Below are 57,122 nucleotides of genomic sequence, written 5' to 3'. Positions count from 1 at the left end.
CGTGGTATAGGTTTATATTTAGCTGCATGGTTGTCCTCCTGGTAGTGGTTTTGGTTTTCTGAAAATTTGAATGTTTAGTGCTCTTAATATTTTAACTACCAGGTGGGCAGCCTTTTTCCTCTGGTGTGGGTGGGGAGTATGTGTATACCTATGCAGGAAAATAGGTTTTTCTATCTTGACAAGTGATATTTTAACCATATAATTACCTTCAGCAGTTGGCGGTCGTAGAGGGTAGGTGCATAGGCTTAAATGTCTGAAAAGACAGCCTACTGAGACCGAAGGAGAGTGATGCGTCTCATTATTACGGAATGTTCCGTATCAGCCTTTCCTCCCTCTACATTCCCGCCTTGTTAAAACCTTGAGGAGGTAGCTCCTTTGAAAACGAGAAAAGATAAAGCCCTGATTATTGAAGAACTTAAAGAAAAGTTCTCAAAGGCACCTCTCATTGTTCTTACAGACTTCCAGGGAATGACAGTAGCAGAAAGTAGTGCTCTTAGAAGGGCACTGAAGGAAGCTGGAGCTGAATACAGAGTGGTTAAAAACACTCTGATGAGAAAAGCCTATCCCGAAACACCTGTAGAGCAGATAGCCGACAAGTTTGTTGGTCCTACAGGAATAGCTTTTGCTTTTGAGGACATTGTTGCTGCTGCTAAAGCTCTCAAAAAGTTTATAGAAGAGGATGAAAAGTTAAAATTTAAAGCAGCAGTAATTGAAGGAAAAGTTGCTGACTTTGAGCAGCTAAAAGCTCTTGCATCCGTTCCATCAAGAGAGGAACTTCTTGGACAGCTTGCGTTTACACTCAAGTATCCGGTGAACGCTGTTGCATGGTCTCTGGAAAATCTATTCCAGAAACTTGTTGTTGCACTTGAAAACATTAAATCTCAGAAAGAAACAGCTTAAATGTATAGGGAGGTAAAGAATGGCTGAAATCACTAAAGAGCAAATAGTAGAAGCTATTGAAAACATGACTGTTCTTGAGCTTGTAGAGCTCATCAATATGATCAAGGAAAAGTTTGGTGTATCTGATATGCCTGTTGTTGCTGCTGGCCCTGTTGCTGCTGGCGGTGCAGGTGAAGCTGCTGCAGCTGAAAAGACAGAGTTTGATGTAATTCTCAAAAATCCTGGAGCTAAGAAGATTCAGGTTATCAAAGTTGTAAGAGAAATTACAGGGCTTGGACTTAAGGAAGCTAAGGCTCTTGTTGATGGTGCTCCAAAACCGGTAAAAGAAGGAGTATCTAAAGAAGAAGCTGAAGAGATTGCTAAGAAGCTTGAAGAAGCTGGAGCAGAAGTAGAAGTTAAGTAACACTTGCATATTAACTGCAAATATAATAAATTTCCTTACTTGGCGGGTGGTTGTCGGTTATTGACAGCCACCCTTGTCCTATTTTTAAAAACCAAAAAAGAGGGTGCAGTATGAGTGAAATGCAGACAACAAAAATAACAACAGGCATCAAAAAAGAAAAATCCCTCCCTAGAAAAACCTTTGCTGATAGACAGGAAGTTCTCCCAATCCCTGATCTTCTTGAGTTTCCTTTTGAATCTTACGAACGGTTTCTTCAATTAAACAAGCATCCGGAAAAGAGAGAAAATACAGGGCTTGAGTCAGCTTTCAGACAGGCTTTTCCTATAATTGATGAAACATCTGGAGTGGAAATTCACTATAAAGGTTATGAAATAGGCGATTGGTATTGTAAATGTGGAAAGTATAACGGCCTTGGTGGAAAAGGTGTTGTTTGTCCAAACTGCGGAATGGAAGTTGTTTTTAGACCTAAATACACTCCTGATGAATGTATAGAAAGAGGAATTTCTTACACCGCACCATTGAGAGTTCTTTTTGAACTTCACGTATGGCAGAAAGACCCAAAAACTGGAGAAAAAATAGCTCCAATAATAAAAGAAAATAAGATGTATTTTGGTGAAATTCCCCTTATGACAGAAAGGGGAACTTTTATTATCAATGGAACTCAAAAGGTTGTTGTAAGTCAGCTTCATAGATCTCCAGGTCTTTTCTTTAAAAAAGAGATATCTAAAACAACTACAGTTGCAAGAACGATAGACATTGCAAGTATTATTCCTGCTATGGGCTCCTGGATAGAGTTTGAAGTTCCGCACAATGATGTTCTTTATGTAAAAATAGATAGAAAAAGAAGATTTTTAGGAACATACCTCCTGAGAGCTTTTGGCGTCACAACCGATGAGCAGATTATAGATCTCTTTTATAAGGATGTAGTGGAAACATTCAGGATTGTTGACGGTCATATTGTAGATGAAAACGGTGAAGTAAAAACAAACGAAGATATGCTTGGATATTACCTTATAGAGGATATCGTTGATCCTGAAACTGGAGAAGTTATTCAGGAAGCCTATGAGGAACTTTCTACAAGCAGTAGAAAGCTCCCTGAAGGGGCAGAGTTTAAAGCTGTTCACAGGAAAGCCACACCTTACGGTGCTGTTATAATCAATACTTTAAGAAAAGAGAGAAAAGACAGAGTAAGAGAAAAGATAGAGGATCCTCTTATCGCTGCTTATGTTGAAATATTCAGGAAAGTTAGGCCTGGTGATACAGCTACTGTTGAAGGTGCTAAAAAGCTTTTTGAAACGATGTTTTTCAGTACAAAACACTATGACCTTTCAAGAGTGGGTAGAGCCAAGGTAAATGAAAAAGTTTATCCTCATGAAAAGTTAAAAGAGATAACAAAAGAAGATTTAACATCTATTGACTGGCTTCCTCCTTTAAGAATAGCTGAGGATATAAAAAACGAAGAAGGAGATATTGTAGTTCCCAAAGGAACTTTCCTTGATAGGGAAGTTGCAATTAAGCTTCTTGAGATTTCAGGTGTTGAAAAATTTGCTGTTGAACCTGATTATGATGAAGCAGGAAGACTTCTCCATAAAGCCGATATAGTCGGAACTGTAAAAGCCCTCCTTGAAGTTCATGCTGGAATAAGAGATTATGACGATATTGATCATCTTGGCAACAGAAGAGTTAGAGGTGTTGGAGAGCTTGCAGAGATAGCATTTAAATCAGGTCTCTTCAAGCTTGAAAAAGCTGTGAGAGAAAAACTTTCTGTTGCAGATGTAGAATCCGTTATGCCTCAGGATTTAATAAATCCGAGAACTGCTATAAATCCTCTTAATGAGTTCTTCAACTTAACACAGCTTTGTCAGTTTATGGACCAGACAAATCCACTTTCAGAAACAACTCACAAAAGACGTCTTTCTGCTCTTGGTCCCGGCGGTTTAACAAGAGAAAGAGCCGGATTTGAGGTTCGTGACGTTCACCCGTCCCACTATGGACGTATCTGTCCTATTGAAACACCAGAAGGTCAGAACATCGGTCTTATAAACTCTTTAACAACTTACGGAAAGATAAATTGGCTTGGATTCCTTGAAACACCTTATAGAAAGGTTGTTAATGGAAAAGTAACAGATGAAATTGTTTACATGACAGCTGATGAAGAGGAAAACTACATCATAGCTCAGGCAAACGCTCCTGTTGATGAGGAAGGTAATCTTACTTCTGATATGGTGATGGCACGACACAAAGCCGAATTTAAACTTGTTAAAAAAGAAGAAGTTCAATTTATGGACGTTTCTCCAAAACAGGTGTTTTCTGTATCTGCCTCTTTGATTCCGTTCCTTGAGCATGACGATGCTAACCGTGCCCTTATGGGTTCAAACATGCAGCGTCAGGCTGTTCCTCTTGTTAAAACGGAAGCACCTCTTGTTGCTACAGGAATGGAAAAACCGGTTGCACTATTTAGCCGTGGAGCGGTTGTTGCAAAACGTTCTGGTGTTGTTGAAAGTGTTACTGCTGATAAAATCATTGTTAAGGTTGACCCTGAAGAGATTACAGAGGGCGGTCTCTCTGTTGATACCGGATTTGATGTTTACGAACTTAAAAAATTCAAAAAATCAAACCAGAAAACCTGCATCAATCAGCGTCCTATAGTTAAAAAGGGACAGAGAGTAGAAAAGGGACAGATAATAGCTGATGGTCCTTCAATGGACAATGGTGAACTTGCTCTCGGGAAAAACGTGCTTATAGCGTTTATTCCATGGAGAGGGTATAACTTTGAGGATGCTATTTTAGTAAGTGAAAGATTGTTAAAAGATGATGTTTATACTTCAATTCATATCCAGGAGCTTGAATGTGAAGCTGTTGAAACAAAACTTGGACGTGAAGAAATAACAAGAGATATTCCTGGTGTTCCTGAAGCTCTCCTGAGAAATCTTGATGAATCGGGCATTGTAAGAATAGGTACTTATGTAAAACCCGGAGATATTCTTGTTGGGAAAGTTACTCCAAAGGGAGAGCAGGTTTTAACACCAGAGGAAAAACTCCTTCAGGCTATTTTTGGTGAGAAAGCAAAAGGTGTAAAAGACTCTTCTCTCTACGTTCCTCACGGTATTGAAGGTGTTGTGATCGATGTTAAGATTCTCTCAAGAAAAGGTGAAAAGAAGGATGTCAGAACACAGCTGATAGAAAGTGAAGAAAAGGCAAAGCTTGAAAGGGCAAAACAGGAAGAGATAAATCTAGTTAAAGAGGACAGAGACCGCAGAGCTGCAGAGTTGATTCTTGGTAAAGCTGTTAAAGAGGACGTTTACGATGCCAACGGAAATATCTTGATTTCTGCTGGAGAAAAGATAACCGAGGATAAAGTCAGAGATGTTGTTTTCTTCGCTTTAAGAAAACCTTCAATAATTGATGATTCTAAAGTTGAGAAAAAACTTAAAGAAATAAGGATAAAAGCTGTTGATAAGATAGCTCTCATAGAAAACATTTACGAGGAGAAGAAAAAAGCTCTTGAAATGGGACATGACCTGCCAGCAGGCGTTAACAAGGTTGTTAAAGTTTACATTGCTACAAAGAGAAAACTTACTGTTGGTGATAAAATGGCAGGTCGTCACGGAAACAAAGGTGTCGTTTCTCAAATAAGACCTGTAGAGGATATGCCTTTCCTTGAAGATGGTACGCCGATAGATATCACTCTTAACCCTCTTGGTGTTCCATCCCGTATGAACGTGGGACAGATCCTTGAAACTCATCTTGGCCTTGCGGCAAAAGAACTTGGCAAGAAGATAGACAAACTTTTAAAAGTCGGTCTTGACATGGTGAGAGAAGAGATAAAAGCTATCTATAATGATGAAAATATAAGCAAGTTGATAGACTCCCTTTCCGATGATGAGTTGAGGGAAGTGGCTAAAAAACTTGCTAAAGGTATAAGATTTGAATCTCCGATATTTATGGGAGCTAAAGAGGAAGAGATAAAGAGACTTCTAAAAAGGGCAGGACTTCCAGAAACAGGAAGATTGACAGTTTATGATGGACTAACAGGAGAGCCTTTTGATCAGGATGTAACTGTTGGTTATATGTATATGCTTAAACTTATTCACCTTGCTGATGATAAGATTCATGCCCGATCTACCGGTCCTTACTCTCTCATTACTCAGCAGCCTCTCGGCGGTAAGGCACAGTTTGGTGGACAGAGGTTTGGAGAGATGGAAGTGTGGGCTCTTGAGGCATACGGTGCTGCATACACTCTCCAGGAAATGTTAACCGTTAAATCTGACGACGTTGAAGGAAGATCAAGGGTTTATGAATCTATTGTTAAAGGAAAGTATTCCTTTGAGCCTGGATTGCCTGAATCGTTTAATGTTCTTGTAAGAGAGCTAAAAGCTCTTGCCCTTGATGTGAAATTTATAAAGCAAATTGAAGAAGTTGAAGAACAGAAAAGCGAAGCAGAAAAGCTTTTTGAAGATAAAGAGGAAAAGTAATTTAAAAGGGGGATAGATCCCCCTTTTAAAGAATCCTTTAAGGAGGAGCTGTAGTGAAGAAAAAAGAGATAATTTTCTCAGAAGAACCAAAAACTTTTGATTTTGATGCTATAGAGATAGGACTTGCTTCTCCTGAAAAGATAAGAGAGTGGTCCTATGGTGAAGTAAAACTTCCCGAGACTTTAAACTACAGGACATTAAAACCTGAAAAAGATGGACTTTTCTGTGCAAAAATATTCGGTCCTGTAAGAGATTTTGAATGTCTCTGCGGTAAATATAGAGGTTCAAAATATAAAGGTGTTATATGTGATAGATGTGGTGTTGAAGTAACTCTCTCTAAAGAGAGAAGAAAAAGGTTTGGGCATATAGACCTTGCAGCTCCCTGCACCCATATCTGGTATGTTAAATCTGTTCCAAGTAAGATAGGTGCTCTTCTCGGTCTTTCTGTTCGTGAAGTTGAGAGAGTAGTTTATTTTGAAAGCTATATAGTACTTGACCCTGGAGATGAAGAGGAAACAGGACTTGAGCAGTTTCAGATTTTAACAGAAGAGGAATACAGAGAGAAGATAGAAGAACTTGGGGAAGATGCATTTGAAGTCGGGATAGGTGCTGAAGCGATAAAAGAAGCACTTAAAAGGGTCAATCTTGAGGAACTTGCAGAGGAACTTCGTGAAGAGATAAGGATGTACTCTGGCGAGATAGACAGCATTAACAGTGATCTTCAAAAAAGACTTCCGAATGTTTTTAAAGCTGCTGTCGAAACGATTTCTTACTATACCGGTCTCTCGGAAGATACAATTATAGGTATTGTAAAAAACACTCTTGTTGTAGTTATTGAACCTGGAGACAGCAACCTTGAAAAAGGACAGATAATCCCTTACGAAGACTATAAAAAAATTGCTGAGACCTGCACATTAAAGATTGAAAAAGGCGGAAAAGCCCTTGATTGGTATATAGACTACCTTGTTGAAATAGGCAAAATTCAAAGTAAAGAGCTTGTTAAAGAAGAAATTAGAAGAGCTACAAGAAAAGATACTACCGAAGCTAAACTGAAGAAGCTGGTAAAAAGATTAAGACTTACCGAAGCATTTATTGAAAGTGATAATAAACCTGAATGGATGGTTCTTGAAGTTTTACCTGTTCTTCCTCCTGAACTCCGCCCTCTTGTTCCTCTTGAAGGGGGAAGATTTGCAACTTCAGACCTTAATGATCTCTACAGAAGGGTTATAAACAGAAATAACCGTTTGAAGAGGCTCATAGAACTTGATGCTCCTGATATTATCATAAGAAATGAGAAACGTATGCTTCAGGAAGCGGTTGATACTCTTATTGATAACGGCCGTAGAGGAAGACCTGTAAGAAGCTCAAAAGGACATCCTCTTAAATCCCTTTCAGATGTTTTAAGAGGAAAGCAGGGGAGATTCAGGCAGAACCTTCTTGGTAAAAGGGTTGACTATTCAGGTCGTGCTGTTATTGTTATTGGTCCAGACCTTAAAATGCATCAGTGTGGTCTTCCAAAGATAATGGCTCTTGAGCTTTTTAAACCGTTTATTTACAGAAGACTTGAAGAAAAAGGGTATGCAAATACTGTAAAACAAGCCAAAAAGATGGTTGAGAGACAGGATCCTGTTGTATGGGAATGTCTTGAAGAAGTTATTAAAGAACATCCAGTACTCCTCAACCGTGCTCCAACACTTCACAGGGTTTCTGTCCAGGCTTTTGAGCCTGTGCTTGTTGAAGGTAAAGCTATTAAGCTTCATCCTCTTGTTTGTACAGCTTTTAACGCTGACTTTGACGGTGACCAGATGGCTGTTCATGTTCCCCTTTCTCTTGAAGCTCAGCTTGAAGCTTATACTCTCATGCTTTCTACCCAGAATATTCTTTCTCCAGCCCACGGTAAACCTCTTGCCGTTCCTTCACAGGATATGGTTTTAGGACTTTACTACATTACACTTGAGAAGAAAGGTGCTAAAGGTGAAGGAAAGGCGTTTGCAAATTTTGATGAAGTTTTAAGAGCTCTTGACCTTGGATTGATAGAACTTCATGCAAAGATTAAAGTTAGAATACCGGCGGAAAAAAGCGCCTCTGGCAAACCTGAAATCATTGAAACAACAGCAGGAAGAGTTAAGTTTAACCTTCTCCTCCCTGAAGATTATCCGTTCCTTAATAAGGTTATGAGTAAGAAAGCCATTGCTGCTATGATAGCCGATATTCATAAACGCTACGGTAATGAAACTACGATAGATATGCTTGATAGGCTAAAAGAGAATGGATTTCTCCTTGCCACTATGGGCGGACTTTCCATAGGTATAGATGACCTTCACATTCCACCTACAAAAAAAGAACTTATAGAAAAGGCAAAGAAAGAAGTTGAGATGATAGAAGAAGGGTACAGAAAAGGGCTTCTTTCAAAAGATGAGAGATACAACAAAATTGTTGATATATGGACCAGAGTTACAGAACAGATAACGAAAGATATGATGGAATACATGAAAACTCACGATATAAATAGCAGGGGAAGAGTTCCGAATGATGGAACATTTAATCCTGTTTATATGATGCTCTCCTCAGGAGCCCGTGGTAGTCAAACACAGATTCGTCAGCTTGCAGGTTTAAGAGGTCTTATGGCAAAACCTTCAGGTGAAATTATTGAAACTCCTATTATCTCTAACTTCCGTGAAGGATTGACAGTTCTTGAGTACTTCATCTCTACTCACGGTGCGAGGAAAGGTCTTGCAGATACTGCCCTTAAAACAGCTGACGCCGGATACCTTACAAGAAGACTTGCTGATGTTGCTCAAGATGTAATTATTACAATGGAAGATTGTGGATGCGATGATGGTATAGATATGTCTGCTCTTATGGAAGCAGGTGAAATTATCGTTCCACTTGCAAGAAGAATTGCAGGAAGATATGCAGCTGAAGATATAGTTGATCCTATAACCGGAGAAATTCTTGTTCACAAAAATGAACTTATTTCTGAAGAAATGGCACAAAGGATTGAGGACCTCGGTATAGATAGTGTTAAGATAAGATCTGTTATGACCTGTAAAGCCGATTTTGGCGTATGTGCCAAGTGTTATGGACTGGATCTTGCAAGAAGAAGAGAAGTTCAGCTTGGAGAAGCAGTTGGAATTATTGCTGCTCAGTCTATTGGTGAACCGGGAACTCAGCTTACAATGCGTACTTTCCATATTGGTGGTATTGCTATGCGTGGCGCTGAGGCTTCCGAATACAGAGCAAAACATGATGGTGTTGTAAAAATTTTTGACGTTAATACCATCAAGGATACAGAAGGAAATGTTATTGTTATAAATAGAGCAGGTAAAATTGCCGTTATTGACGAAAAAACAGGTAAACATCTTGAAAGATATGATATACCTTACGGTTCTTACTTAAGAGTTGAAGATGGACAGAAAGTTAAAAAGGGCACAATCCTTGTTGAATGGGATCCTCTTGCTGTTCCTATCCTTGCTCTAAGGGCTGGAAATGTAAGGTACAAAGACATTATTCCAGGTGTAACAATTTCAGAAACAGAACCGGTAATTCTTGAGTACAGAACACTTCCCTATGAGCCTACAATTGAGATTGTTGATGATAATGGTAAAGTTATTGATTTCTATCCTCTTCCAGTTGGTTCCCGTGTAATGGTTAAAGAGGGGGAAAGGGTTACAGTCGGTACTCAGCTTGCAAGACTCCCTCGTAAAATAGGTGGTACAAAAGATATTACAGGTGGTCTCCCAAGGGTTGCTGAGCTTCTTGAGGCAAGAAAGCCGAAAGATGCTGCTATTCTTGCAGAGATAGACGGTAAAGTGTATGTTGAAACTGAAAGAGCCAAGAAAAAGATAACAATTCTTAACCCTGAAACAGGTGTTAAGAGAGAATACGAAGTTCCAAAAGGTAAGTACATTTATGTTAGAACCGGCGATTATGTGAAAGCAGGAGAGCCGCTAACTGATGGTCAGCTCAACCCTCATGATATTCTTGCAATAATGGGTGAAAGAGCTGTAGAAAAATTCCTCCTTGACGAAGTTCAGTCTGTTTACCGTGCTCAGGGTGTTGAGATTAACGACAAGCATTTTGAGGTGATTATTAAGAGAATGCTTAGAAAAGTTAAGATAGAAGATGCAGGTGACAGTAACTTCCTCGTTGAAGAGATTGTTGACAGAGAAGAGTTTGAAAAGGTAAGAGCAAAGCTTTTTGAGGAGGGTAAGAGACCTCCTAAAGCAAAACCTGTTCTCACAGGTATTACTAAAGCTGCTCTTTCTACCGAAAGCTTTATCTCCGCTGCTTCATTCCAGGAAACAACAAGAGTTCTTTCTGAAGCCGCGGTAAGAGGAAAGAGAGATTACTTAAGAGGTCTCAAAGAAAACGTGATTATCGGAAGACTGATTCCTGCAGGTACCGGAAGGAAAGAATACAGGAAAGTTTCATGGCAGTATTGTGAAAAGTCCAAAGATGAAGAGGATAAAGAATAAGTTTTAAGGTTAATCCAGTTAAAAAAGGGGGCTTTTGCCCCCTTTTTTTTTATTTTTAACGGAAATTTAACTAATTAGAAATTATTATTGCCATGGCAAAAATTTTTAAAAATTTAAAGGAGGAAGTGCCATGGCTGTCTTTAAAAAAAGCAGATTATTATTGGTTGTGCTTTCTGCTTCTTGTCTTCTGGCAGGTGCTGGTTGTAGTAATGGTGTAAATAATGAAGCGAACAATGAAACAAAGTACGGAGAAGCGTTTTTCACTCACTTTGCCGATATTCACCTAACAAACGACACAGAAGTTGCTGATGTTTTCGGAGGAACAATTCCCCCTGTGACAACAATGAAAAAAGCAGTAGCAGAAGTTCTTTCTATGGAGCCGGAGGTTGTCGTTGACACAGGTGATATAGTTGCTCTTGCTGATAGCCATGATCTTGATACAGATGAAAGATGGTTTAAACTTGTTGAATCAACCATTTATAATCCAATTGTTGATTCTGGAATTCCTTTTCTCTTTGCTCCGGGAAATCATGATCAGGCAGGTATAAAAGTTAACGATATTGATAAAGATGATCCAAGATATGGAAACGGCTTAATTTTTGAGTATATAGATAAGGATAAAGATACAACTTATTATTCTTACGATAAAGGCAACTATCACTTTGTAATGCTTGATCCTGAAGAGATTCCTGAAACAGGATACAGGGCAGTTAGGCTTCCACAGGAGCAGCTTGATTGGCTTAAAGAGGATCTTGAAGCAAATAAAGACAAATTTATTATTATTGCATATCATCAGCCACTTGGTTCATGGGAAGATGAAAGTTATTCTGCTTTTATGGATATAATCAAGCCTTATAAGGGTCACATAGCAATAGTAGCGGGGCATACTCATGATAATAGAGTTATCTATAGAGACGGTATTCCCGAATATCAGGATGGTGCACCGTGCGGTGATTGGTGGCAGACTGGAAAGACACCTGACGGAAACCCAATAGGTTATGCAGTTTACTACATTAAAGATGGTGAGATAAACAGGTTTTATAAAGGTATAGGCAAAACGAAACAGATAAATCTTTTAAATCCTGTGGATGTTGTAATAAATGAACCTGTGGCTGCAGAATTCAATGTTTATTATGAGAATAAAACAGTTGAAGATGTTTGTTACACGATAGATAACGGAACACCTGTTTGCTTTGATGTAAAACCAGTAGTTACTCCGAAAATTACATGGTATCACGTGACAGGAACTATTACGCCTACAGTTATAGACAATAGAAACCATGATGTTGAAATATCTGTAAGAACTTCAGATGGTGAATTTTATAATAGAACGATTGTGTATAAGTTTTCAGATAACCCTGAAATGAAAATCTCAGAAATTACAGATGACACAAATTTTGAATATTACTACGGTCGTTTTGTTACAGTAAATGCAACAGTTGTTACTACAGCTTATGATGGAAATCTTCTTACAATTAAGGATGATACAGGCTCAATAGTTGTATGGGCTGGAGATTGTCATCATCCTGAATTCTCTCCCGGTGATATGATAAAAATGAGAGCTCAGGTTACCCAATTTAGAGGAACAAAAGAGCTAAAACTTGTAAGTGCTGATGATGTAACTATTTACGGTCATCAGGATATTGCATCACAGGTAACTGTATTAAACTCTATTGCTGAAGCTTATGAAGATTACGATTCTTTGGAGAATACTATTGTTCAGGCTACAGGTGTTGTAACTGCAAAATTTGGAAACCTTGTTTTCATTCAGGATGATTCTGAAGGTATTGCTGTGTGGCTTGGGGAAGCTTCCGAAGTTGCTGATAAACTTTCTGTTGGCTCAAATGTAACAGTAAGTGGAGAGTTGACAAAGTATAACGGTATGGTTGAAATAGTTCCAGTTAACGCAGATAATGTAACTATCAACGGAGAAAGTGAAGTTCCATCTCCAAAGGAAATTACACTTGATGAAGTTATGGATAATCTTGGAACTCTTGTGAAAATTTCAAATGTTACAGTTAGTGATGTATCTTCTTCAAGTGTAACCATAAGTGATGGAGCGAATACTCTTACAATTTACGATAAGGCTGGACTTGGAATTTCTTCTCTGGTAAATGTGGGTGATGTTGTTAATGTTACAGGTGTTATCGGATACTATATTGATAAACCGGAAATCTTTCCACGTACTAATTCAGATATAGAAATTGTTTCTACCTCTTCTGAAAATGAAACAGTTACAGATAACACAACTTCTGTAATTGTTCTTGACTCTATTAAGGAAGCTTATGACAACTATTCTGAACTTGAAGGAAAAGATATTCAGGTATCCGGTGTTGTGACTGCTGATTTTGGTAATCTCATCTTTGTTCAGGATGATACTCAAGGAATAGCTGTTTATTCAAATATTCCTGATGACGTAACCGTTGGTTCTCTTGTAACTATTAGTGGAACGTTAACTTCTTACAGTGGGATGGTTGAAATAAAGCCAGATTCTGAAACAGATTTTACTATTACAGGAGAAGGAGATTTACCAGAACCTGCTGAAGCATCTATTCAAAATATAGAAAGCTATGCTGGAATGCTTGTTAAACTTACCAATGTAACAATTGAGAATGTATCTTCCTCAAGTGTAACTGTAACTGATGGAGTTAATACTTTAACTGTTTATTGTGGAAAAGCAGGATTTGACCCATCTACATTTGTAAATGCTGGAGATACTATTGATGTTGTTGGAGTAGTGGGATATTATAACGATACTCCTCAAATCTATCCAACTGCTGAAACAGATATCATTGTGAAATAACCTGATAGATTTGCAAGGGACGGTTGTTCAAGCCGTCCCTTATTTTTACCTACATAAATGCTGATATTTATTTTTTCTATTTCACACTTTAAAGTTCAACTCGGAAGGTATAAAAAGAATCGTTTTCTTAACTTTTCTTGACAAAGATTTTAGAGCGTCGGTTGGGGCGATGTTTGATACTTCCTCTACAACGTGATCATTCATTTTTACAAGTATTGCATCAAGTTTTCTTGGAGAATAGTAAGAGTAAGCTACTTTTGCCGGTTCTATAAGAGCCATATAGTAATCCGGGTCATAACCGTTGTTTATAAGCTTCTCTTTTGCATCAAGGACTATCTGTGGACTTTCAATTTCTATGGGTTTAAAAAACTGCCTTTTAACAAAGCGAGTGCTTAAATCCCTTAAAATGGAATCTCTTGAAAGAGTAAACTGATACACAGATGATATTATGGAGGCATCTGTTAGTAGAAAAAATTTTTCAATATCTTTATCTATAATGGTTTCCTTTAAAAGGGAATCCATCTCAACATCTGTTCCATTCAAAAGAAGAAATCTTAATCTTTTTAACATTTTTTGAAGCAAAACTTGAGCAGATATGTTGACAGGATGGAAATAAACAGCCCAATACATCTGATACCTTGACATTACGTATGATTCAAGAGCATTAAATCCTTTATAGTTCCATACAAGATTGTTTTCATAAAGATCTATTGATGCAAGAATTCTGTTAACGTCAACCTTACCAAAACTAACACCTGTATAGAAAGCATCTCTTCTCAGATAATCCAGTCTATCGCAGTCAAGTTGACTTGATATAAGTTGATATGCAAATGGAAGATGAAAGTTCTTTTCAATTATATCTTTTACCTTTTCCACAGTGGTTTTATCAATTATTTTTTTATTTTCAAGAATCTCTAAAGCTTTTATTGTAAGTTCTTCATGTTTATAAGGAACTATGCTGTTTTCAAGAGCATGGGAAAACGGTGAATGTCCAAAATCGTGGGTTAGAGCGGCAATTGAAACATAAAACTTTACTTCCTTATCAAAAGAAAACCCCCTTTTTTCAAGAAAGTTAAACGCTTTATGAACGAGCCAGTAAACTCCCAGAGAGTGCTGGAATCTTGTATGTTCTGCTCCAGGATACACAAAATAGCAAGGACCAAGCTGTCTTATGTATCTTAGCCGTTGCATGATAGGAGAGTTTATTATCATCTCTTCTACGCCGTTTCTTTCTACCATTACAAATTCATCGTAAACAGGGTCCATGAAGAGTTTATATTTCATCTTTCTCCTGTGACAATATTTGGTTTTAAAAGTGCGTCTTTTTAAAATTCTACCATATAAATTTTTGTTTTCTTTAGTATAATCTAAGCTACTTTTGGGCTATGGAGGTAAAGGTGGCTATAAAGTTTGGGACTGATGGTTGGAGAGGTGTTATTGCTGACGATTTTACGTTTGAAAATTTAAAAAAAGTTACTCTTGCTCATGCCAAAGTTTTAAAAGAGGATGGGGCAAAGAGAGTTGTTGTTGGTTATGATATGAGGTTTCTCTCTCCCGAGTTTGGAAAGTTTGTTGCAGAGCTTCTCTCAGGTGAGGGGTTTGAGGTTTCTCTTTCTGATACTTTCTCTCCAACTCCTGCGGTTTCCTATGCAACAAAGTATCTTGAATTTGATAACGGTATAGTTATTACAGCTTCTCACAACTACGGAAAGTATAACGGTTATAAGGTTAAAGAAGCGTTTGGAGGGGCAGCGAGAACAGTTTACGTTAAACGAATAGAGGAAAAGTTGAAAAATGTGGATGAAAAAAGCGGTGGTAAGGGAGAGATAGAGCTTCTTGATATCAACACTCCTTATATTGAAGGTGTGAGAAACCAGATTGACCTTTCTCTTTTTAGAGAGAGAGAAGTTAAGATAGTTCACGACGCTATGTTCGGGGCACAACAGGGTTTTGTTTCAAAAGCTCTGGAAGGAACAAAGGCCACTGTAGCACAGATTCACAGCTATAGAGATCCTCTCTTTAATAATAAACATCCTGAGCCTATAGTGGAGAAAAACATAAGAACTCTTATGGAGAAGGTAAGAGCAACTAAAAGTGATATAGGTATAGCCCACGACGGTGATGGTGATAGAGTGGGAATTGTTGATGAGAAAGGAAATTTTGTTAACTCTCAGATAGTTTATGCTCTGATTCTTCTTCACCTTTTAAGGAATAAAGGTTTAAAAGGTGGTTGCGTTGTGAAAACCGTTTCTACAGGTTATCTTGTAAATAGAATATGTGAAGCTTTTGGAATAGAGCTTGTTGAAACACCGGTAGGATTCAAAAACATTACAGAGGTTATGCTTGAAAAGAAGGTTCTTTTTGGTGGTGAAGAGAGCGGAGGTTATGCTCTGATAGATTACCTACCTGAGAGGGACGGCCTTTTAATGGGGCTTTATGTTGTTGAGAAGATGATTGTTGAAGGTAAAACGGTTTCTCAGATGGTTGATGCTCTGTTTGAGGAGTTTGGCTCTGCTTACTACAGGAGGATAGATCTCCCTGTTACAGAAAAAGAAAGGGAAAAATTAAAAGAGCTTATCTCTTCTCCGCCTTCTGAAGTTGAAGGAAAGAAGGTAAAAAAAGCCCTTACAATAGATGGATTAAAGCTTATCTTTGAGGATGATTCGTGGCTTTTATTCAGACCTTCAGGAACAGAGCCTGTATTCAGAACTTATGCTGAAGCACCTACTCCTTCGGAAGTTGAAAAACTTATTAGCACGGGAGTTAATCTTATAAAGGGGGTTTAACCCCCTATCAATTTGCTTCTTTATACGTGTAGATAAATAGAAGCGGAATAAATACAAGTGTAAGGAATGTTCCAACAATAAGTCCACCGATGGCTACCGCTCCAAGTGGAGCAAGCCTTTCAAGTCCTATAGCATTTCCCATGGCTACTGGAAGCATACCGGCTGTTGTTGCAAAAGCTGTCATAAGAACAGGTCTTGTTCTTATTTTTATACTTTCAAGAATCGCTTCTTTTGGAGTTAGTCCTTTCTTAATGCCATTAAGCGCAAAGTCTATCAGTAAAATTGCGTTGTTAACGATAATACCACTTAAAAGAACAAATCCCATCATTGCAGGCATTGAGATGTGATAGTCGAACAGTAGAAGAGACCACGCAGCACCTATTAATGTTAAAGGAATGGATACTATTATAAGAAGAGGTGCCTTCACTGAATTAAACATCGGAACAAGAACAAAGAATATAAGAAGCACCGCAAATCCTATGGCTCTTACCATTCTTTTAGCTGAATCTGTAAACTGCTTTACATCACCATTTTGCTCAAGTTTTACATCTGGAGGAATTTTAGTTTCATACTTTTTAAACGCTTTATCAAAACTGTCCATTATGTGAGTGATTGCTGCTTTTTCTCTGAAACCATAAATATCAAGAGTATAAAACAGCTTCTCTCTTGTTATAACATTTGGTTCATATACTGCTTCAACTTTTGCAACTGTTGAAAGGGGAATTTTTCCAAATTTTGTTTGAATCAGTGTGTTCTCTACAGTCTTAACAGAATCTCTGCTGTTTTTGTCCATCCATACTCTAATGGAGAAATCTTTGGAGTTTATCACTGGAAAGGAAGTTGCTTTTATCCCTCTTAAAAGCTGTGTAAGTTGAAAAGCTATCTCTTCGGGAGTCAAACCGTAAGATAGCGCTTTCTCTTCATTAACTTTGAGAACATAAACTTTTTTGTTTTTATTCCAGCTCCTTGCTACACAGGTTATTCCTTTAGTGCTGTAGATAGCTTTTTCAACATACTTTCCGGCTTTTTCAAGAGAGTCAAAGTTTGAGGAATATAAAGTAACGTCTATGTTTCCTTTAATACTTGAAAGGGCTGTTGCTCCGTAGTCGGATACTGTAAACTGTTCAATGTTCGGAATTCGGGCTATTTTTCTTCTCAACTCTCTTTCTATTTCCCAGATGGTTTTCTTTCGTTCAAAACGATTTACATAGGTAGCTGTTATAGATATGGAGTCTATGCCACCTCCACTCCCTATGGATAAAACTCCCGCTTCACTTCCTATAGAAGAGGAAACCCTTATAACTTTCCCGCTGGAGTAGATTGCTTTTAATGTTTTCTCAAGGACTTTTTTGCTGTCCTCAATTGTCAGGTTTGGATCAACAGTTATGCCTATTTTAACTATTCCTGTATCCATCGGGGGCATTAGTTCCTTTCCGATTATAGGCATTAGCCCTTTGACACTTATAACAAATAGTAGTATTAATCCCAAAAGGTAGCTTCCAGCTACTGCTCTATTTTCAATTCCTGCTTTTACTAGGTTATGGAAGAACATTCTAAAACTGTTATTCAATTTTGAGATGACCTTTTCAAACACTTCTTCAAATTTCAGTATTAACGGATGTTTTATTGCAAGAAGTCTCATGGATAGAAGGGGAACTGCTGTTATTGAGATAATGTATGAAGCAGCAAGGGCAAGAAGTAAAGTGCCAGCAAGGGGTCTGAATATTGTCTGCGGATAATCACCAACAAAAAGAATAGGAAATAGTGCAGCCATTGTTGTTATTGTTCCGGCAAGGTCTGAAAACATTATCTCTTCTGTTCCTTCAATAACAGCCCTGCGTATAGGTTTTTTCAATTCCCTATAGTGTCTTTCTATGTTTTCCATAACTACAACAGCATCGTCAAGTAAAAGTCCGAGGGCAAGTATAATTGCAGTGAGGGTAACCACATTGAATTCTATCCCTGTAATCCACATAAGAGCTACAGTTGAAGCGTAAACAAGAGGAATTGTGAAGAGAACAACAAGAACCTGTCTGAAACTTGCGAGAAAGAAAAACACCACTATGGTGGACATTATTATTGCATCTCGCAGAGATTCAAACATATTCGTTGTACTTTGCACTATTGTATCTTTCTGTGTATCTGTTATTTCAAAGTGAAGAGATGGATATCTTTTCTCCATCTCTTTTAGAGTTTTTTCTACTTTTTCAATAGTTTTTACAACGTCAGCATCCGATTCTCTCTGAACTGCAAGTGCAATGGCGGGGTTCTGGTTGCCGTAATAAAGAGCGGTATTTTCATAGTGGCCAAAATGCACCTTTGCTACGTCTTTCAATTTGATAGAGGAAGTTATTGGAATGTTTTTAATACTTTCAAGGACATCCCGTTTCCCTTTTATTTTTAACAAAACCTTTGAAAAATTGTTTTCTATTGAACCTATGGCAAAGTCCCTATTGTGCTTTGAAAGTGTTGCAACTATAATTGCTGGAGAGAGATTATACTTATCAAGTAGTTTCTTATCAGGAATTACCATTACTTCCTTCTTGTAACCACCAAAAATGTCAACATTTGCAACCCCTTCTACCTGAAGGAGAGTATTTTTTATATCATTTTCCGCTATCTCTCTTATATCTGTGAGGGGAAGCTTTTTTGATGATACTGAAATTACAACGATAGGTTGGAGTGTACTGTCTATTCTGTAAATTTGAGGCTCTCTGATGTCCGGCGGTAAATCACTTCTAATCTTTGATACTGCCTGAGTTACCTCTGTAGTGGCTGTCCCTATATCTTTTCCATAGTTAAACTCTGCGTGAATCACGGTAACTTCGTCTATTGTTGTGGAGTAAACTCTTCTGATTCTATCAAGGGTGTAAAGTTCCCTCTCTACAGGAACGACAATATTTGAAGCTATCTCCTTGGCTGAAGCTCCCGGTTCAACAATAACCACTGCAACTTCTGGACGGTTTGAATCGGGAAACAGCTTTCTGTTTATGTTGTTGTATCCGTAAATTCCAAGAAAGAGAAATAGTGCAAGAAAAGAGTATATAAAGTAGGGTCTTTTAAGTAGGATCTTTATCATCTTTCACCACCTGCTATAAGTCTTAAAAGTTTAGATTCACTGCCGATGGCTATTGGAGATGTTATCCCAGGAGATATCACGGCTTTTGATATATCCGTTGCTATCACATTTACTCTCTTTTTTTCAAAACCTTTATCAGTTTTAACAACCACAAAGGTTCCGTTATCTGTTTCTATCAGTGCGTTTAGCGGAATAACGGTTCCTTCAGCTTCTTTTATTAACACTTTCAATGTTAAAAGTGCACCATCAGGGATATTTTTTTCAGGTTTCACTTCAGCTATGAAAAGACCGTTTTTTGTTTCTGGATAAATCTTTGTTATTTTTCCCCTGCCGTATTCTTTTATTTCAACCTTCATTCCGGGTTTTATGAGATTTTTATCAGGGAAAAGGAAGGTTACTTTAGGTTTTCCAGACAAAATTGTCATTATAGGTTTCCCGGGAACTGCAAGATTACCGTTTTTAACGAAAACTGTTCCAACCACTCCATTAACCGGAGAAGTTATGGTGGTGTACTGAAGAAGAGACTTTTTTCCTTTTATCACCTCTTCTACAGATTCAAGTTCTTTCTCCTTTGCCTCTATATTTTTTACTGCTGTTTTCACCTTTATTTTTTTAAGGTTTAGTTCTGTTTCCGCTGCTTCAAGTTGCTCTTTCGATGCTCCTCCTGCTTCGTAGAGAGTTTTTATTCTGGTGTATCTGTCTTTTGCAAACTTAAGTTCAACATTAGCCGCTTTTAATCCCAGTTCAAGAGACTCTATCGCTTTTTTAATAGCTTCTTTGTTCTTCTCAAGTTGATTTATTCCACTTATTATCTCTTTTGAATCTATAGTAGCCAAAATCTGTCCTTTATTAATATTTTCTCCTTCGCTGACATATACTTTTTGAATGTAGCCTGAAAGTTTCGTTGCTACAAATACTTTATCTTTATATTCTGCTTTTCCTGTAAATATTGCACTACTTACAACTTTTCCTCTTTGTGGCGTAATGGTTTTAACTGTTATTTGAGGTATTGTTGGAACAGAGAGTTTTTCAATTTCAGCTTTTCTCTTTTTAACAAGTTTTACTCCTGCAAAAATTACTACTAAAAGAACAATTATAGTGATGACTTTCTTCATTACTTCACCTCGCCTTTTACATATTTCATGTAGTAGAATGCGTCAAGAAGTTCATATTTTGCATTTATAAATCTGGCTTTTGCACTTTCATATTTCGCCTGTGCTGTTAGAAGGTCATATATTGTGCCTGCCCCGGTTTCATACCTTACTTTCTCTATCTCTTTAACCTTTTCTGTCAGAGCAATCTCTTTCTCTGCACTTTTTAAAGCCCCTTCCGCAGAAAGGATTTTTGCTTTTGCTTCCTCCATCTCTTTTATAAGGGAAAGTTTCACTTTTTCTATTTTTATCTTTGAGATTGAGGTGTTTTCAAGTGCCTTTTCCACTTTAATCTTTCTACTTCCAAAATCATATATCAGCCAGTTTAATGTTACTCCCACCTGCCACAGTGTTTTACTTTCTCCCCCACCGAAATTTTTTCCGTAATAAGCACTTAAGTTTATGGTTGGGTAGTAGGAGCTTTTTATCTTTCTTACCGTTTTTTCACTTTTTTTAAGCTCAAGTTCTGCTATTTTCACCTGTGGATTTTGGCTAAAGGTTGTATTTTTAAAATCGCTGGTAAATCTATCTAATGGAAAAGATACAGGTTCAATCTCTTCATCAACTTTCTCTTTCCCAAGTAGAAAGGCAAGAGTTGCTTTTAAAGCTTTTATATTTCCATCTATTTTCTCCACTTCTGAATTGATCTTTTCTATTTCTCCTTCAACTTTTAAAAGATCTATTTCGGGTCTTTTCCCTGCTTTTATTCCTGTTTGTATATCAGTTTTTAGCCTTTTAAGGGCTGTCATGTAAGAATAAAGAGCTTTCCTGCTCTCCTGTAGGGACAAGATTTTAAGAAAAATGGAACGAACGTTGTAAGCTATCTGGGATCTTGAAAGATTAAGATAGTTTTCTGCCATTTTCTTTTCTATAGATGCGATTTTAACCTCTTCAACGTTTGAAAATCCTGAAAAGAGAGTTACTGTGTATGAGATTCCAAGAGATGATATATCTTTGTCGGTTACTATTGGTGAAGTTAGAGGAGGAACTATAGGAGCAAGGGTTCTCGGTATGTTGTAATGGGTGTAGCTTCCGTTAAGTAAAAATTTTCCAAAATTACTTTTTTTCTTTTCCTCTTTTGTTAAATTTGCAATCTTAATTTTTGATTTAGCAATCTTTAAATCCGCATTGTTTTTTAGTGCTATGTTAACTGCTTCCTCTATCGTAAGAGTGTATGCTTTTAGTGGTAGTAGTAAAATTGCTGCTGTCAGAAAAAACTTTTTCAAAAGCTCCTCCTTATTTTTCTGTTTGTTACCTAATTAATGCAGGTGAACTAAAGTTACATTGATTTATCTCAAAAATCTGAGAGTGTTTGAGGAATCATAAGAGAAAGAACAAAAGTTCAAGAGAATAAGCTTGCTTCAAGTAGGCAGTGTTCCAACAATGAAATTTTTAATAAACAGTAGTGCTTATCTATGGGATGGAAGTATTAGGTCCCCTCTCCGCGGAGGGGAAGGGTAGATTAAAAGGTATAACCTGCCATCATGTAAAGAGCTCTCGTTTTCACTTCTTCTTCAACGTTATCTGTAGTTGCGTCATCTATGTCTTTTAATCCTAAGTCAAATCTAATTTCTGCTAAAAACTTTCCGTATGTCATCCCAACACCAAAAGTAAGACCATAGTCAAGAGAAGATATGTCTTCTATGTCTCCTGAGTCGGATGTGGAAACTCCACTGACAGTTACTGTCTCATCATACTTTGCAGATAGAATATAGGCAAGGAAAGGTCCTCCTAATACATAGAAATTGGAAACAGAATACTTGATTGTGGGAGCTATTTCCAGGTAAGTTAGCTTGATATCACTTTCATATTTAAAGTTGTAGTCAGGAACTTCAACTTCTACTTTTCCATTCTTCTGAACAATAAAAGTGTCAAGTTCTGCACTTAAATTTGGTGCTATCTGTGTCTCTACGTATCCTCCAACAGCAAATCCTACTGCGGAATTTTCAGTATATGTTTCTGCTACTCCGACTGGAAAGTATTGTTCAACTACTTCATCAAAATTAGTTGAGAGTTTTCCAATAGTTAACCCGCCTTTCACTCCATACTTAATGTTTTCAAGGCCAGATTCCTGAGCGTTACCAGCTGTTGAGAGAAAAACTCCTGCAAGAACCACACCGCTTAGTAGTAGTTTTTTCTTTCTTTCTTTCTTTCTTTCTTTCTTTCTTTCTTTCTTTCTTTCATTCTTTCATAAGCCCCTCCTTGTTTAACAAAATTTTCTTCTCTTAGTATATTATATCAGAAATTCAGTAAGAGTGTTTGAAAAAATCATCCAAATAAAGAACAAAACATTCATGCAAAAACAAACAGTTGAGCTATATGAAAGTCCTTTGTTCTCTTAATAATTTCCGATATTCTCTAAAAAATCTGAGGCTGTTTGAAAAATGGCTATGAACTTTAAGAGATTCTTCGGGCTTTGCCCTCAGGATGCCTTTCTTCGTCATTCTGAGGCTGCTTTGCAGCCGAAGAATCTCAATACCTTTTAGAAACAAATGAGAATTTTCAAACACTCTTCCAAAAAATCTTGACATAGAGGATTGAAAAGGATAATCTAAATGATAAAGATTTTCATTATCAGGAGATTTTTATGAGAAAATTTTTAATAGTAGTTTTACTGGGCGTTGTTACATCAGGTTCTGCAGTTGCAGCTCAGCTTAATCCTCTTGAGGTTTACAGAGGAACTTTTTTGAGAGAGACTGCTCACATAAGAAAAACAAACCTGCATGAAGCTGTTTTAAGTAATGATTTAAAAAAAGTAAAAGCCCTCCTTGCGTCAGGTGTTAATCCAGACACCACTGACACAAAAGGGATGACACCTTTGCATTATGCTGCAGCTCTTGGGGAAAAGAATATAGCCACAGCTCTTATAGGTGCGGGAGCTGATGTTAATAAAAAGGATAAAGTGGGTTATACACCGCTCCATTTTGCAGCAGAAAGTGGTGCATCTGATGTTGTCGGTTTGCTTATTGATAAGGGATCTTTTGTTGATGCAAAAGATAAAAAGGGTTTTACACCTCTTCATCGGGCTGTATTGAACGGTAATTTTGAAGTTGTGAAGATTTTGGTAGAGAAGGGAGCGGATGTAAGTGCGAAAAATGTTGGTGGTTATCAACCCATCCATTATGCTTCTATAAAAGGCTATAAAGAGATAGTTGGCTATCTTTTAACTCACGGTGCTGATGTTAATGCAAAGAACTTTATGGGATTTACTCCGCTACAGTTTGCTGTCTATAAGGGAAATTTTGACATTGTTAAGCTTCTTTGCAATTCTGGGGCTAATTTAAATGATAGAGACCCTCACGGGTGGTCTCCTTTGATAAAAGCTATTATCAGAGGGCATGAGGATATAGCGCTTTATCTGATAGATAAAGGAGCTGATATTAACCTATCTACAAAAAAAGGAGAGTTGCCTATCCACTTTGCAGCAGGACAGGGAGAGATGAAAGTTTTAAGAAAGTTAGTTGAGAAAGGGGTTGATGTTAATGCTGAAAACAAAATAGGAAATACTCCTCTTCATTACGCTGTATATATGGGAAAAGAAAAAGCAGTTAAACTCCTGCTTGAGAAAGGTGCAAAAGTAAATGTCCAAAATAATAGGGGAGAAACTCCTCTTTACTTTGCTGTAAAGTACAGAAGAACATCTATTGTAAAAATGCTTCTTGATGCAGGAGCGGATAAGAATATTAAAACAGTTCATGGAGTCTCTCCACTTTTAATGGCGAAAATGAAAGGTTATAATGAAATAGTGAAACTGCTTGAATCTTACAATAATACTGGAATATAAGTTAATTTTGACAAGGAGAGGGGATGAAAGGCATTAATTTAGAAAAACTTTTAGGTGAAATTGACTTTTGTCAAAAATTTATCTATTATTTTCTTGCGAATAATTATCAGTTTTATTAAAACCCTATAACAAGGAGGAAGCCATGGCTTTAGTAGGACAGAAGGCACCAGAGTTTGAGCTTCAGGCGTATGATCCAGTAACAGATTCTTACACATCTGTGAAACTTTCAGATTATGTCCCAAATGGGGATGGAAAATTTCTTGTAGTATGTTTTTACCCGGCTGATTTTACATTTGTTTGACCTACAGAGTTGGCTGCGGTCGCAGCTATGCATGAGGAAATTAAGAAAAGAGGTGCTGAGGTAATCGCTATTTCAACAGATACTGTTTTCAGCCACCAGATTTTCTGCAAAGTAGAACCTTTAATGAAAGATGTTAAGTTCCTTCTTGCTGCTGATCCTACAGGAAAGACTGCAAGGGATTACGGTGTTTATATGGAAGACGCTGGTATAGCAAGAAGAGGAAGGTTTATTATCAATCCTGATGGAATTATAGTTGCAGAGGAGGTTCTTAATCCTCCTGTTGGTAGGAGTGTAAAAGAGCTTTTAAGACAGCTTGATGCCTGGAAGTATGTGTATGAGCATCCAGATGAGGCGTGCCCTGCAAACTGGAGACCTGGTAAGAAAACCTTGAAACCAGGCCCGGATATTGCTGGTAATGTTGGTAGTGTTGTTACTATAGACGAGATACTTGCTGATTGATTTATATGGTTATAGTTGAAGATTTTAGGGAAAGGAGATGGGAAATGGCTTCTCATCTCCTTTCTCTTTGGAAATAAGACTTTTAAAAAACTTGAAAAGGAGGACAAGATGGATTTTCTCCTCACCATGTCTCGTCTGCAGTTCGCCATGACTGCGTTTTTTCACTTTATTTTCGTTCCTTTAACCCTCGGTCTTTCCATTCTCATTGCGATTATGCTTACTATCTATTACAAGACCGGGAAGGAAGACTATAAGATTCTTGCGAAGTTCTGGACGAAACTTTTTGCAGTTAACTTTGCCATTGGTGTGGCAACAGGTATTGTTCACGAGTTTGAATTTGGTATGAACTGGTCAGTATATTCCCGATTTGTGGGAGATATTTTCGGAGCACCACTTGCCTTTGAAGGACTTATGGCGTTTTTCCTTGAATCAACTTTTGTTGGAATTCTTCTTTTTGGTTGGGATAGAGTGCCTAAAAAAGTTCACCTTCTTGCTGCATGGCTTACAGCCATCGGAAGTAACATTTCTGCATTCTGGATTCTTGTTGCTAACGGCTGGATGCAGCACCCAGCAGGTTCAAAACTTGTTGAAGGTCTTGCAGGTAAAAAAGCTGTTCTTACAAGTTTTGCCGACATTGTTTTAAGTCCTGCTGCAGATATAAAGTTTATGCACACGATTACTGCAGGGTTTATTCTTTCAGCTGCTTTTGTTCTTGGTATCAGTGCATATCATCTTCTTAAAGGTAACAATGTTAAGCTTTTCAAGAAATCTGCGTTTATAGCGATAATTTTTGGACTTATTGCTTCAGTTGCCGAAATGGGAATTGGTCATGTTCATACTGTTGAAACAGCAAAATTTCAGCCAACTAAAATAGCAGCTGCTGAAGCTTTATGGGAAACAAAAAAAGGTCCTGCAATTGCTATCGCTGCGTGGGCTGACCAGAATGGACAGAGAAACGTTATAGAAATTCCATCAATTCCTGGAAGTTTAAGTTTAATGCTTTACAATAATCCAAATGCTGAAGTTAAAGGATTGAAAGATTTACAGAAAGAGTTTGAAGAAGTTTGGGGACCGGGAAATTACATCCCTCCTGTCAATATCGTTTTCTGGGCGTTTCACCTTATGATTTATATCGGAATGTTCTATGTTTTACTTTTCCTTGTAGGTCTTCTTAAGTTTAAAAAGCTTGAAAATAGTAAAACTTTCCTTAAAGTTGCTCTATTTACAATTCCTCTTGCTTATATAGCTAACTGGCTTGGTTGGGCTATGGCAGAGGTTGGAAGACAGCCGTGGATAGTTTATCCGTTTAACTATAAAGATCCAACATCTGTTGCTCTAAAGACTGCTGAAGGTGTTTCTAAGATTACAAGTGCAGAGATTTTAATAAGCTATATCGTTTTCCTTGTTATCTTTTCCGGTCTTGCGTTTGCAAACTTTTATCTGATTGGAAAATACGCTTCAAAAGCTCCAGAAACTCACTAATAAAGTGGAGGTGTAGCTATGAGTTTTGATTTACAGTCAATCTGGTTTTTACTGGTAGGTGTGCTTATCATTGCCTACCTTATAACAGATGGTTTTGACTTTGGAGTAGGTATTCTGCATCCATTTATCGCTAAAACAGACCTTGAAAGAAGGGCGATGCTTAACTCTATAGGTCCTGTGTGGGATGGTAATGAGGTGTGGCTTATCACAGCTGGTGCTGCTGTTTTTGCAGCTTTCCCGGAAATGTATGCAGCACTTTTTAGCTCTCTCTACATAGCTCTTTTTGTTGTTCTTGTTGCCCTTATTATGAGGGCTTGTGCTTTTGAGTTTAGAAGTAAAGAGGAAAGTCCATCGTGGAGAAATTTCTGGGACTGGATGGTGTTCTTTGGAAGTGCTGTTCCCGCTCTTCTTGTAGGTGTTGCTATTGGTAATGTTCTTGCCGGACTTCCAGTTATTAACAGTCTTGCAAAAGGAGATTCTCTGTCTGGGTTTATCTATGCGGAGAAGTTTCCAATAAGCTTTATCAATCTTGTAAATCCATTTACAAAACACGGTCTTTACGGACTTATTGTTGGTGTTACAACTTTCCTTTTCTTCACTCTTCACGGTGTTTCTTGGCTTTTATGGAAAACTGAAGGGACAATTGCTGAAAGAGCTCAGGCTGTTGCCAAAAAACTCTGGTTCGGTTTTGTTCTTTTCTACGTGATATGTCTTGGCTTTGCTTATACCATCTCATTTAAAATTTCAAATCCTGAAGACCTTAAATATCTTGGTTTACCAAAAAGCATAGTTGGTTCTATCGTTCCGTTTATAAAAGACGGTGTGGTTGAGAAAGCACTTTTTAGATATATGCCTTTTGAGATTGTGATGATTCTTGCTGCTGTTGTTTGTGCTGTTCTTTATTACTTAGCTATAAACAAGGCTGACGGTAAGCAGGCATTTCTTTTCTCAGCTTTAACTGTAACATTTGCTACTTTAGGTGCTGCAATAGGCGCTTATCCGTTCCTTCTTCCATCATCTCTTGGAGTGGAAAACAGTATTACCATATACAATGCCGCATCAAGTACATTAACACTTACAGTTATGCTTATAGCAGCATTGATATTTGTTCCTATTGTTGTTGCCTATCAGGTATGGATGTATAGAATCTTTCTCTTTAAAGTTTCTGCCGAATCTATCGCTCATGAGCTTCAGGAAGAAGGAGAAGAAGCAGAACTTTATTAACGGAGGTAATAGAAATGTGGTTTGTAATATCAATTTTATGGTTTATTGCTGTGTGTTACTTAACTTATAAAATATCTATGGCAAAGTTAGAGGGGTAATTCCCTCTAACTTTTAACCTTTAATGGAAGGGAAGGATGGGAAATTTTGACAAAAAGATTTCGGAAGATATTAAGGTCCTGCTGGAGAAGGGTTTTTCTGCTGATGAGGTAGAGAAAAAATTAAGGGAAAAATACGAAGAAGCTCTTTCTTTTAAATCTTTTTCCTATTTTACCTATTTCTTTTTAGCAGGATTGCCAACTCTTCTGATTTCTGTATTTTTCCTTAAAGTTTTCCATCCTGTTGGATTTGCTTATTTTATAAATAGATTGATTTTACTTCTTGCTGCTATGGCTACTCTTAAAGGATTTGTCGGCCACTTTGTTGCTGTTTTTTTGAAGCGGGAAACTTTTGAAAATGAGATAAAGAAGCTGAAAAAGGAAGCATCAGGAGTTAAAAATCTTCAGGAGGAGTAATATGGAAAAGGTTCAGGATAATCTTTTGAAAAATGTTATGTATTCTATTATTTTTGTTTACGCTTTAGTTTTGATACTAACTTCTTTAGCGATGCTTTAATGGAGGGCTTTTAGCCCTCATAGTTTATTTCTATATTCTTTCCTCTGTCAGCAATTTTGTCTAACGTTTTGGGCATATCCGAAGTTCCGAGCGAAGCGAGGAATTTGGACGGAGCAATAGCGAAGTCGGATATGCACCTGTTATATGACCCGAACGAAGTGAGGGCGAGGAGCGAAGCGAGGAAGCGTTCCGCCCCGAAGCCTAATGTGGTTTTTTGTTTTACCATACTAAAATCTCCTCATAAGTTATCTTTTTCCCCTTTTCGGTTGTTTTTATTTTTTCAAGTATTACTTGATAGATATGCTTTAGATACTCTTTTTTAAAAATAACAAATCCATTGGCAAGTTTAATGAAATTTTTATTGAATGTGTCTAAAGCATTTTGATATTTTATTTTTGTTGATTTTCTAACTCTAGGATTATTCAATTTGTTTTCTAATTCTTCTATGTCTATCACTAAATATGGTACTTCTATAATAATATCAGCATGTGTTTGTTGTCTTCTTGTAAATCTACGATCTGACGCTTCTCTTCTGTATGATACTTTTTTAACTTGAATAGCAACCTTTATGTTGTCCAATTCTACAATAGCATCGATACCCATCATATCTAATTCTGCTGAAGATATTAATTTCTCTGCAAATAACGCATTCCATAAATATTGAAAGTGAAACTGAGTAAGAATAGACATCCATATCCGATACAATCTTGCTCTAAAACCTTCCTCAACAAATTGTAATGAACAACCATAAAAGTATTTCTTTATAAATTCATAGATGTAAGAATTGAGTTTTTCGGACCAGTATATTTTAAAAACTTCGTCGTAATCCTTAAAATCAGTTGTTTCCCAGTAATATTTGTAATAAATCTCAAGGGGTAAAAGGTCCCGTGGTAAATCTTGCTCTACAGTTTTTATTTGTCTCAAATATGCATATTTTTTGATGTCTATATCTCTAAGGAAATTTTCAAATTTCCTCAAGTCTTCTTTCCAATCTCTTGTCATGATAACACCTCTTTCAATTTTATTAATTCCTCTTTTGTAGGTAATGGAAGCATTTTAAGTTGTGTTATATTGAAATGATATGTAATGTCTCTAAAAACATCCTTTACATACTTTTTTATTATTTCTGAGTTCAAAAATCCAACAACTTCTTCGTCTGTAAGATCAAATTGCATATTTATCAAAGTGTGTTTTCTCAATAAATGATAAACATCACCCATCCAAGGATATGCTTTATAATCGTATGCAGCACCTACTTGGCCATCCCCTCTAAAACCTAATCCAACGACTATGTGCGGTTTATCGAAAAACTTTCTTAACTTTGTTTTTTTATTTTTGTCTATCCAATACCCCGTTATAGGTTTATAGTCCACCCTGCCTATTTTTAAGTTTCTCCCATTGAGGATTGGAAGTAAGTTTTCTTTGTCTGGTATATCTTTTGCTTTGATGATCTCTGGATTATGTTTTATCTCTGGTGTTCTTGGCGATATTCTTATTGTGTATATATCGCCAACTCTGTAGCTGCAAATTTTGTCAACCTTCCTGCTAAATACTGTAGAGAATAAAACAACTTCTCCTTTCCAGTCGTCATTTTCTGTGATTAACCTTAGGTTTGCACTATTATAATCATACAAAATTATCTTACCCTTTTCTGATTTTGTTTTTACAAATTTCAGAATAACAGTAGTTACGTCTGCTTCTGGCTTAAAGACTTCATTACCCATATAAATAATCTCTGCTTTCCCTTGTGTTGCAAGAAAACTACGAAGTTTTTTAAACTCGTCTAAAATCATAAAAGTGGCTGGAACAATGAAAATAAGTTGTCCATTGTCTTTCAATAATTTAATTGATTTTTCTATAAAAGCACCATAAACATTATATTTTCCATACCAAGTTTCATACATTTTTTTGTATTGATTTTTAATCTCATTATCCACCCGTATTGTGTAGTGTTCTGATAGACTCGGTATTCCATAAGGTGGATTTCCTATAATTACATCAAAATGATCTTTGGAATTCCAAAGTAAATAGTCGTTATGAATTATGTTTATATCCTCGTCCCCTGTAAAAATATGTTGTTCAGCGTATTTGATAACCTCTTTGTTAATTTCCACACCTATTTTAGCAATTGCATGTTCAAAAATGTGGTTTTTATTCTTTTTAATTCCAATCAAAAATTGACAGATCCCACATGCTGGTTCAAGAATTTTTAGGTTGTTTATGTTTAATCTTTCCTCATCTATCAAATCAACCATAAAATCAACAACCCATTGTGGTGTGAAAAATATACCCCAATCTTTTTTAATATGTTTTATTTTGTGATTTACAATAACAGCGTGATTTTCAATATCAATCTCTCGCATCATGATCCTCCATTATGTAATACATAGATTTTAAATTTTTTATGGCTTCGGGGCGGAATGTCATATAACTCTGTTATATCCGAACTTATGGTTCGGATATGATGAAAATTTTGGATTATATCAGAAGTATGTTCGGATATACTACCTCTGGCAGGATACTGCCGCTCTTCAGCTAATACCATCATTTTCATTCTCTCCATCAAAGTTTAATGTATCTATAGGGCTTATTATTTTTCCAAGATTTTTTGTGCTCACATGGGTATAAATTTCAGTAGTCTTGCTATGAACATGACCTAAAAGTTCCTGAATATACCTTAAATCGGTTCCACTCTCTAATAAATGTGTCGCAAAACTATGCCTAAGACTGTGAAATGTGACTTTTTTGTTAATTCCTGCTTTCTTACAGGCGTTCTTGAAAATTTTTTCTGCGGTCCTTGTCGTAATGTGTTTTCCTTCTTTTACCCCTTCAAATAGCCACTTTTTCGGGTGGTAACTTTTCATGTACTCTCTCAAAAACTTTAAAGCTGTTCTGGATAACAAAGTGTATCTATCTTTTCTTCCTTTGCTTCCTTTAATGTGGATTAAGCCTCGATTCACATCAATATCCTCAGGTTTCAATCTCACCACTTCACCTACTCGCAATCCGGAAGAATATGCAAGAACCAGAATCGCTTTGTGCTTTATGTTGGTTGGAGCCTGTAAAATACTTCTAATTTCACCTCTGCTCAAAACAACAGGTAGTTTTTTGTCCTTTTTTGGTCTCTTAACGTTATAAATGAATTTTTTCTTTAAAATCTCCCCATAGTAGGATTTCAGGGCATTGATAATTACATTGAGTGTGGAGGTGGAAACCTTCTTCCTCGCAACCATGTAATAGAGATATTTTTTAATATCTTTATTATCTATCTCTTCAGGTTTTTTACCAGAGAAAATAAGAAGTTCCCGGTTGTACCTCAGATAAGACTTTACGGTTTTCCTTGAATACTTCCTTATTAAAAGTTCCTTTTCTAAAGGCAAAAGATAAAAATATGGGTCAATTATGAGATTTTCACCAAAAAGTGTTTGAAGCTTTGATATTAAATTTTCCTCATAAGGAATTTCCCAGTGTTTTTTCTCCAAAATCCATTTTCTTCCTGAAATTGTTTTAACTTTATCTATCAACTCCTTATCATATGGAACTTTAATAACAACCCTCTTATCTCCTCCCGGCTCAATTTTAACGGAGGGTGTTTTATTGCTTCTTTTATTGATTTTGTAAAAAATATCCATTTCTATCTGTAAATCCTCCCCCAGTTTTTTTCAAAAATCATTGCCGAATTTAACCTATCTTGCAGTTATCGTAAAATGATACCCAATATTATACAAAAACGGTCTTATTAATTTGAATTTTAAGTGGAATGGGTTTGTAGGAGTTGGTGGGATGAGGTGGGATTTTTAGAGGTAAGTGCTTCAAGGCTTATTAGAGTATTATTATAAATTGTACTCCACGGAAAGCTTGAAAGTATCTATGGTGAACTTGAGACAAATAAAACAGACAAACTTAATATTAAAATGGCTCCCCGGGCCGGCCTCGAACCAGCGACCTGGTGGTTAACAGCCACCCGCTCTACCCGCTGAGCTACCGGGGAACCTTGACGGTGAATAATATAGGTTGTTGAGCTTTATATGTCAACTTTTGGGAGTAAAATTTTTGCAAAATTTCATTTCTTTTAGATTTGCATATAATTTCTTCGCAAAACTTTAGTATTCTGTTGTAAAATTAGGCGGGAGGTTTTTGAAATGGCTTTACTTGCTCCGTCAATTCTTTCTGCAGATTTTGCAAATTTACAAAGGGATATAAAAGAGGCTGTTTCAGCCGGTGCAGATATTATTCACATTGATGTTATGGACGGAAGATTTGTTCCTAATCTTACAATTGGACCATGTGTTGTTGAAAGTATAAGGAAAGTTACAGATGTTCCTTTTGATGTTCATCTTATGATTGTTGAACCGGATAGATATATAAAAGATTTTGTAAGTGCAGGGGCAGATTGGATTTCTGTTCATGTTGAGGCTGCTGTTCATCTTCACAGGACTGTATCTATGATTAAAGAATTTGATAAAAAAGCTGGGGTGGTTTTAAATCCGGCTACCCCTGTGTTTTTTATAGAGGATATTCTTCCTTTTGTTGATTTTGTGCTTATAATGTCTGTTAATCCTGGTTTTGGTGGTCAGAAGTTTATTCCTCAGACTATTTCAAAAGTTAAAAAACTTAATGCTATTCGTGAGAAGATGAAATTGGATTTTCTTATAGAGATAGACGGTGGTATAAAGATTGAAAATGTTAAGCAGGTAATTGATGCAGGAGTTGATGTTGTTGTTGCAGGATCTGCTGTTTTTAAGGGTGATATAAAAGAAAATGTTGAAAATTTTAAAGGATTAATAGGAGGTTAAAATAATGAATCAAGTAAAGCTAATTACCGGAAATGCTAATCCAGAACTTGCAAAGGCAGTCGCGGCTCATCTTGGTATTCCCCTTTCAAACGTTACAGTTGGAAGATTTAGTGACGGTGAGATTCAGGTTGTTATTAATGAAAGTGTAAGAGATGATGACGTTTTTATTATTCAGCCTTTATGTAGTCCTGCCAACGATTACATAATGGAACTTCTTTTACTTGCTGATGCGCTTAAGAGAGCTTCTGCCGGTAGAATTACTGCTGTAATTCCCTATTTTGCATACGGCAGACAGGATAGAAAAGTAAATCCAAGAGATCCTATATCAGCAAGATTACTGGCTGATATTATTACTGTTTCTGGGGTTAACCATATAGTTGTTGTTGACCTTCATGCAAAGCAGGTTGAAGGATTTTTTGACCTACCTGTGGATCATCTTCAGGCAAGGCCCGTTCTTTCAGAATACTTTTTAAGACAGGGTTTTGGAGAGGAAGATACGGTTATAGTTTCTCCCGATATAGGTGGTGTTGCAAGGGCAAGGAATTTCGCAAAAGTTTTTAATGCACCGATAGCTATTATTGACAAAAGAAGGCCGAGACCAAATGTTGCTGAAGTTATGAATATAATTGGTGAAGTGGAAGGAAAAAAAGCAATAATCATTGATGATATTATTGATACTGCAGGAACTATAGTAAATGCTGCAAAAGCCATAAAGGAGAGAGGGGCTATTGAAGTTTATGCTACATGTACTCATCCTGTTTTTTCTGGTCCTGCAATAGAGAGACTTTCAAATGCTGTGAAGGAAGGTGTTCTTAGAGAAGTAGTGGTAACTGATACTATTCCATTAAAAGAACAGTTTGAAGGAGTAAGAGTTCTTTCAATATCTGGAATGCTTGCAGAAGCTATAAGAAGAATTCACTTTGGAGAGTCTGTGAGTAAGATGTTTAACTTTTAGTGAAGAAAGCGGGCTTTAAAGCCCGCTTTCTTTATTGATAAAGGGATGCCATTTCCGGATAAAGTGGGTGTTTCCCGCACATTTCAACAACTTCAGCTTTAACCTTTTCAATAACTGAATCATCGTTTATGTTTTTAAGAACTGTGGCTATAAGTTGAGCTATTCTTCTTGCATCCTGTTCTTTTATTCCTCTTGTTGTAACTGCTGGTGTTCCTATTCTTATACCACTTGTAACAAAGGGACTTCTTGTATCAAAAGGAATTGTGTTTTTATTAACTGTAATGTTTGCTTTTCCAAGTGCTGCTTCAGCTTCTTTACCTGTAATACCTTTGTTTGTAAGGTCAACAAGCAGAAGGTGATTGTCTGTTCCACCTGAAACTATTCTGAAGCCTTCTTTTTGCAATTCTTCTGCCATAGCTTTTGCGTTTACTACAACCTGCTGCTGATATTCTTTAAATTCAGGAGTCATTGCTTCTTTAAATGCCACAGCTTTTGCAGCGATTACATGCATTAATGGACCGCCCTGAAGTCCTGGGAAGACAGCTTTGTCTATCTCTTTCGCAAATTCTGCTTTACACATTGTTACGCCACCACGGGGACCTCTGAGCGTTTTATGAGTTGTGGTTGTAACAAAGTGGCAGGCTTCTATAGGTGATGGATGAAGTCCTGTTACGATAAGGCCTGCTATATGTGCAACGTCAGCCATCAGGTAAGCACCAACTTCATCAGCTATTTCCCTGAATTTATCAAAGTCTATAATTCTTGGATATGCAGAAGCCCCACATATTATAAGTTTTGGTTTGTGTTCCCTTGCAAGCTCTGCAACCTGGTCAAAATCTATGGTTTCTGTGTCTTTTCTAACACCATACTGAACAACCTTGTAGTATTTTCCAGTCATATTTACAGGTGAACCGTGGGAAAGATGGCCACCGTGAGATAGATTCATTGAAAGAATTGTGTCACCTGGCTTTAACATGGCAAGGTAAACTGCTTGATTTGCCTGAGAACCTGAGTGAGGTTGAACGTTTACATGTTCTGCACCGAAAAGCTTTTTACATCTTTCTATCGCAAGGTTTTCAACAATATCTACACATTCACAGCCGCCGTAGTATCTTTTTCCTGGAAGCCCCTCAGCATATTTGTTTGTTAATACAGATCCCTGTGCTTCCATTACAGCTTCACTTGTGAAATTTTCTGATGCGATTAGTTCAAGATGTTCATTCTGACGTTTAAATTCGCATTTCAGAGCTTCAAAAACTTCCGGGTCAAACTCTCTTATCTTTCCTCTCATCTATATCCTCCAAAAAGTTATTTTGCAAACTTTCTTTCAATTTCGGAAATTTTGTTTATTCTTCGCTCGTGTCTTCCACCGTCAAAAGGAGTTTCAAGCCACTTTTTAACTATTGCTTTTGCAAGTTCATCTCCTATAACCCTTCCTCCAAGGGCGAGAACATTTGCATTGTTGTGCCTTCTTGACATTTCAGCAGCGAAGATATTGTAGCAGAGCGCTGCTCTTATGCCGGGAACTTTGTTTGCGGCTATGGATATACCTATCCCGGTGCCACAGATAAAAATTCCTCTATCGGTTTCTTCTTTTACGATACTTTCTGCTGCTTTTAAAGCGAAGTCTGGATAATCTACCGATTCTTCAGAATTGGTGCCGAAGTCTATATACTCTATGTTTTCCTCTTCAAGAAATTTTTTTATAGTTTCCTTAAGCCTGTATCCACCATGGTCGCTTGCAAGGGCTATTTTCATTGCTCCTCCGTTGTTTATGTGAGGTTGTAAAATTATCCTACAATATTATAAAGAAAGCAAAACAGCATGCCACGGTGATAGGTGGAGAAAGGTATATTTCTACCTGCTTGACTTTTAGTCATAGGTAGAGTTAGCAATTATTCCACCTGCCTCACCGTGGCTTTACTGGGGGATTAAATGAAAGTTATCGGTGTGGATGTGGCAAAAGATTTCATAGTTGCTTTTGATGGAAAAACCTTCTTTATCTATCCGGAAAACAAAAATCCCAGACGAAGAATACCGAAAAGAGCGGCTGTTAAAAGAGTAAAAGAGATTTCAGATATAGCCGGAAAAGATGATGTTGTAATTCTTGAGCAAACAGGGACTTACGGAATCAGATTTGCCAAACTGTTTGAGAAAGCGGGGGCCAAAGTTTTTATAGCCGATGGAAAGGCTTTAGCCCGTTTTAGAATCGGCAAATCAACCATTAAAAATGATTATGTTGACGCTCAAGCTATAAGGGAAATATACTTTACAGCTCGCCGCAAAAACGTTCATCCTTTCCACTCTCAACGTTTTCAGCTCCGAACAATGGTAAGACACTATATAAGACTAAACAAAGAATTAACAAGAGCGGTTAACAGATTTAAACAGCAAATCATTCACCTTTTCCCGAATGACAATTATCATAACTTGAGCAGATACAAGCTATTTAAGAATCTTGATGAAATAAAAAATAAGTTAAAACAACATCCTGAATCATTGGTAATCGTGGCTCTTTCAGAGATAGCCAACATCAAACATCTAACTGAAGCCGTTGAAATGACAAAAAAGGAAATTGAAAGCGTTGTTTTAAATCATCCGGACTATGAAATACTCAAAACTTTTAACCTCGGTATAATGCAAATGGCTGCATTGATTGCTTATTACTGGGATGTAAACCTTTTCCGCTCAAAAGATTCTTTTATAGGCTATTGCTTGATGGGCGTTAAGCATGAACAGTCCGGGGACAGCGTTTTAACAAATAGAACAGATAAAAGCAGGGCGGAAATAAAGGGAATCTTCTATATGCAGTTTCAGGTTGCCCATAAGGAAATATCACCTTTAAAACCTCTAACCATATATATGAAACTGAAAGAATCACAGTATAAAAGAAGATTCATTAAATATCTTGATAGGCTTCTTGAATGGATTTACTACGGACTTAAATACAGAATGACTTTTCCGGAAGTAATTGACTACGTTATAAAAGAAAAAACACAACAATTAATGAAACTTGAAGAAAAGATAAAAAGCAGCGAAGCCAAAGAAGACACTTTTTATTATAAGCAGTTGCTGGAAAGATACAGAAATACCAGCGACTGGCTCCTTGTGTGTCAGGATATTTCCACCCTTTTGAAAAACCGCCAGAGAGCGGCCGGGGTGGAGTGCCAGGATTATTACAAGGAACAAATCCTAAAAGGAGAAAGCCATGAAATGGGGGAAAAGAGACCTACCGAAACTAATATCAACCAAAATGCAGGAACTTGGAATCTTTATAGCACCGGAAACGGTAGAGAACTTTCTCAAGGCCTATATGGAAGTTTTACGGGAAGAAGTCCTTTTAAAGGGGAACCAAATATCAACCGGTTATGGTATATGGGAACGCAGACAGAGAGGACAAAAAAGTAAGTATGTTTACTTTAGAGCTACAAAGCTGAAAGAAAAACTAACCAATAATGCAAAAAACGCTTAAACCTTATTAAGAGGTCAAAATGATAGGATACGAACCTATAATTGAAGAAATGGCACTACCAGAAACAGTAGAGGCCAACATTATGGCCACGGTAGCAATGTTTAAAAGCAACAAAGGGTTTATATCCCTGAATTGCCTTTTCCCCTACCAGGATGTAGAGCTTCTCGGCAGATTTAAAGCTAACTGGATAGTCAGGCCAGATGATGAAATATTTGTCCAATGGGAATTTAGGGGAACTTATCTTAACCGGGAAATTTTCCTATACGGCCAGGGGACAATATAAAAACAAATAAAGTTAAACTAAAGTTTAGCAAAACGTTTTATAACATTTCATAATATTGCTGACAATATAAAAACAGTATGGATTTTTAGGTAGTGGTCTCCGTATCCTAAAAGTAGAAACCAACAAAAAAGGGAAAAGATAAGAATACGGAGGCCACCGTTGGACAGAGCCACATAAAAACAGTATGGATTTTTAGGTAGTGGTCTCCGTATCCTAAAAGTAGAAACCAACAAAAAAGGGAAAAGATAAGAATACGGAGGCCACCGTTGGACAGAGCCACATAAAAACAGTATGGATTTTTAGGTAGTGGTCTCCGTATCCTAAAAGTAGAAACCAACAAAAAAGGGAAAAGATAAGAATACGGAGGCCACCGTTGGACAGAGCCACCCTTGAGAGTCTTGGCGTATCCCCCCAGAAAATAGCCCCTGACACCTATAAAATAACCCTCCGGGATGTAAACCAGACAATAAAAATAATAGAAGAATTTATAAGAGAATACTCCCTGCACCCTCAAATCCGTCAGCTGGTGGCCTCCATCTTAAAACCCTGCAAGTCAAAAGATTACACCTGCTATGTTCGCAGGATAGTTGAATACATAAAGCAGCATGTTAAATATGTAAACGACCCGCCAAAAACAGAAATTCTCCAATCTCCAATAAGAACTCTTCAATACAAAATCGGCGATTGTGATGACCATACAATCCTTACCGGTACGCTTTTACGTGCTGCCGGTTTCAAAATACGGATTACCCTCGGAGCTCCCCTCGGCCGTTTTAATCATGTTTACCTTCATGTTTACATCCCCGGCCACGGATGGACAACAGTTGACACCACAAACGCAAACCCCTTGATGAAAAAACCTTATAAGGAGCGGGAAATGGTAGAAATAGGAAATGAACCCCTTGAAGAACTCGGTTTCTCATTCAAAAAATTAAGACGTCTTGTAAGAAGGACAGGCCGGATATTATCACCGGCTGCCCATATAGCCAGGAAAATGATTCCTCACAGGCACAAACGCAAGCTAACCGGCAGACAGCTTGCACGGATAGCATGCAAAGGAATGAAATGCTTTCCCCCGGGAAGTAAGCTAATTCACAAAAAAGAAGGACACTTTTATAAAACCTACGTCAGACTTCCCAACGGAAAAATGCAACTTCTCTATCAAAAAAGCATAGCTCCAAAGCCAAAACCAAAGCCGCACCCACAAAAAAAAAGAGTTCACAGAAAGCCACATCCACGTCCCAAACCTCTCTGCGTGTGCATAACCAAGCAGGGCGTGAAAGTAATTTAAAAGAGGCGGCCATAATAGGAGGCTTGGCATGGATACTCAAATCTTTGCTTATACATTGAGCGGCGAACCGGTAGAAATAGGCGAACCGGTAGAGCTCGGATTTTCCTTTGGAAAATTCTTTAAACGTGCATTTAAAAAGACGACAAAATTTATCGGTAGAGCGGTTAAAAACACCGGTAAATTTGTTAACCGTGTAGTAAAAAAATCCTGGGTGCCGGTAAGAAAGGCGGTTGCAAGAACAGCTGACAGAATATCAACCAGTTATTTTGGCGTTCCCGTATCTGCCCTATTTTCAAAACCAAAACACACACGCAACATAAATCTTGAAACTCCATACAGCAGAACAGCACCTTACACATCACCGGTTAAATACACGCCGGCACAGGCAAATTATAAAGCATACGACAGAAATATAACCTCAACATCTGCCAGCAATACCACAACCACAACTAATATGCTTCCCCTTTTAATCGGTGCAGGATTGGCCTTTTATATGTGGAGGAAAAAATGATTTTCACACTTGCAGCTTTAGCCGCTGCCCTTGCCGGCGGTGGTGGTTTTTTCCTGGGCAAAAAACTTGAAGAAAGCGACCAGAAAGAGAAGGAACTCACAACCCAGCAACAATGTTTCTTAATGGCCAAAGAGGGAAAAATAGACCCTAAACTTTGCCTCAAAATAGGGCAGGAATCCTCTTTACTTTCTGAACTCTCATCAACATTTGAAAACGCCGGAAAACTTCTTGCAGGTGCTGGAATCCTTTTCGCAGTATCCAAACTGTGGGGTAAAAAGGATGAGTGAAGCTAAAAAGGCAAGTAAGCATAAACAGATTGAAAGAGCGGCAGAGCTATATACAGCCTTTCACTTTGGAAAACTCCCTAAAATGGCCAAAAAAGTAAAACTCTATTTCCCGGAAAACGGAATATTTACCCATCTGGGAAAGCTGCTTGCGGTAATCTACCTATCAGACAAAGGGGATGGAGTAAAGCCGTATATCCACTTTTTCGGCGGTGAACCAGAACCGTTCCGTCTGGTATGCAATAACGGAAACGTATCTATTGAACGAATAAGAAAAATCCCACTTTCAAAACTTCCAGACCTCTTAACAGACCCTGAAGGAAAACACCTATACATAGCAAACTATAAAGGCCGTGTTAAACCAGAAGGAATAACAGGCTAAAAGGAGGAAACCATGAAAGAGCTAACAGGAATAGTTATCAATCCTACAAAACGCAGGAATAGAAGGAAAAGAAAATCAGCCAAAAAAGCAACCAGAAAAAGAACCATCAGAGCGGGAAGAAAAAACCCCATCCAGATTGTAATCCGTAACCCTGCAAAAGACCATCAGGCACTTTTAGAGCTTGCAGCAGGAACAACGGCAGGACTTGCAGCCGGTAAACTTCTTGACAACTACGTATTTTCAAAAATCCACCTTCCAATCCCCGCCGGCATATCAGCCGGAGATATAGCAACCCTTGCCGGTGGCCTATTCCTTCTTAAACAGAACAAGCAGAAAGAATTTGCAACCGGAATGGTGGCCGGAGCTGGTGCCAAGATACTCTTAAACGTAATTGATTCCTTTGTATTCCGTGGCCGGGGAGTTGTAGGCCTTCACGGGGAAGAACTCGGAGAAGATGGCTACTACTTTGAAGACGACAACGGACAACTCTGGTATGTTGACGCAGAAGGAAACGCTCACCCGGTAGATGAGTCAGAACTACCGGAAGGCGATGAAGTAAGCGGAGAATGTCCGGACTGTTCACTTGGCAATGAAGAGGAAGCCTATCAGCTTGGAACAGAAGAAGAACTTTTTTATCAGCTCTAAAAAAATCCCAATAAAAAACCTAAAAACTACAAACCATAGCATGGAGGTAAGAAATGAGACCATCAAGAAACTGGGCAAAATTCACAGTTAAACCGGGACAAACAGGAACAATTCAGCCTTTTGATGTAACAGCTGCCAACAGATATGCAAAAGGAAAAGACCCTAAAGCTCCAAGTAATGCGTCCTTTATCATCCAGAGAATCATTATTCACGGTGCACCATCAACAGACCCGGCAGCTGTCCAGAAAGCTGTATCCGGTGCAGTTATAACTCTTGAAGGACAGGGCGGAAAGAAAATAGAACTTGGTCCAATGTTTACCAGGACAAAAGAATGCAACCCGTGGACAAGCGATGAAGTATATGAGCTTGAAGTCCCTGTTTCAATTCCCCCTGCTTCAGATTACAACGTGGTAATCAGCTATGAACAACCACCAGCTTTAGCTGATACAGATTCACCGGTTGACCTTTTTGTAGTTGTTGAGGGGGTGGAAAAGTAAAGGGCAAAAATAAGAGAGGTGAACAATGGAAATGAAACCTTATATAGCTTCATTTGTAATAGCAACACCTGTTCAGGGAACAAACAGGCTGACTGTAACCGTTCCAAACGGCTTTATGGTGGCCGAAGTGATAGCCAACATTCCAACCTCGGCCACTATGGATATTCTTGACAGCGGAAACTCCATATTTGGAAGCAGACCGCTTGGCGGCGGTATATTTGCAACAGCAAATAGAAAGTTACGTCTATTTGAACCATACCAATGCAAAAACACAGCACTTGAGCTTATATGTGAATGTCCGGAAGCTCCAACATCACCTATAACCGTTGCCTTAATAGGAATGTGGCAGGAGTAAGCAATGATAAGACACAAAACCATAACCCTAACATCAAACGGTGAAAAAGAGATTATTTCCACAACCAAAACAGCTGAAATAATAGAGGTTCGGCTCTATGCCGAACCTTCCACCTCTCAAATAGCAAACGACTTTCCCCTATGCGATGTTCCGTTTAGGCTCACAATCAAAGCTAACGGCATTCCGGTGATAGTTTTTGAATCAGATGACAAACCGCTTGCATACAGAAAACTGCACTTTCCGGAGAAATTTACCGGGACACTTACAGCAGAGCTGACAGCTTCAGCTGATATAACGGCAAAGGTAGAGACAATCATTAAAGAATGATTCCAATAACCTTATGTATAGGCAGCTGCATAACCGACAGGAGCGGACAAATGATTGAAGAAATCAATACCCTTATAAACTTTCTCACAGCTGCAAGAGAGCCTAAAGGATACGTGATTCCCACAAAAAAGATAATAAGAGCGGCAACCACTACCGGAGCAGCAAAAAACATAAAAAAGATGAGAGCAGCGTTTAAGGTAGAGCTTGAACCTGTATCCGGGGAGCCGCTCACAATTGAAGCAATGATTAACTTCCTGAAAGGGAGGGATAACCAGGATGACAAATGAAGAGAGAATAACCCGGCTGGAGGTTCAGATGGCAAACATGCAATGCGAAATACAGGAAATAAAAAAGACCCACTACGAAATAATGAAAAGACTCTCCAACATAGAGCTGAAAATAGCCCTTTATACCGGCGGAATAATAGCCCTTGTAACAGCTGTTGAGCATTTCCTTAAGCTACTTAAATAAAGGTAGAGGCAGCAATGCTTGGAATAATAGGAACTCTCGCAGGTGCAGGATTAAACCTTTTAGCCGATGTTATCCGGGAAAAAGGAAAAGATTTTGTTGAAAAAAAATTCAACGTCAAAATCCCGAATAACCCGGAAGAACTCCAAAACCCTGAAATATTGGCCAGACTAAAAGAGATAGAGCTTACCCATGAGGAGGAATTACAAAGGATATTACTTGAGCGATACAAGGCGGGCCTTGAATATAGAAAAACCATAGATAGAGAAACGACAAAACGCTGGATTTCAGACAACAAAGCGGGATTAATAACAAAACTTGTAAGACCTTTAACCCTTATATACCTGCTTGTTGTTTTTTCCCTGATGGCTTTTACAGATAACAACCTCTTGCATATAAATCCGATGTATGCGCAGAGCTTCTCTGAATTTCTAAAAATGGCAATTCTTGCATATTTCGGCCTGCGAACCTTTGAAAAGGTAAAAGGAGCGGCACAATGAGCCTGGTATCAAAGCAATGGCAGTTTATAAAAGACCTTAAAAAACTTATTGATTACATAGAAAAGAGCGGCTACATAGTTACCGGTGGAGAACTCTGGCGCCACCCATACATGCAGGAATATTATCTTAAAACAGGCCGCAGCAAAACAATGCACAGTCAGCACCTTAAAAGACTTGCCATAGACCTTAACTTTTTCCGTCCTGCAAGGCACGGAGAAAGCGCAAGCGTATTTATAGAAGGAAAGCCTTTTGTTCTTACCTGGAACATTTCAGATATAGAGCAATTCGGCCGTTTCTGGGAATCCCTATCACCAGATAACCGCTGGGGTGGAAACTTTAACTCTTTTAAGGATGTTCCCCACTTTGAAAAAAAATAAAAACAGGAGGTAAGCATGTATAGAAGCAGCTTTTTTATATGGATGGAGGAAAAAATGGAGAAGGTTCAGGATGAAATAACATCTGCCCAGGCTACTACAACGGGCATGGATGTTGTTTACTGGGAACCTGTTTCCGGGGATGATTCTAATGATGGAAAGACAAAAGATACCCCGGTTAAAACATTTTCAAAAGCCCTATCTCTTGTTAAACCGGGAGGAATGATAGCTATATATCCGCTCCAGAATATAACCATAAACGCCACCACTCCAGAATTAGAAGCGGGACTTAATACAACTATTTATATAGACAAAGATTTATTTATTGGCCTTGCTGATGAGTATTATATAGAAGGTAAAACTGAAGCGGTAAATATAGGATTTGGCTCTCCGGGACAACTTTTTATTAAAAGTGCCAAAGTTTCAATAGGAATCAGCAAAGCAACTTTATTTGCCGGCCTTCACCTGTATAATGCTACTCTTGACGTTTCAGTTTCTGAAGCAGTAGAGACCGTCGCAACTATTGACGTAAATAGAAGCGTTTTAAAAGTCAATAACCTAACATGTAACGGAGCAATAACAGGAGATAATTTCTACTACCTTATAAAAGGAACCGTTAACTTTCCGGGAGCCGCATATCTTGCAGATGTCAGGTTTGGAATAGGGACCCTCTCAATCGCTCAAGTTTCATCTTTCACCTTATCAGATGGCAGCACCCTGACAGATATTTCAGGCCGCATACTTGGAATACGAAAAGACTCAAGCGGAAAACCTCTTAACATTATTTGCGACGTAGAAATCTAAATAAACATGGAGGCTTAAAATGGATTTCTTTGACGTTATACTTATAGAACACAGATTCACAGAAAAAGCCACAGCTGAAAAAAAACTTAAAGAATTATCAAAAAAACACAAAAACTTAACCTTTACTCTAACAGAAACAACTATCGGATACGCAATCCGGGTTATGGGAAAAACAACCGCTGAAACTATAAACCAGATAAAAAAAGAACTGGAGGCTTAAAATGGACAAAAAGCTATTATTGATAATTCCGCTTCTTTTCTTGCTCAAGAAACCAGAAGCTAAAGCTGCACCTTCCAACGGTGCAGCTGCTTCCCTATCACCTGCACCATTAACACCGGCAAACACCGGTAAAAGTTATCTTGAAAAACTACTTGATGGTATATGTAAGATGGAAAGCTCCTGCTCCTCACGGTGGGCATACAGCTACCACCCTGACGGTGTATCATACGGTCTTTATGGACTTACCAGAATAGCCGTTAAAGATGTAGGCATGAACTGGGAAGATGTAAAGCGCTCAACCAGATTACAACGGGAAGCTGCCCGTCGCTATTTGCTAAAAATGTATAAAATCTTCAAAAATTGGGATTTGGCAATCCAGGCCTATCATCTTGGACCCGGAAATGTCAAAAAAGGAAAAAGAGCATATACTTATTTAAGAAAGGTTAAATCTTATGCTGGAGTTTAAAAATGAAAGTAATTAAAAACCCTGCCACCGTAGAAGATAAAGACCTTGAAAGAGCTTATGAAATTGCTTTAAAGGTTTTAAAAGAAAAAGGATTTAAAGTTAAAGAAGTCCAGATGGCTATATCTCCATTTGCTCCAACTTATAAAAAGGCTATGATAATAGAAATCTCACCACACCCAAAAGATGTTTTTGAAATGGCAACGTTGAATGAATTTTTACAGGAGAAAATAGGACGCAAAGTAGGAGTTTCTCTGATATGAAAAGGTTTCCTTTGCAAATTCTCAATCTGTGCAGAACTTTGTTAAAAGGCCAGGGAAATGAAGGAATTTATAGGACAATAATATCTCGTAGTTATTACGCCGCTTTACTATACTCTGCATTATGGATTGATGGAAATCATAAAAAGGTTGATTGGGATAAAAAACATCTTCACCAGATGGTCCCTTCTCTTATAGGTCAATGGTTACCAGAACCATGGAATAAGAAGATTCCAAGTGTTATACATACTTTAAGAGAAAGAAGGGAAAATGCTGACTATCAACCGGCATTTAAAATAAAAAAGAATTATGCCAGGCAGGCTTTTAAGGAAGCTGAAACCATTATTTCCGTTCTTCAAAAACTTTAAGAATATCCTCTTTCATATCCTCAATGGTAAAATCAAGATAATGTTTCAGGGTATCGTAATCTTTATGTCCCAGTAATCGCCTTACATACTCCATATTTGAAGTTGACTTTAAAAGCTGAATAGCAAAAGCATGACGGAAAACATGGGGATGGAGCGGTTTATTTAAAGCTGCAATAGAAAGCTCTTTCACCAGCTGCCATGCTCTCTGCCTTGAAAAATCAAATAAAAGAAACTCATCACCTATAACCTCACTTATAACATACTCTCTTAAATAATCCTCTACCGGCGGAGGCAGTAAAACCTCTCTTATAAGTTCCTGTCCTTTCCTCTTTTTCAGCTGTCTTATAAGAATAGTTTTCTTAACAAAAGAAATATCCTTTTTCCGTATGGCCAGAAGTTCGGAGATTCTACAACCGGTAAAAAACAGCAAACCAAAAAAGCACACTTCCCGGAGAGTATATATAGGTCTGTATCCTTCCTTTAAAAGCTCTCTTTTTATCTTCCTGGCCTCATCACCTGAACCTGTAAACCTGTCCAGGACAAAATCCCATAACTTTTGGACCTCTTCCCAGGATGGTATATTTTCAAGCCTTAATCTACCTTTAGCCATTGTGTTCCTTTGTTTATCCCGTTATTTTTACAAAATCCTAATAATGTAAAATGACCGCAGGAGCGGCCATTTCATACCCTTTAAACCTACTATCCACCTTAAAAATACCTGTATTATTCCTGGCTTTCGCCTGAAGTCTCTCCTGTGGTATTCCTCTTATCCTGTCCTGAAATTCCCTCAATTTCGGCCTGTGCATTTTCCTGGATTCCTTCCTGAACCTCATCCATAACACAGAAAGAAATAAGTTCATTAACTACTTGCTTATGCCTGTTTATAGCTTCTATATACCCGGCAATGGTAAACCGTGGCACCGGTAAACCTTCTAAAACTTTCACCATATCATCGGCCGTTTTCATGCCATACCCATCAACCAGGGTAACAAATATATCTATTTCCTCATCACTTAAAGAGTTCCATATTTCAACCGCAGAGCGGCCACTTTCGGCCATCTGTAATATTCTCGTTCCCACAGCCACAATTTCCTGGATTCCTATTCCATTTTGGCCATTATTCACTACTTCCCCCATGTTAGTTGATTTTTCCACAGGTTTATCCACAGAAGGGGATAATTTCCTTATTTCCTTCTTGATTACCGGGACAGGATTTCTACCTGCCGCTTTTACAGAGAGAGCCTTGTTAACTATCTCAAGCGTCTTATTTAAAAGTTCAGGATTTGAAAGCACCTTATCAATCAGTCCACCGGCTCCGCCATATTTAGCACCCACAGCCTGAACGGCAAGCTCTTTTAATTCAGGGTCGTCTTTCGCAACCCTTATAAGCTCAAGAAGTTCATTTTTACTTGATATGGCTTTCTGTAATAGTTTCCATACCGCACCCCCTGCACTCATCAAAACGGCAGGATTGGAAAGGACTTTATCTACAAACTTATCTATAAAAGAACTCTCCCTTTTCTCGCCTTTCAACGTTTGCAGCAATAACTGAAACTGCTGTTGCTGCATTTGTAACATCATCTGAAACAGGGCTACCGTATCCGTTCCGCCGCTTTTTCTATCTTCTAACTTTTCTATCAATTCCCTTAAAAGCTCTATTGTCCCATCTGAACCCTCTTTTTTCTCTCCCGGTTCTTTAGGTTCACCTGCAACAGAAAAAGAAAGCCTCTTTTTCACCTTTCCGTCCGTGCCGTATAAAACTACCTGATACCTACCGCCTCCGTAAGTTTCCTTTATCCACTCTATAATATCTCCGCTTACCTCTTCCGGTAAATGTTTCCCTAAATAACTTCCATTTCTCCAGATTCCAAGCCTGCCTATTTCTCCTCGTAGCTCTTCAAAAGCCTGAATGGCAGGCTGTAAATCCACAACTCCGGTATTTTCCATTTCCATGTTAACCTCCCTTATAGCTGAATATCTCTTTTATTAGCATTCTTTTTTAAAAACAACAAAATCTCTTTTTCAGGTATCCAGTATTCCCGCCCTATCTGCACCGCTCCAAGTTTCTGGGTGTATATATACTGTCTTATAGTGTAAACACTCTTTCCAAGAATCCTGGCCACTTCATCTATTGAATACAACCGAATGCCCATTATCGTTTTCATTTTGCAAATTCCTCTTATTTTGTTGTTTGTTTTAATATATCACAAATTAACTGAAGACATTGAAAATCAACAACTAACCGTAATTTTAAGAAAAAGAGCCATAAGAGAAGTTTTTAAAATTTTCATAACTTTTATGGTTGACTTTTGCGGATTATATTACAATGACTGTCGTTGCAATTTTACTCCTGGAGAGTTTATATGAGAAGAGGAATACTGCTTTTTACTATTTTTTTTCTTTCAGGGTGTGTGTCTTTGGTAGGTCCAAATGATTATTCTGTAAAGGTAAAAAAAGAAGTAATATCCGAAGCATCTAAACGGAGGAAATTAAGAAAAAAAGAGACAGTTTCAGATAGCAAATTGAAAGCAGACAGGAAAATAGGATGTAAATCAACCTATAAGGTATGGGGAAAGGAGTATTGTGTATTAAAGCACAGTTACGGTTTTGAGGAAATTGGTATAGCTTCCTGGTACGGTCCAAATTTTCACGGAAAGAAAACGGCAAGTGGTGAAGTTTATAACATGTATGAAATGACAGCAGCTCATAAATCTTTGCCTCTTGGTACTTATGTTAAGGTTATAAATCTTGAAAATGGAAAGAGTGTTGTGGTTAAAATCAATGATAGAGGGCCTTTTGTTCCAGGCAGGATTATAGACCTTTCTTATGCGGCTGCGAAGAAATTAGGTGTTGTGGCTAAAGGAACTGCTAAAGTGAAAATCGTTGCTCTTGGAAGGAAAGAGGATGGACACTATACACCTGAAAATTATGAAAGGGGAAGTTTTTATATACAGCTTGGAGCATTTGAAAAGTTTGAGAATGCTGAAAAGCTAAAAAATAAGTTTGTTAAAAAAGGTATAAAAGCTAAGATTATTCAGGCTTTTGGCCTTTTTAGGGTTGTGGTCGGTCCTCAATTGACTTATGTAAAAGCTATGGAAGAGAGGGATAGATTAAGAAAAATTTATCCCGATGCTTTTGTTATCCGGGTAAATTGAGAGGTCTTGATATGAAACTTTTAAAAGATGTGAAAGTTCATGCATATCCGAAAGTTTATGATGCGATAGTTGTTGGAAGTGGGGCTGCGGGGCTTTTTTGTGCTTCAAAGCTTTCGCAGGTTGGATTGAACGTTTGTATATTGACAAAAAATACCGCTGATACGTCTTCAACAAAGCTTGCTCAGGGCGGGATTGCGGTTGCTCTTCCTGTAAATGATTCACCATCTCTTCATTTTGATGACACTGTAAAAGCTGGTGCTGGACTTGTTGATAGGAGGACAGCACTTATTCTTGTTGAGGAAGGAGTGAAAAGAGTAATTGACCTTATTAGAATGGGAGCAACCTTTGAAACGGACGAACTTGGGTTATTAAAGTTTACGAAGGAGGCAGCTCATTCTGTGCCGCGAATTGTTTACTATAAAGATAAAACAGGTGAGGAAGTTGAAAGGGCACTTCTTGATGCTTATAGAGGCGATATTATTGAGTTTGCTTTTGTAAAGGAGTTAATAATTAAAAACGGAAGATGTTACGGTGTGATTTTTGAAAAGGATGGTAAGCACTTTACCATTTATGCACCTGTTGTTGCTCTTGCTACAGGTGGGGCTGCTGGACTTTACGAAAAACATACAAATCCAGATACATCTACAGGGGATGGTATAGCGATAGCTCTAAGGTATGGAGCGGTTTTGAAAGATCTTGAGTTTGTTCAGTTTCACCCTACAGCTTTTGTTGAAGATGATACCTGTTTTCTTATTTCAGAATCTGTCAGGGGAGAAGGCGCAATTATTGTTGATTCTTACGGAAGGCGATTTATGGGAGATTACCATCCGTTGTGGGAGCTTGCTCCAAGGGATGTTGTTACCCGTGCTATTGAGAATCAGAAAAAGATAACAGGCGGGAAAGTTTACCTTGATTTTAGACCTATAGGAGAGAAAGGTGTAGATATATATGAAAGATTTCCAACTATTACAGAGAAGTTAAAACAGGTCGGTCTTGACCCTAAAAAAGATTTAATTCCGATTACTCCGGTGGCTCACTATTATCTTGGCGGTATCAGTGTGGATACTTTTGGTAGAACAAATATAAAAGGATTGTTTGCAATAGGAGAAGCTTCATGTACCGGTGTTCATGGTGCAAACAGGCTTGCAAGCAACTCTCTTCTTGAGTGTCTTGTCTTTGGAGAGAGAACAGCTTATGGTATGTATAGAGATTTAAGATTTTTATCACTTGATTTTAAGAAGGTTTCCTTTAAAAAGATATCGGCCTTTCCATCACAAAACAACTTGCAGGTTTATACCATGAAAGACCTTAAAAAAACCATGTGGGAATATGTTGGGATAATCAGAGATGGTGCTGGTCTGACAAAGGCTATAGATGTTTTTAGACAGATAATCCATTCAAGTTCTTCATTTGAAGTTAGAAACAGTGCTGTTCTTGCACTTGCTATGGCTATAAGTGCGATGAGAAGAGAAGAGAGCCGAGGGGGGCATTTCAGGAGAGATTTCCCTTATGAAAGAGAAGAGTTTAAATTTCACAGCACTTTTACATTTCAGGATCTTTTAAATTCAATTTGAGATGGAGGAATTTTCAATGGAAATTGACCTTTTGAAAAAGATAAAAGGTACCGTTTTTGGAGGAGCAATAGGAGATGCTCTTGGAACTCTTGTGGAAGAGATGGATAAATACACCGTTAAAAAGGCTTACGGCGGTCCGATTTTAGGATTTAGAGAACCTTCCGATTTAAGTGTTTGTCCTTTTTTAAGATTAGGGCACTACTCCCATGAAACCCAGATGTTTCTTATTGCACTGGAAGTTTATGCTGAAAAAGGGCGGTTTGATGAAACGTTTTACGTGGAGAAAATGGTTGAGTGGTTGAAAGATGAGAAAAATCACAGATATCCTGCAGGCGGCCATTTAAATGCGGCACTTGCATATAAGCAGGGAGCTTTTCCTGATGAGGCGAGGGTAAAAAGTTCAGAAGTTGATGGTGTTATTCCTGCTGTGGCAGCAGGGCTTTACGGATGGGATAGTAGTGAAGAGGCTTATAATGAAGGTTGTCAGGTGGTTTCTCTAATTTACAGTGATGAAATTTTAGTGGATTCTGCAGGAATTCTTGCTGTGGCTATCTCTTCAATTGCAGGAGGAAGGGTTTTTCTTGAAATGGAAGATGGGAAAATAGAATTTCTTGAAATGCTCCGCTCTTTTTCTCAGATTGAGATGGTTCGCTCCTATATTGACCTTGTGATGAATACTTTGATGGAAGGAGTGGAAGATATTGATGAACTTATTTTAAGATTTGGTAACGGAAATTTTGTTCTTGAGCCTTTATCTTTATCTCTTTATGTTTTTCTCAGATGGGGAAAAGACTTCAGAACTGCGGTTTTAAAAGCTGTTAATGCTTATGGAGAGTTTGGGGGAGATACAGATGCGATCGGTTTTCTTACAGGGGCTTTTTCTGGGTGCTATAACGGTATAGATGCAATTCCATCTGAGTGGATAGAGAAAATAGAGAACAGAAATTATTTAAATCTCCTTTCTGAAAAGTTTTTTGAAAAGATTAAAAATGGGTAAAATCTCTAAAATCATTAGAGATGAGTGGCTATTTTTCGTAGCAGTTACGGTTACGATTGTATCTTCTCTTGCCTTTAAGAGAATGCCTGAAATTACAAAAGACGATTTAAAAATACTTATTATTCTTTTTAATTTTCTTGTAATTACAAAAGGACTTGAAAAAAGTGGCCTTTTCGTAAAAATTGCATTCTACTTTGAAAAAGGGAACCCTTTCCTGAAACTTACACTATTATCGGGAATACTCTCAATGTTTGTAACAAACGATATAGCTCTGTTTACCGTTGTTCCACTCACCCTTTCCCTCTCTATTCCTCCGGAAAAGATAATGTTTCTTGTTATACTGGAAACGCTATCTGTAAATGGAGCTTCTGCGCTGACACCGTTTGGAAATCCTCAAAACATATTCATTTATTACTATTATCACCTGGATTTTACAAACTTTATAAAAGCAATCTTTCCGTTTTTCATGTTTTCTTTTGCTTTAATACTTGGGATAGCTCTATTATGGGAAAGAAAAGAGATAAAAATTACAGAAAAAAAATGTGAAGAAGAACTAAATAGAAAAAAAGCTGTAATTTACGGTAGCTTTTTCATAATGTTTATAGGCGTAATATTCCATATCTTTCCTATAGAGATAAGCATTATTCCACCACTTTTTGCCCTTTTTAAAGATAAAACCGTTTTGAGGAAAATTGATTATTTTCTTTTGCTTACATTTCTGGCGTTTTTCGGATTTACTTCAAACATTAGTTCAGCTCTTAGATTCTCTCTGTCAAATCCACACAAAACATTAATTTATAGCGCCTTCATAAGCCAGATAATAAGTAATGTACCGGCAGCACTGTTGCTTGCAAAGTTTACGAACCTATGGAAAAGTCTTTTAATGGGTGTTAATGTAGGTGGATTTGGGACGCTTGTAGGTTCCCTTGCAAACTTGATAGCTTTTAAACTATTTAAAAATAAATTTAACAATTTAACGAGAAAGTATCTATTAACCTTTCACCTAATGAGCTTTTTACTGTTCTTTGTTTCTTTAATGTTTTCATTGTTAATAACTTAAAACGGGAGCTTTTAAGCCCCCGTTCGCCAAGCCTTTATAAGTTTTCTGTTTAATCTAAAAAGAACAATAATCGTTTTTAGCTGAAGGTATATAAGGGGAACATAGAGTAGCAGATAAACGACAGAAAACTTATAGATGAGTCCTGTTCCAACAAACCCTTTGTTTAGCAAGAAATTGAGCATAACAAAAAAAGCAACACCAGGGCATATAGCAGCGTAAGCGGTAACACTTTCACTCTTTCCGTCAATAAACTCTTTGAAATAGTTTATATGTTTCATTACCATGTAACCTAAAAGGCCGAAAAAGAGCTGAAGAGAAACAATAACCGTAAAAAGTACAAGATGCTGGGTAGGATGAAGGTGAACGTTAAAATTGTGGTGTAGTCCCATAGAATTTCTAAAAAAAGCAATACCAGCAACTGTCAAGATAGGGATAATAATCCACAGGGAAATAGAGGCTTCACGGTTTATACCATGTTTAAACATTGAGTGAAATCCGATAACAAGTTTGATTATTCCAAATACGGCTGCAACACTTAAAAATCCAATTGAAAAGACAATTCCTATTGCAGAAACAAAAGGATTGTGGCTCATAGCACCGGTGGCGGAAAAACCTACAGCTATCATTGTAAATGCAAATATAGAAAGCATCTGGCTTAAGCTATTGTTGCTTTCTGTGTCAAATCCGCCGAAAGCAACTACTTTTGAGATAAAGTCCATAAATATCTTTATGCCGTAAACTCCAATAGCAAAGAAAGCAAGTAGAGCAAATGGAAATATGTGTTCAACAACATTCCACAGGTGGGGAATAAATATAGCTCCAATTATAAAAAGCACGTTAACGGTCATCGCGTAAGTAAGAGGGATAGCCATCAATTGGATTTCGGCAGGAGATTTTTTTAAATCTTTAAACTTTTCTGTTTTCTTAAAGTAGGCATACTCCCTTATGTTCCACAACAACAGTTTAAAATGGAGAATCGCAAAAAAGGCAACACCTAAAACACCTACAACTACTACAAGTTTCTGGAAAGGTGAACCGCTATTTAAGACGTTGATGAGCGTATCATAAACAGGAATTGGATAACCTTTATGGGGTGTTAAAAACATCAGATACATAAAAAATGTTATAACCAAACCACCACTTCCAAGAGCAGCAAGATAGTAAAGAGGAGAATATTTCTCTCCTAAGTTTTTTCTGAAACTCATGCTTCACCTCTTTAAGGTTTTTGTATTTATTAATATATGCAAGTATTGATAGATTTGCAAGATACAATGAAAGAATATATAAAAGATAGATTTAAAATTCATACTTGAAAACAAATGATGAGATAAATAAGTAAACAATAAAACATTATTGGCACTTTAGTGTGAGCTTTCTGAAAAGTTGATATTGCTATCATATGATTTCTTTCTTATTCCAGATGTTGTCCAGTTAACTTTTTATAAAAAAATAAAATCCAAAGTTCAACATTTTTGCTTTCAAATTATTTTATTTGGAAACTTTTGCTGACAAGAGAACTATAGAAAGATTTATCTGAAAATGGGGTGAGTCGGAGGAAGTTTTAAAAAAGTGAAAAGACCTGCCTGCACAGGATGAATTTTTGAAAATTGAAAGCGAAAAGCAGGTGAAATATTTACAACTTTAAAGTAAATGAGGAAGTAAAGTTAGAAAACTTAGAAATATTATAACTTCTAAAGCTTTACAAAGAAAGATATAAAGGCGAAGTAATTTTCACTTCGCCTTACTTGCTTTAATGGTGCTTCTTTTTCCTCTTTTCCAGCCTGTCAAGAGCTTCAAGGAAAGCAAGGGCTGAAGCTCTGACTATGTCAGAATCAACACCTCTTCCGCTAACATTTATATCTTCAAACTCTATTGTAAGAAAAACTTCAGCAAGGGCATCTGTTCCAGAAGTTAAAGCTCTTATTTTAAAATCTTTAAGCTGTATCTCTTCTCCTATATTAAGTGCATTTTTTATCGCTTTATAAGTAGCATCAACAGGACCGTTGCCAACTGCAAGACCGAGCTTTTCACCGTGAGGTGTTTCTATTTTTACAGTTGCAGATGGGATTATCCCTTCTCCACTTACAGCTTGATTATATATAAGTTTGTAGTTCTTATCTTTTTCGGTATCCTCAAGTCCTTCAACTATAAGTTCTATGTCAATGTCAAATATCTCCTTTTTTCTTGATGCAAGTTCTTTAAACCTGTTGAAAGCTTCGTTAAGCTGTTCTTCAGAGAGTTTGATACCCATTTCATCAAGTTTTTTCTTAAAAGCATGCCTTCCAGAATGTTTACCAAGAACTATTTTTGATTCCTTAAGTCCTATATCTTCCGGCTTCATAATTTCGTAAGTCTCTCTATTCTCTAAAACTCCGTGCTGATGTATTCCTGATTCGTGGGCAAAAGCATTATCTCCAACTATCGGTTTTGTTCTTGAAATGATAATACCTGTTAGTCTGCTTACAAGTTGAGAAGTTCTGTATATCTGTGTTGTGTCTATATCTGTGTAAACTGGAAACTGGTCTTTTCTTACTTTTATTGCCATAACAATCTCTTCCAGAGCAGCATTCCCGGCTCTTTCACCTATCCCATTTATTGTACACTCAACCTGCCTTGCTCCAGCTTTTATCGCCATAAGGGAGTTTGCAGTGGCAAGGCCAAGGTCGTTGTGGCAGTGGACACTTATGATAGCTTTATCTATGTTCTTAACGTTTTCCTTTATTGCGGCTATTTTGTCGTGCCATTCATCTGGAATTGCATAGCCTACTGTGTCAGGTATGTTTACAACGTTTGCTCCGGCTTCTATTACAGCTTCAAGCACCTCATAAAGGTAAGAAAGTTCGGTTCTTACAGCATCTTCAGGTGAGAATTCAATTTCCGCTTTTCCTTCGCTGATTTCTTTTATAAGTTTCACAGCTTTTACGGCTCTTTTTAATACCTCTTCTCTTGACATTTTCAGTTTGTATTTAAGATGAATATCTGATGTAGCAATGAATGTGTGGATTCTTGGTTTTTCAGCTTCTTTAAGTGCATCCCAGGCTGTTTTTATATCGATTTCAACAGCTCTTGCAAGGGAACATATTGTTGATTTCTTAACTTCCTGAGAAATTCTTTTTATAGCCTCAAAATCTGCCGGAGAGCTGATTGCAAATCCAGCTTCTATTATATCCACTCCAAGGCGTTCAAGTTGTTTTGCTATCTGCACCTTTTCATCAACTGTTAAATTAACACCTGGAGTTTGTTCTCCGTCCCTTAAAGTTGTGTCAAATATGTAAACTTTTTCCACAATTGCCTCCTTTGTGTGGCAGTGCTGGTGATTAACAGTTAATATTATATTGTTGAGTTTTCTATTTCAAGTTGTAAAATCTCTATATGTTTAAGGTAAACTAAACTGAGGTGAAGGATGAAAAAAGTGACAACAAAAACCTTAAGAGAGATGAAGATTAACGGTGAAAAGATAGCTATGCTTACAGCGTATGATTACACTTCTGCTTTGATTGTTGATAATGCCGGTGTTGATGTTATTCTTGTCGGTGATTCTCTTGGGATGGTGATGCTTGGTTATGATTCAACAGTTCCTGTTACTATGGAAGAGATGGTTCATCATACTAAAGCTGTTGTAAGGGGAGTTGAAAGAGCGCTTGTTGTGTTTGATATGCCTTTTCTTTCTTATCAGACAGGCGTCAGGGATGCAATTTTAAATGCCGGTAGAGCTTTGAAGGAAACAGGCTGTGATGCGGTGAAAATAGAGGGGGGTATAGAGCAGAAAAGTACTATTAAAGCCCTTGTTGATGCAGGAATTCCTGTCTGTGGGCATATAGGTTTACAACCGCAGAGTGTAAATGTTTACGGTGGTTATGTTTTAAGGGGCAAAGGGGAAGAGAGAGAGAAGCTTATTGCTGATGCTAAAGCTGTTGAAGAAGCCGGTGCGTTTGCTGTTGTTCTGGAAAAAATTCCTTCAGACCTTGCGAAAGAGATAACAGAAACTCTTTCTATTCCCACTATAGGAATAGGTGCGGGACCGTTTTGTGATGGTCAGGTGCTTGTGTTTCATGATATGCTTGGAATTTTTGATAAATTTAAACCAAAATTTGTTAAAAGATATGCAGAACTGGGAAAAGAGATGAGAAGGGCTATTTCAGATTATGTTGAAGAAGTGAAGACAGGTAAATTTCCTGACAGGGAGCACTCTTACTAATGGTTATTCTTGAAGGGTTAAATATTTATAAATCTTTCCCTGTAAAGAAAAATTTTTTTGGCAAAGTTATAGAGAAAAAAGAAGTTTTAAAAGGTGTTTCTGTAAAGCTTGAGAAAGGAAAAACTGTAGCAATTATCGGAGAGAGCGGTTGTGGAAAATCCACTCTTGGTAAGATTCTTCTTGATATTGAAAAACCTGATAGTGGAAAGGTGTTGTATAAAGGGAAAGATATTACTGCTATGTCAAAGAGTGATTATTGGAAATATAGAGTAAATATTCAGGCGATTTTTCAAAATCCTTACAACTCCTTAAATCCCAGGATGAAGGTGTTTGATATAGTTTCTGAAGGATTAAAAATAAATTCTCTTTTTACAAAAGATGAATTAAAAGAAAAAGTTGAAGAGGCGGTTACTCTTGTCGGGCTTCCTTTTTCTGTTCTTAACTTTTATCCCCATCAGCTTTCAGGAGGTCAGAGACAGAGAGTGGCAATAGCAAGGGCCATTGTTATGAAACCTGAAATTATTGTAGCAGATGAGCCAACATCTGCTCTTGATGTTTCGGTTCAGTCTCAAATAATTAATCTTTTTCTTGAAATCCAGGAGCGGTTTAATATTGGCTATTTATTTATTTCTCACTCACCTGCTGTGGTTGATTCTATAGCTGATACAGTTTTTTTAATAAAAAACGGGACTATTCAAAATATAGAAAAACATGATTTGTTAAGTTTTGTGAGTTTTTTTGATTTCTAAACCTAAATTTTTTTTGTAATTTAACTTATTAGGTAGGGGGTGAGCACATTCTCCCCACCCTTTTCCAATACCCCCAGCCTATTAGCCACCACAAAAACATCCTCAAGCAGCACAACAGGGAAACAAGCAACATTAAGATTAAACAAACAATCCAACTTACTCTTTAAAACCTCAAAAGGCGTTCTCCCATTCATACC

Annotated in this window: 54 protein-coding genes and 1 tRNA gene; 38 read left to right on the top strand and 17 right to left on the bottom strand. The window is 37.6% G+C overall.

Going from position 1 to position 57,122, the window contains the following annotated elements; all coding sequences use genetic code 11:
* The first annotated feature begins 375 nt into the window (after window positions 1–375).
* The 5 genes from rplJ (at window position 376) to CHB58_RS06770 (ending at window position 13,059) form a co-directional block, all read left to right on the top strand.
* Complete coding sequence (rplJ, locus tag CHB58_RS06790) at window positions 376–900, top strand: 50S ribosomal protein L10 (protein ID WP_089323358.1); 525 nt, start codon at window positions 376–378, stop codon at window positions 898–900.
* Between the two features lie 19 nt (window positions 901–919).
* Window positions 920–1,303 carry a 50S ribosomal protein L7/L12 gene (rplL, locus tag CHB58_RS06785; RefSeq protein WP_089323357.1) on the top strand — a complete coding sequence of 128 codons (384 nt, stop codon included), beginning with the start codon at window positions 920–922 and terminating at the stop codon, window positions 1,301–1,303.
* 110 nt (window positions 1,304–1,413) lie between these two features.
* Window positions 1,414–5,778, top strand: coding sequence for a DNA-directed RNA polymerase subunit beta (rpoB, locus tag CHB58_RS06780; RefSeq protein WP_089323356.1), 4,365 nt, complete (start codon window positions 1,414–1,416; stop codon window positions 5,776–5,778).
* Window positions 5,779–5,831: 53 nt separating this feature from the next.
* Entirely contained in the window at window positions 5,832–10,256 is a 4,425-nt protein-coding gene (gene rpoC / locus CHB58_RS06775) for a DNA-directed RNA polymerase subunit beta' (RefSeq protein WP_089323355.1), read from the top strand.
* Window positions 10,257–10,386: 130 nt separating this feature from the next.
* Window positions 10,387–13,059, top strand: coding sequence for a metallophosphoesterase (locus tag CHB58_RS06770; protein WP_089323354.1), 2,673 nt, complete (start codon window positions 10,387–10,389; stop codon window positions 13,057–13,059).
* Between the two features lie 81 nt (window positions 13,060–13,140).
* Here CHB58_RS06770 and CHB58_RS06765 read toward each other — a convergent pair whose 3' ends face one another.
* Window positions 13,141–14,343 (bottom strand): HD domain-containing protein, encoded by a 1,203-nt coding sequence (locus CHB58_RS06765; protein WP_089323353.1) that lies wholly within the window; start codon window positions 14,341–14,343, stop codon window positions 13,141–13,143.
* A gap of 113 nt (window positions 14,344–14,456) precedes the next feature.
* Here CHB58_RS06765 and CHB58_RS06760 point away from each other — a divergent pair, with 113 nt between their 5' ends.
* Window positions 14,457–15,845, top strand: a complete 1,389-nt coding sequence (locus CHB58_RS06760) for a phosphoglucomutase/phosphomannomutase family protein (RefSeq protein WP_089323352.1) — start codon at window positions 14,457–14,459, stop codon at window positions 15,843–15,845.
* A gap of 7 nt (window positions 15,846–15,852) precedes the next feature.
* Here CHB58_RS06760 and CHB58_RS06755 read toward each other — a convergent pair whose 3' ends face one another.
* The 4 genes from CHB58_RS06755 to CHB58_RS06740 form a co-directional block, all read right to left on the bottom strand.
* Entirely contained in the window at window positions 15,853–18,924 is a 3,072-nt protein-coding gene (locus CHB58_RS06755) for an efflux RND transporter permease subunit (RefSeq protein ID WP_089323351.1), read from the bottom strand.
* Window positions 18,921–20,039, bottom strand: coding sequence for an efflux RND transporter periplasmic adaptor subunit (locus tag CHB58_RS06750; protein ID WP_089323350.1), 1,119 nt, complete (start codon window positions 20,037–20,039; stop codon window positions 18,921–18,923). Before CHB58_RS06750 ends, CHB58_RS06755 begins: the two co-directional genes overlap by 4 nt.
* A complete protein-coding gene (locus tag CHB58_RS06745) occupies window positions 20,039–21,301 on the bottom strand; it encodes a TolC family protein (protein WP_089323349.1) in 1,263 nt (420 codons plus the stop codon). Before CHB58_RS06745 ends, CHB58_RS06750 begins: the two co-directional genes overlap by 1 nt.
* A 236-nt stretch (window positions 21,302–21,537) precedes the next feature.
* Window positions 21,538–22,191 (bottom strand): porin family protein, encoded by a 654-nt coding sequence (locus CHB58_RS06740; RefSeq protein WP_089323348.1) that lies wholly within the window; start codon window positions 22,189–22,191, stop codon window positions 21,538–21,540.
* A gap of 471 nt (window positions 22,192–22,662) precedes the next feature.
* On the opposite strand from CHB58_RS06740, the gene CHB58_RS06735 reads away from it, so the two are divergent.
* The 5 genes from CHB58_RS06735 to CHB58_RS06715 all read left to right on the top strand — a co-directional run bounded on the left by CHB58_RS06735 (window position 22,663) and on the right by CHB58_RS06715 (window position 27,837).
* Window positions 22,663–23,859 (top strand): ankyrin repeat domain-containing protein, encoded by a 1,197-nt coding sequence (locus CHB58_RS06735; protein WP_089323347.1) that lies wholly within the window; start codon window positions 22,663–22,665, stop codon window positions 23,857–23,859.
* A 142-nt stretch (window positions 23,860–24,001) separates the two neighbouring features.
* The gene (locus tag CHB58_RS06730) at window positions 24,002–24,619 is read left to right on the top strand and encodes a peroxiredoxin (protein ID WP_089323346.1); all 618 of its coding nucleotides are present in this window, start codon (window positions 24,002–24,004) and stop codon (window positions 24,617–24,619) included.
* A gap of 108 nt (window positions 24,620–24,727) precedes the next feature.
* The gene (locus tag CHB58_RS06725) at window positions 24,728–26,101 is read left to right on the top strand and encodes a cytochrome ubiquinol oxidase subunit I (RefSeq protein WP_089323360.1); all 1,374 of its coding nucleotides are present in this window, start codon (window positions 24,728–24,730) and stop codon (window positions 26,099–26,101) included.
* An 18-nt stretch (window positions 26,102–26,119) separates the two neighbouring features.
* Window positions 26,120–27,325 carry a cytochrome d ubiquinol oxidase subunit II gene (gene cydB / locus CHB58_RS06720; RefSeq protein WP_089323345.1) on the top strand — a complete coding sequence of 402 codons (1,206 nt, stop codon included), beginning with the start codon at window positions 26,120–26,122 and terminating at the stop codon, window positions 27,323–27,325.
* 134 nt (window positions 27,326–27,459) lie between these two features.
* The gene (locus CHB58_RS06715) at window positions 27,460–27,837 is read left to right on the top strand and encodes a hypothetical protein (RefSeq protein WP_089323344.1); all 378 of its coding nucleotides are present in this window, start codon (window positions 27,460–27,462) and stop codon (window positions 27,835–27,837) included.
* A gap of 110 nt (window positions 27,838–27,947) precedes the next feature.
* On the opposite strand, the gene CHB58_RS06710 is transcribed toward CHB58_RS06715, so the two are convergent.
* From CHB58_RS06710 to CHB58_RS06685, 5 genes are all read right to left on the bottom strand, one after another.
* Window positions 27,948–28,163 (bottom strand): hypothetical protein, encoded by a 216-nt coding sequence (locus CHB58_RS06710; protein WP_089323343.1) that lies wholly within the window; start codon window positions 28,161–28,163, stop codon window positions 27,948–27,950.
* Window positions 28,157–28,939, bottom strand: coding sequence for a TaqI family restriction endonuclease (locus tag CHB58_RS06705; RefSeq protein WP_089323342.1), 783 nt, complete (start codon window positions 28,937–28,939; stop codon window positions 28,157–28,159). The genes CHB58_RS06710 and CHB58_RS06705 overlap by 7 nt, the downstream gene beginning before the upstream one ends.
* Entirely contained in the window at window positions 28,936–30,300 is a 1,365-nt protein-coding gene (locus CHB58_RS06700; protein ID WP_089323341.1) for an N-6 DNA methylase family protein, read from the bottom strand. Before CHB58_RS06700 ends, CHB58_RS06705 begins: the two co-directional genes overlap by 4 nt.
* Window positions 30,301–30,468: 168 nt before the next feature.
* Window positions 30,469–31,569, bottom strand: coding sequence for a site-specific tyrosine recombinase/integron integrase (xerA, locus tag CHB58_RS06690; protein ID WP_089323339.1), 1,101 nt, complete (start codon window positions 31,567–31,569; stop codon window positions 30,469–30,471).
* A gap of 283 nt (window positions 31,570–31,852) precedes the next feature.
* Window positions 31,853–31,928, bottom strand: a tRNA-Asn gene (locus CHB58_RS06685).
* A 151-nt stretch (window positions 31,929–32,079) separates the two neighbouring features.
* On the opposite strand from CHB58_RS06685, the gene rpe reads away from it, so the two are divergent.
* A complete protein-coding gene (gene rpe, locus CHB58_RS06680) occupies window positions 32,080–32,733 on the top strand; it encodes a ribulose-phosphate 3-epimerase (RefSeq protein WP_089323338.1) in 654 nt (217 codons plus the stop codon).
* Between the two features lie 4 nt (window positions 32,734–32,737).
* On the top strand, window positions 32,738–33,688 hold the full coding sequence (locus CHB58_RS06675; RefSeq protein WP_089323337.1) for a ribose-phosphate diphosphokinase: 951 nt from the start codon (window positions 32,738–32,740) through the stop codon (window positions 33,686–33,688).
* Window positions 33,689–33,719: 31 nt separating this feature from the next.
* On the opposite strand, the gene CHB58_RS06670 is transcribed toward CHB58_RS06675, so the two are convergent.
* Together CHB58_RS06670 and rpiB are read right to left on the bottom strand one after the other, a co-directional pair.
* Window positions 33,720–34,979 (bottom strand): serine hydroxymethyltransferase, encoded by a 1,260-nt coding sequence (locus CHB58_RS06670; RefSeq protein WP_089323336.1) that lies wholly within the window; start codon window positions 34,977–34,979, stop codon window positions 33,720–33,722.
* A gap of 17 nt (window positions 34,980–34,996) precedes the next feature.
* A complete protein-coding gene (rpiB, locus tag CHB58_RS06665) occupies window positions 34,997–35,446 on the bottom strand; it encodes a ribose 5-phosphate isomerase B (protein ID WP_089323335.1) in 450 nt (149 codons plus the stop codon).
* Window positions 35,447–35,623: 177 nt separating this feature from the next.
* Here rpiB and CHB58_RS06660 point away from each other — a divergent pair, with 177 nt between their 5' ends.
* The 19 genes from CHB58_RS06660 to CHB58_RS06570 all read left to right on the top strand — a co-directional run bounded on the left by CHB58_RS06660 (window position 35,624) and on the right by CHB58_RS06570 (window position 45,192).
* Window positions 35,624–37,096, top strand: a complete 1,473-nt coding sequence (locus tag CHB58_RS06660; RefSeq protein ID WP_089323334.1) for an IS110 family transposase — start codon at window positions 35,624–35,626, stop codon at window positions 37,094–37,096.
* Between the two features lie 83 nt (window positions 37,097–37,179).
* Window positions 37,180–37,443, top strand: a complete 264-nt coding sequence (locus CHB58_RS06655) for a hypothetical protein (protein ID WP_089323333.1) — start codon at window positions 37,180–37,182, stop codon at window positions 37,441–37,443.
* Window positions 37,444–37,816: 373 nt separating this feature from the next.
* Window positions 37,817–38,734 carry a transglutaminase-like domain-containing protein gene (locus CHB58_RS06650; protein ID WP_180706453.1) on the top strand — a complete coding sequence of 306 codons (918 nt, stop codon included), beginning with the start codon at window positions 37,817–37,819 and terminating at the stop codon, window positions 38,732–38,734.
* 28 nt (window positions 38,735–38,762) lie between these two features.
* On the top strand, window positions 38,763–39,245 hold the full coding sequence (locus tag CHB58_RS06645; protein WP_089323331.1) for a hypothetical protein: 483 nt from the start codon (window positions 38,763–38,765) through the stop codon (window positions 39,243–39,245).
* Window positions 39,242–39,532, top strand: a complete 291-nt coding sequence (locus CHB58_RS06640; RefSeq protein WP_089323330.1) for a hypothetical protein — start codon at window positions 39,242–39,244, stop codon at window positions 39,530–39,532. Before CHB58_RS06645 ends, CHB58_RS06640 begins: the two co-directional genes overlap by 4 nt.
* A complete protein-coding gene (locus CHB58_RS06635) occupies window positions 39,525–39,911 on the top strand; it encodes a hypothetical protein (RefSeq protein WP_089323329.1) in 387 nt (128 codons plus the stop codon). Before CHB58_RS06640 ends, CHB58_RS06635 begins: the two co-directional genes overlap by 8 nt.
* Before the next feature lie 12 nt (window positions 39,912–39,923).
* Entirely contained in the window at window positions 39,924–40,556 is a 633-nt protein-coding gene (locus tag CHB58_RS06630; RefSeq protein ID WP_089323328.1) for a hypothetical protein, read from the top strand.
* Between the two features lie 53 nt (window positions 40,557–40,609).
* Window positions 40,610–41,053 (top strand): hypothetical protein, encoded by a 444-nt coding sequence (locus CHB58_RS06625; protein WP_089323327.1) that lies wholly within the window; start codon window positions 40,610–40,612, stop codon window positions 41,051–41,053.
* A 25-nt stretch (window positions 41,054–41,078) separates the two neighbouring features.
* Complete coding sequence (locus tag CHB58_RS06620; RefSeq protein WP_089323326.1) at window positions 41,079–41,408, top strand: hypothetical protein; 330 nt, start codon at window positions 41,079–41,081, stop codon at window positions 41,406–41,408.
* A gap of 3 nt (window positions 41,409–41,411) precedes the next feature.
* Entirely contained in the window at window positions 41,412–41,735 is a 324-nt protein-coding gene (locus CHB58_RS06615; RefSeq protein ID WP_089323325.1) for a hypothetical protein, read from the top strand.
* Window positions 41,736–41,785: 50 nt separating this feature from the next.
* A complete protein-coding gene (locus tag CHB58_RS06610) occupies window positions 41,786–42,022 on the top strand; it encodes a hypothetical protein (protein WP_089323324.1) in 237 nt (78 codons plus the stop codon).
* A 28-nt stretch (window positions 42,023–42,050) separates the two neighbouring features.
* Window positions 42,051–42,206: a hypothetical protein gene (locus CHB58_RS06605; protein WP_180706452.1), complete on the top strand. Its 156-nt coding sequence runs from the start codon at window positions 42,051–42,053 to the stop codon at window positions 42,204–42,206.
* 14 nt (window positions 42,207–42,220) lie between these two features.
* Window positions 42,221–42,703: a hypothetical protein gene (locus CHB58_RS06600; RefSeq protein ID WP_089323322.1), complete on the top strand. Its 483-nt coding sequence runs from the start codon at window positions 42,221–42,223 to the stop codon at window positions 42,701–42,703.
* Window positions 42,700–43,080, top strand: a complete 381-nt coding sequence (locus tag CHB58_RS06595; RefSeq protein ID WP_089323321.1) for a M15 family metallopeptidase — start codon at window positions 42,700–42,702, stop codon at window positions 43,078–43,080. The genes CHB58_RS06600 and CHB58_RS06595 overlap by 4 nt, the downstream gene beginning before the upstream one ends.
* Before the next feature lie 54 nt (window positions 43,081–43,134).
* On the top strand, window positions 43,135–43,881 hold the full coding sequence (locus tag CHB58_RS06590) for a hypothetical protein (RefSeq protein ID WP_143341007.1): 747 nt from the start codon (window positions 43,135–43,137) through the stop codon (window positions 43,879–43,881).
* 19 nt (window positions 43,882–43,900) lie between these two features.
* Entirely contained in the window at window positions 43,901–44,101 is a 201-nt protein-coding gene (locus CHB58_RS06585; protein WP_089323319.1) for a hypothetical protein, read from the top strand.
* A gap of 1 nt (window position 44,102) precedes the next feature.
* Window positions 44,103–44,567, top strand: a complete 465-nt coding sequence (locus CHB58_RS06580) for a transglycosylase SLT domain-containing protein (protein WP_089323318.1) — start codon at window positions 44,103–44,105, stop codon at window positions 44,565–44,567.
* A gap of 2 nt (window positions 44,568–44,569) precedes the next feature.
* A complete protein-coding gene (locus CHB58_RS06575) occupies window positions 44,570–44,827 on the top strand; it encodes a hypothetical protein (protein ID WP_089323317.1) in 258 nt (85 codons plus the stop codon).
* Window positions 44,824–45,192: a HEPN domain-containing protein gene (locus CHB58_RS06570; RefSeq protein WP_089323316.1), complete on the top strand. Its 369-nt coding sequence runs from the start codon at window positions 44,824–44,826 to the stop codon at window positions 45,190–45,192. Before CHB58_RS06575 ends, CHB58_RS06570 begins: the two co-directional genes overlap by 4 nt.
* Here CHB58_RS06570 and CHB58_RS06565 read toward each other — a convergent pair.
* The 3 genes from CHB58_RS06565 to CHB58_RS06555 all read right to left on the bottom strand — a co-directional run bounded on the left by CHB58_RS06565 (window position 45,167) and on the right by CHB58_RS06555 (window position 47,357).
* Entirely contained in the window at window positions 45,167–45,802 is a 636-nt protein-coding gene (locus tag CHB58_RS06565; protein ID WP_089323315.1) for a tyrosine-type recombinase/integrase, read from the bottom strand. The genes CHB58_RS06570 and CHB58_RS06565 overlap by 26 nt on opposite strands.
* 113 nt (window positions 45,803–45,915) lie before the next feature.
* Complete coding sequence (locus CHB58_RS06560; protein ID WP_089323314.1) at window positions 45,916–47,145, bottom strand: hypothetical protein; 1,230 nt, start codon at window positions 47,143–47,145, stop codon at window positions 45,916–45,918.
* A gap of 11 nt (window positions 47,146–47,156) precedes the next feature.
* Window positions 47,157–47,357, bottom strand: coding sequence for a helix-turn-helix domain-containing protein (locus CHB58_RS06555; protein WP_089323313.1), 201 nt, complete (start codon window positions 47,355–47,357; stop codon window positions 47,157–47,159).
* A 198-nt stretch (window positions 47,358–47,555) separates the two neighbouring features.
* Here CHB58_RS06555 and CHB58_RS09190 point away from each other — a divergent pair, with 198 nt between their 5' ends.
* From CHB58_RS09190 to CHB58_RS06535, 4 genes are read left to right on the top strand one after another with little or no spacing between them, the layout of a single operon-like run.
* Entirely contained in the window at window positions 47,556–48,347 is a 792-nt protein-coding gene (locus CHB58_RS09190) for a septal ring lytic transglycosylase RlpA family protein (protein WP_089323312.1), read from the top strand.
* Window positions 48,348–48,358: 11 nt separating this feature from the next.
* Window positions 48,359–49,921, top strand: a complete 1,563-nt coding sequence (nadB, locus tag CHB58_RS06545) for an L-aspartate oxidase (protein ID WP_089323311.1) — start codon at window positions 48,359–48,361, stop codon at window positions 49,919–49,921.
* A 16-nt stretch (window positions 49,922–49,937) separates the two neighbouring features.
* Window positions 49,938–50,918: an ADP-ribosylglycohydrolase family protein gene (locus CHB58_RS06540; RefSeq protein WP_089323310.1), complete on the top strand. Its 981-nt coding sequence runs from the start codon at window positions 49,938–49,940 to the stop codon at window positions 50,916–50,918.
* Window positions 50,911–51,978, top strand: a complete 1,068-nt coding sequence (locus tag CHB58_RS06535) for an SLC13 family permease (protein ID WP_089323309.1) — start codon at window positions 50,911–50,913, stop codon at window positions 51,976–51,978. The genes CHB58_RS06540 and CHB58_RS06535 overlap by 8 nt, the downstream gene beginning before the upstream one ends.
* 11 nt (window positions 51,979–51,989) lie before the next feature.
* Here the strand turns inward: CHB58_RS06535 and CHB58_RS06530 are convergent, their stop codons facing one another.
* Together CHB58_RS06530 and CHB58_RS06525 are read right to left on the bottom strand one after the other, a co-directional pair.
* A complete protein-coding gene (locus CHB58_RS06530; protein WP_089323308.1) occupies window positions 51,990–53,183 on the bottom strand; it encodes a TsoY family (seleno)protein in 1,194 nt (397 codons plus the stop codon).
* A gap of 545 nt (window positions 53,184–53,728) precedes the next feature.
* Window positions 53,729–55,267 carry a 2-isopropylmalate synthase gene (locus CHB58_RS06525; RefSeq protein ID WP_219350093.1) on the bottom strand — a complete coding sequence of 513 codons (1,539 nt, stop codon included), beginning with the start codon at window positions 55,265–55,267 and terminating at the stop codon, window positions 53,729–53,731.
* A 114-nt stretch (window positions 55,268–55,381) separates the two neighbouring features.
* Between CHB58_RS06525 and panB the strand changes: the two genes are divergently transcribed.
* Together panB and CHB58_RS06515 are read left to right on the top strand one after the other, a co-directional pair.
* Window positions 55,382–56,176, top strand: coding sequence for a 3-methyl-2-oxobutanoate hydroxymethyltransferase (gene panB, locus CHB58_RS06520; protein ID WP_089323306.1), 795 nt, complete (start codon window positions 55,382–55,384; stop codon window positions 56,174–56,176).
* Window positions 56,176–56,925: an ATP-binding cassette domain-containing protein gene (locus CHB58_RS06515; RefSeq protein WP_089323305.1), complete on the top strand. Its 750-nt coding sequence runs from the start codon at window positions 56,176–56,178 to the stop codon at window positions 56,923–56,925. Before panB ends, CHB58_RS06515 begins: the two co-directional genes overlap by 1 nt.
* Window positions 56,926–57,122 lie beyond the last annotated feature (197 nt).

Source organism: Desulfurobacterium atlanticum (assembly GCF_900188395.1).
GTDB classification, from domain to species: Bacteria; Aquificota; Aquificia; order Desulfurobacteriales; family Desulfurobacteriaceae; genus Desulfurobacterium_A; species Desulfurobacterium_A atlanticum.
This window is presented reverse-complemented; position numbering and strand designations above follow the sequence as displayed.

Excerpts from the sequence above, each read along its gene's own strand:
- rpe (WP_089323338.1), top strand. The coding sequence starts at position 32,080 with ATGGCTTTACTTGCTCCGTCAATTCTTTCTGCAGATTTTGCAAATTTA.
- CHB58_RS06540 (WP_089323310.1), top strand. The coding sequence starts at position 49,938 with ATGGAAATTGACCTTTTGAAAAAGATAAAAGGTACCGTTTTTGGAGGA.
- panB (WP_089323306.1), top strand. The coding sequence starts at position 55,382 with ATGAAAAAAGTGACAACAAAAACCTTAAGAGAGATGAAGATTAACGGT.
- CHB58_RS06610 (WP_089323324.1), top strand. The coding sequence starts at position 41,786 with ATGATTGAAGAAATCAATACCCTTATAAACTTTCTCACAGCTGCAAGA.
- CHB58_RS06710 (WP_089323343.1), bottom strand. The coding sequence starts at position 28,163 with ATGGTAAAACAAAAAACCACATTAGGCTTCGGGGCGGAACGCTTCCTC.
- CHB58_RS06570 (WP_089323316.1), top strand. The coding sequence starts at position 44,824 with ATGAAAAGGTTTCCTTTGCAAATTCTCAATCTGTGCAGAACTTTGTTA.
- CHB58_RS06700 (WP_089323341.1), bottom strand. The coding sequence starts at position 30,300 with ATGCGAGAGATTGATATTGAAAATCACGCTGTTATTGTAAATCACAAA.
- CHB58_RS06705 (WP_089323342.1), bottom strand. The coding sequence starts at position 28,939 with ATGACAAGAGATTGGAAAGAAGACTTGAGGAAATTTGAAAATTTCCTT.
- CHB58_RS06635 (WP_089323329.1), top strand. The coding sequence starts at position 39,525 with ATGAGTGAAGCTAAAAAGGCAAGTAAGCATAAACAGATTGAAAGAGCG.
- xerA (WP_089323339.1), bottom strand. The coding sequence starts at position 31,569 with ATGGATATTTTTTACAAAATCAATAAAAGAAGCAATAAAACACCCTCC.
- CHB58_RS06660 (WP_089323334.1), top strand. The coding sequence starts at position 35,624 with ATGAAAGTTATCGGTGTGGATGTGGCAAAAGATTTCATAGTTGCTTTT.
- CHB58_RS06560 (WP_089323314.1), bottom strand. The coding sequence starts at position 47,145 with ATGGAAATGGAAAATACCGGAGTTGTGGATTTACAGCCTGCCATTCAG.
- CHB58_RS06585 (WP_089323319.1), top strand. The coding sequence starts at position 43,901 with ATGGATTTCTTTGACGTTATACTTATAGAACACAGATTCACAGAAAAA.
- CHB58_RS06600 (WP_089323322.1), top strand. The coding sequence starts at position 42,221 with ATGCTTGGAATAATAGGAACTCTCGCAGGTGCAGGATTAAACCTTTTA.
- CHB58_RS06530 (WP_089323308.1), bottom strand. The coding sequence starts at position 53,183 with ATGAGTTTCAGAAAAAACTTAGGAGAGAAATATTCTCCTCTTTACTAT.
- CHB58_RS06640 (WP_089323330.1), top strand. The coding sequence starts at position 39,242 with ATGATTTTCACACTTGCAGCTTTAGCCGCTGCCCTTGCCGGCGGTGGT.
- CHB58_RS06625 (WP_089323327.1), top strand. The coding sequence starts at position 40,610 with ATGAGACCATCAAGAAACTGGGCAAAATTCACAGTTAAACCGGGACAA.
- CHB58_RS06575 (WP_089323317.1), top strand. The coding sequence starts at position 44,570 with ATGAAAGTAATTAAAAACCCTGCCACCGTAGAAGATAAAGACCTTGAA.
- CHB58_RS06755 (WP_089323351.1), bottom strand. The coding sequence starts at position 18,924 with ATGATAAAGATCCTACTTAAAAGACCCTACTTTATATACTCTTTTCTT.
- rpiB (WP_089323335.1), bottom strand. The coding sequence starts at position 35,446 with ATGAAAATAGCCCTTGCAAGCGACCATGGTGGATACAGGCTTAAGGAA.
- CHB58_RS06595 (WP_089323321.1), top strand. The coding sequence starts at position 42,700 with ATGAGCCTGGTATCAAAGCAATGGCAGTTTATAAAAGACCTTAAAAAA.
- CHB58_RS06580 (WP_089323318.1), top strand. The coding sequence starts at position 44,103 with ATGGACAAAAAGCTATTATTGATAATTCCGCTTCTTTTCTTGCTCAAG.
- rplL (WP_089323357.1), top strand. The coding sequence starts at position 920 with ATGGCTGAAATCACTAAAGAGCAAATAGTAGAAGCTATTGAAAACATG.
- CHB58_RS06535 (WP_089323309.1), top strand. The coding sequence starts at position 50,911 with ATGGGTAAAATCTCTAAAATCATTAGAGATGAGTGGCTATTTTTCGTA.
- CHB58_RS09190 (WP_089323312.1), top strand. The coding sequence starts at position 47,556 with ATGAGAAGAGGAATACTGCTTTTTACTATTTTTTTTCTTTCAGGGTGT.
- CHB58_RS06620 (WP_089323326.1), top strand. The coding sequence starts at position 41,079 with ATGGAAATGAAACCTTATATAGCTTCATTTGTAATAGCAACACCTGTT.
- CHB58_RS06735 (WP_089323347.1), top strand. The coding sequence starts at position 22,663 with ATGAGAAAATTTTTAATAGTAGTTTTACTGGGCGTTGTTACATCAGGT.
- CHB58_RS06655 (WP_089323333.1), top strand. The coding sequence starts at position 37,180 with ATGATAGGATACGAACCTATAATTGAAGAAATGGCACTACCAGAAACA.
- CHB58_RS06515 (WP_089323305.1), top strand. The coding sequence starts at position 56,176 with ATGGTTATTCTTGAAGGGTTAAATATTTATAAATCTTTCCCTGTAAAG.
- rpoB (WP_089323356.1), top strand. The coding sequence starts at position 1,414 with ATGAGTGAAATGCAGACAACAAAAATAACAACAGGCATCAAAAAAGAA.
- CHB58_RS06715 (WP_089323344.1), top strand. The coding sequence starts at position 27,460 with ATGGGAAATTTTGACAAAAAGATTTCGGAAGATATTAAGGTCCTGCTG.
- CHB58_RS06645 (WP_089323331.1), top strand. The coding sequence starts at position 38,763 with ATGGATACTCAAATCTTTGCTTATACATTGAGCGGCGAACCGGTAGAA.
- CHB58_RS06765 (WP_089323353.1), bottom strand. The coding sequence starts at position 14,343 with ATGAAATATAAACTCTTCATGGACCCTGTTTACGATGAATTTGTAATG.
- cydB (WP_089323345.1), top strand. The coding sequence starts at position 26,120 with ATGAGTTTTGATTTACAGTCAATCTGGTTTTTACTGGTAGGTGTGCTT.
- CHB58_RS06605 (WP_180706452.1), top strand. The coding sequence starts at position 42,051 with ATGGCAAACATGCAATGCGAAATACAGGAAATAAAAAAGACCCACTAC.
- CHB58_RS06675 (WP_089323337.1), top strand. The coding sequence starts at position 32,738 with ATGAATCAAGTAAAGCTAATTACCGGAAATGCTAATCCAGAACTTGCA.
- CHB58_RS06630 (WP_089323328.1), top strand. The coding sequence starts at position 39,924 with ATGAAAGAGCTAACAGGAATAGTTATCAATCCTACAAAACGCAGGAAT.
- CHB58_RS06770 (WP_089323354.1), top strand. The coding sequence starts at position 10,387 with ATGGCTGTCTTTAAAAAAAGCAGATTATTATTGGTTGTGCTTTCTGCT.
- CHB58_RS06615 (WP_089323325.1), top strand. The coding sequence starts at position 41,412 with ATGATAAGACACAAAACCATAACCCTAACATCAAACGGTGAAAAAGAG.
- CHB58_RS06590 (WP_143341007.1), top strand. The coding sequence starts at position 43,135 with ATGGAGAAGGTTCAGGATGAAATAACATCTGCCCAGGCTACTACAACG.
- CHB58_RS06750 (WP_089323350.1), bottom strand. The coding sequence starts at position 20,039 with ATGAAGAAAGTCATCACTATAATTGTTCTTTTAGTAGTAATTTTTGCA.
- CHB58_RS06555 (WP_089323313.1), bottom strand. The coding sequence starts at position 47,357 with ATGAAAACGATAATGGGCATTCGGTTGTATTCAATAGATGAAGTGGCC.
- CHB58_RS06670 (WP_089323336.1), bottom strand. The coding sequence starts at position 34,979 with ATGAGAGGAAAGATAAGAGAGTTTGACCCGGAAGTTTTTGAAGCTCTG.
- nadB (WP_089323311.1), top strand. The coding sequence starts at position 48,359 with ATGAAACTTTTAAAAGATGTGAAAGTTCATGCATATCCGAAAGTTTAT.
- CHB58_RS06725 (WP_089323360.1), top strand. The coding sequence starts at position 24,728 with ATGGATTTTCTCCTCACCATGTCTCGTCTGCAGTTCGCCATGACTGCG.
- CHB58_RS06565 (WP_089323315.1), bottom strand. The coding sequence starts at position 45,802 with ATGGCTAAAGGTAGATTAAGGCTTGAAAATATACCATCCTGGGAAGAG.